Below are 57,307 nucleotides of genomic sequence, written 5' to 3' on the forward strand. Positions count from 1 at the left end.
GCAGGAAGGCTTCGTTGGCGTCGAGAATGATCGGGTTCTCGCTGGCGGAGAGGATGCAGGCTCCGATCGGGGAACCGGCAAAGATCGACTGGTAGACGATGGTGTCGAGCATGGGCACTTTCATTGACGAGCTAGCGGTTTAGGCTAGCCCAGCAATTAGAAAATGCCCGTGCGGTAATTAACGGTGAGCCATAAATGCTTACCAGAAACAAATACCTGTGCTCAGTCGCGGCGGCGCGCCATCAGTCCCGCCAGGCCCAGCAGTGGCAGCGTCAGGGCCAGCGAGGACGGTTCCGGCACCGTGGCCACGATCGCGAAACGGTCACCCGCGTTCAGGCCGCGCGTGTCCAGCCACCAGTCGGCGGCGCCTGCGGCCAGCAGCGGATTACCGAAGTGAAACTCGGCCCACTCCGGCTTGCTGAAGCCGATATGCGCATAGTCCGGAGTTTCCGTGACCTGGCCGAGCATGCCGAAGGTCGGCGTCACGCTGCCGTAGGAGGCGAAATCGATACCCTCCAGCTTGAAGACGAACTGGTTCAGCGCGGCGCCGCTCAGGTTGCGCACGATGGCGTTCAGGCTCAGCGGGCCGAGCAGGTCTTCTTCCTCGAGCACGAAGCTGAGCCTGCTGGTGCCCAGCTTTTCCAGGTCGAGGTCGAAGGAGATGCTGCCGGCGCCGCTGTAGTCGGTGACGGTGCTGCCGGCCGAGGTAACGAGCATGGCGGCCTGGCTCGGTGCGGCCAGGGTCATGGCGGCGGCAAAGGCGAGGATGGATTTGGTGATGGTCATGTTGCTCCCCTGATGGTTGTATGTGTTACAGCGGGCCCCTGGCCCAGGGACCGGAAATCGCGAAGGTGATGCCCGGCGTCTGGATGTTCACGAACAGGTAGCGGCCGGTCGGGTCGAAGCAGGCGCCGGCGAACTCGTTGCCGCGGTGGTCGCCCGCGAGCGTGGTCAGCTTGTCCGCGCCCTGCAGCTGGGCGGCGCTGAGCACCACGTTGTTCTTGGCGAAGATGTAGGCGTCGCCCGCGCCGGTGATGCCCATCAGGCGCTGGCCGAAACCGAAGGGGTCGGTGGCGGCGGTCGAGGCGTCCTCGCAGACCAGGACGGCGTTGCGCGGGCTGACCGTCAGGTTGTCGCCCATGTTGCCGACCAGGGGGCTCGGGCTCGAGTAGATGCACTTGAGGACCTGGTTGGCCAGGTCGAGTTCCCAGATTGCGCCGCGCGAGACGGCGCCGCCCGAGGTATCCATCACGTACATCTTGCCCTGCGCATACCAGATGCCTTCGCCGCGGTTCATGCGCAGCGCGCCCTGCACCCAGCCCTGGACAAAAGGACCGGCGGCATTCGCGATGGCAATGCCGGTCGGGCCGAGCGCGTCGCCGCGGTTGCGGTCCGGATCGGCGATCGTCACCCACTCGAGCTCATAGGTGGCATTCACCGCCGCCGTTCCCAGGTTCACGTTCGGGCTGCCCTTCACTTTCGCCATCTGCAGCACACCGCCCATCGCCAGCGAACCCGGCGCGCCGTTGCGCACGTCCGGCACGTAGCGGTAGAAGCCGGACTTGCCCGACGAATCCTCGGTCTGGTAGACGATGCCGGTGACGGGATCGACGGCGGCGGCTTCGTGCGCGAAGCGGCCCATGCCGACGATCGGCAGGCCGGTGGTCAGCTTCGGATCGGCGTGCACCTCGAAGACATAGCCGTGCTTCTTGCCGGCCGGGCTGATCGCGTCGGAGCCGACTTCCTCGCAGCTGAGCCAGGTACCCCAGGGCGTGATGCCACCGGCGCAGTTGGTCTGGGTGCCGCCCAGGCTCGGGGTCATGCTGACCCAGTTGCCGTCGCGGAAGACCAGGTTGGTGGTGCCGCCGCCGAAGCGGTTGTTCGAGCCGGCGCTGCTGCTGCCGCTGTCGTAGACGCCGTTCGCGTTCAGGAAATTGCCGGGGGCGGTGGAACCGATCTCGTGGTTGCGCACCAGCACCAATTCGCTGCTGCGGCCGACCTTGCGCGACACGACCACGCCCATGCCGTCGTGGCCGCCCGGGCAGGCCTTGCCGTCGGTCATGAGGTCGCCACGCCAGCCGAAGCTCTTGTAGGTGAACCCTGGAGGCAGTTGCAGCAGCGGCAGCCCGGTCGTCATGTCCTTCGCCGGGGCGATCGGGCCATAGGGGCTGGGGATGAGGGTGGTGGCGCCGTTGGCGGCGAGCGCCTGTTGCGACTGCAGTGCGGCGAAGGCGCCGACGAAAGGCAGGGCCGATGCGCTGGCCATGCCCTTGAGCAGGTTGCGCCGCGACGGCGAGAGGTCCTTGTTTGTCATGCTGTGCATTCTCCAAAGTGGGATCGGCCAGGGTGCCGGCGATGGATTGGAGGACTGGTGACGGCCTCATGGCGGCGTCCCGCAGCCCGGCCTGCGCGTGGGCAGCGCAGACCGATGCATTACAACAAACAAAAATGTCAGGCGAATGACAGCAAAATGACAAGATCGAGGCGCACTTGCCCCGCGGCTACTTCTGCGCTGCGCGCAGGCGCTTGAGTTCCGTCGTGAGCCATTGGGCGCTCGGGATCGGCTGTGCATTGCCGCAGCGCGCCTGGTAGGGTTTGCCGCTGAGGCTGCTCTCGGTAGCGGCGCGTGCGATGAACGCTTCGGCGTCCGGCGCCATGTTCCGGTCCCGCAGGTATTCGTACTTGCGTTCGAGGTGGGCACGCGCCGCCTTGGCGTCGTGCCATTCACCGTTGCGATTGAACTGGCAGCCGGAAGCGGCAACGAAGTCGAGCAGTTGCCGGACCTCGGCCTGCGTGCGCGCCGGGGCTTGTTCCGCTGCCGGCGCGATGGCGCAACAGGCGAGACCTGCAACCGCAAGGAGGAAGCGGATGCGTTTCATGGGTTTCCTGTGCAATGTCGGGCCTTGCGCGACCTTTGCGGTCACGCAGGCACCGACTGGTCGAGGCAGGTTCAGCTGCCGAAGTGGAAGAAGATGCCGACGGCCAGTTCGGCCCAGGCATACACGAAAGCCAGCGCGATTGCGGCCACCCACAGCAGGCGCTGCCTCGTGTTGGCCACCCTGCCCACGGCCAGTTCCAGCGCAAAGCCGGCGCCGGCCAGGAGGATGGCGGCCACGACAAAGTCGAGGGCGGTCCAGTTGACTTCCCGGGTGAACTGCATTGCCAGCAGCGGCACCAGCAGGACCGCGCCTGTCCCGAGCAGGACGCGCAGCACGCTTCGTTTGCCGATGCCGGCTGGGGTACCGCCATGGCCGCTAGTCAATGTACTCATCGTCATCCTCCGGGTGGTGTGATGGTAGCTGGGATGACCAGTTTGCCATCACCGGCGGAGGCGTTCAACATGTATCGGCCCATCCCTTACGATCGGCGACCGGAGCGAATGCGAGGCCCGGGATGCAGGCGTAAAAAAAGCGGGCATGGCCCGTAATCCGTTCAGTCAAGCCGTAGTCGTAGGGTGGGCACCCCGTGCCCACGCGTTACGCACGTGACCGGCAGTCACATGCGGCGACATTTCGCCCGCAACGTGTGCAATGGAAGCGGGCCAGGATTGACCTTAGCGGGCGGGAAGTTCCTGTCGGCAGACGAAGGAGGCGCACGTAACGCGTGGGCACGGAGTGTGTTCAGCACAGAGACATAGGTAACACTTGTCTAGAGACATAGGTAACACCTTTTATGATCATTGCACAGCTAACAAGTGGAGTGTGCGATGCCTTGGAAGGAAAGTTCCCGTATGTCCTCTCGTCTTGAATTTGCCATGCTGGCGGATGCGTCTGACAGCAACATGACAGCGCTTTGCCAGTCTTTCGGCGTCAGCCGAAAGACTGGCTACAAGTGGCTCGATTTGTATCGGAAGCACGGCCCAGAAGGGCTGCAAGAGCGCTCACGCCGTCCTCTGTCGTCGCCCAAGCGATGCGGTGCCGAGTTGGAGGCGGCAGTATTGAACCTGCACGACAAGTATCCCTGCTGGGGTGCCCGCAAGCTCAAAGCACTGCTCCCCGAGACCGCGGGCAAACCGCATCCAAACACCATTGCTGCCATTTTGAGACGGCATGGGCGCCAACTAGTGCCTCATGTCAGCCAGACCAAGCCTGCCAAGGGACGCTTCGAACACGAGGAACCGAACAGCTTGTGGCAGATGGATTTCAAAGGCCATTTTGCCTTGACCAATGCAGCGGCCGGCCGCTGCCATCCGTTGACAGTACTGGATGATCACTCCCGCTTTTCGCTGTGTCTGGCTGCGTGCTCGGGCGAAGACGGCCCGCAGGCAAAGGCTGTGCTTACAAGGACGTTTCAAAAATATGGACTGCCGCAGCGCATTACCTGCGACAACGGTGCGCCTTGGGGAACAGCCGGGCATAAATCCATCTCGCGGCTCGAGGTGTGGCTGGTACGCCTGGGTATCCGCGTCAGCCATAGCAGTCCGCACCATCCGCAAACGCAGGGCAAGGACGAGCGGTTTCATCGAACGCTCAAGCGCGAACTCCTGGAGCGCTACGGTTATGGCTCGCTTGCCGCGTGCCAGGAGGCCTTCGATGCCTGGCGCGACCAATACAACCTGATTCGTCCCCACGAGGCACTGGGACAAAAAGCTCCCGCCACCCGCTACCAGCCCAGTGCGCGCAGTTTTCCATCCCACCTGCCGCCGATCGAATATGACGACGGCGACATCGTGCGTACCGTACAGCGGCACGGCCAGATCAATTTCAAGGGCCGCAGTTACTTTGTGGGTGAAGGTTTGTACCAAGAGCCTGTGGCAATCAGAGCGACGGATCAGGACGGCGTCTTCAACGTCATCTTCTGCCACCAACAGGTTGCACAGATCGACCTCACCAGCAGCTAAAATAGCACCACGCAGTGTTACCCATGTCTCTAGACAGGTGTTACCTATGTCCCTGTGCTAAACAGAGTGCCCACCCTACGATGCCTGCCAGAACCAAGCTATTTCCAGCTTAACTAAACGGCATTAGGGCTTGGCCCGCTTTCTTCTCCTCCAGGCTGGAGGCATCAAGCCTTGCGGCGGCGCACTGCCACGCCGGCGCCCAGCATGGCAATGCCGAACAGCGCCAGCGAACCCGGCTCCGGCACTTCGGCGCCCTCGGCCAGCTTGAACTGGCCATTGCCGCCGATGAAGAAGTACTGGCCCGGACGGTTGCGATAGCTCGTGCCGTTGCAGCCGGCGCCGGTGAAGCCGGCAAACTCGCAGGCCACTTCGCTCACGAGACGGCTACCCGGACGGCCGACCGTGTTTGCATTCGTGAAGGCAAACGAGAGAACCGACTCTGTCGACAGGTCGTCGCCGTTGCTGCGGAAGAAGTAGCCGCTTTCCAGCATGCCCGGGTCGGCGCTGGCGAAGACGCTGACCTGGCCGTTATTGGTCGGGCTGCCGTTGGCATCGACGAGGCCGCCGCCGCCCACGAGCACGTTGAAGGTGGCGATCACGTTGCCCAGGTCCGCGCCATAGTGGCCCGCCGTCGTGCCGTACTGCCTGTTGGTTGGATTCTGGTACATCTTGATGGTGCCGCCGGTGAAGCTGAAGGCGCCACCGAAAGTGCCGGTGCCAACCGCCTCGAAGGTCGCAGTAATGTTCCCGCCGGCAAAGGTCTGCGGGAACAGCTTGCCGTTGCTGTCGGCCTGGGTAATGTTGAAGACAGCGGTTTCCTTGAAGGAGAAGCCACCGTTGCCGGTCGACGTCAGCTGGATGAAGGCGTTACCGTTGACGTCCAGGTATTCGTTGATGAGCTGGCCGTCGTCGAAGCCGCCGCCGGTTGGGTTGAAAACCCAGTTATTCAGGACCGGACCCGCGTGCGCGGCGCCAGCCGTGGACAGTGCCACAGCCGTGGCGCAGATGAGTTTTTTGAAGAGTTTCATTGTCGGTTTTCCGTGGTGTATGGTTGTTGGTAACAACCTGTTCTTCAAGATAGCAAGCGGTGTGCCAGAGGCATGACATCTCATAAAATCAAGCACTTGCTTCAAGCCGGACGCATGGGTGTAAATACATGTAAGATTTTCCGACGCGCTGCAGCATGCCGAAACTCAACAGTAATGTCCTGCAGGCCAGCGTGTTCTTTGGCTCGTCCAGCGCCACGGCAGGTGGACAAAATGTCCAGTGCCGAATCCGGGGTCGCGCGACCTCCCCGGCCTATAATGTTCGCATGGTCAGGATGACGAGACAGTGGATCGCATATGCCCGGATTGCCAGCCTGGCCGTCCTGTTCAACGCGCTCGCCCCGGTCGTTTCGCATACCCTGAGCCTGTCTTCCCCGGCCACGCGCCAGGTCGAGATCTGTACGGCCATGGGCATCGAGATGCTGCCGATGCCGGCCGATCCGGATGCCCCTACGTCCGACAAGTTCCTCAAAGGGCTGATGCACTGCGCCTACTGCGCACCGCACGCCGGGTCCTTTGCCCTGCTGCCGCCGGCAGCCTTCGTGGTCGCCGCGCTTGGCGGCCATGACCTCTACCCTCCTCTTTTCCATCGTGCGCCACGCCCGCTGTTCGCGTGGTCCTTCGCGCAGCCGCGCGGCCCGCCTGCGCTGGCCTGAGCCTTGCCATCTCTCCAGCAGCGCCGGCGTCGATCCTCATTGAAGTGAGGGCGCCCGCGTGACGCGTACGTGCGCCGGACTGTGTCCATCACATGCGTGCCGTCGCCACTGCTGCTTCGCCGCCCCAGGCTGTCACACGACCGGAAAACCCATGAAACCGCATGTCCCCATCGCGGCGCCGCAGCGCCGCTTCACCCGCATACCCTGCCATCTCGCCTGCCTGCTCGCCATCGGCAGCGCGGCCCTCCCGGCCTTTGCCGACGAACCCGCCATCCCGACCGTGCACGTTACCGGCGCGCTCGACACCGGCAAGCTCAGGGACGACACCGGAACCGGCTCCAACCTCGGCCTGTCGCGCCTGGAGACGCCAGCCAGCGTCGACGTCATCACCCGCAGGCAGATCGAGGAACGCGGCGACGCCAGCCTGGTCGAGGCGATCACGCGCGCGCCCGGCATCAGCAGCATGCCCCACCCCGGCAACGGCGGCTCCTCGCTCGCCTCGCGCGGCTTTACCGATACCGTCTCCGTCATGCGCCTGTACGACGGCATGCGCCAGTACGGCGGTGCCGGCCTCACCTTCCCCTTCAGCACCTGGGCGGTCGAACGCATCGAAGTGTTGCGCGGGCCGGCCGCGGTGATCTACGGCGAAGGCGCGATCGGCGGCGTGGTCAACGTGATCCCGAAGCAGCCGACGCGCGGCGCGGTGCAGAACGAAGTGCAGGCCGCGCTCGGCAGCAAGGGCACGCGCCGGCTGGCTGTCGGCAGCGGCGGCGCGCTGGACGAACGCTGGTCCTACCGCTTCGACGCCAGCGGCGAGCGTTCCGATGGCTGGGTCGACATGGGCGACAGCAGCAGCCGCTCGGTCTCCGGCGCGCTGCGCTTCGACCTGTCGCCCGAACTGGATGTGCGGCTCAGCGCCGCCCACGGCCGCCAGAAACCGATGCGCTACTTCGGCACGCCCCTGGTCGAGGGCCGGCAACTGGAAGCCCTGAGCGGGAAGAACTACAACGTTGCCGACAGCACCATCGAATACAAGGACACCTGGCTCGATGTGCTGGCGAACTGGCGGCCGAACGAGCGCACGACGGTGCGCAGCCGGCTTTACCACGTCGACAGCAATCGGCACTGGCGCAACGCCGAGGCCTATGTCTACAACCCTGCAACCCGGCTGATCGACCGCTCGGACAACACCGAGATCCTGCACGACCAGAAGCAGACCGGGAACACCACCACCGCGACCGTCAAGGGGCGCCTGTTCGGCCTGGACAACCAGGTGTCGGGTGGCTTCGACGTCAACCGCGCCTCGTTCACGCACACGAACAACACCTATACCGGTTCTTCCGGGTCCGTCGATCCCTTCGATCCGCAACCCGGCCTCTTCACCAGCCCGGTGCCGACCATTCCCCGCTACCGCACCGAGGCGAAGCAGTATTCCCTGTTCCTCGAGGACAGGCTGGCGCTGACGACGCAATGGTCGGTCCTGGGCGGGCTGCGCTACGACCATGCGGACCTCGAGCGCCGCAATCTCGTCGCGGGGAACCTCGCTTTCGACAAGACCTTCGCCAACGTCGGCTGGCGCCTGGGAACCGTCTACGTCCTGGCGCCGGACTTCAGCGTCTACGGCCAGGTGGCAAAGGCGGCCGATCCGGTCAGTTCGCTGTTCTTCCTGTCGCCGGCGAACAGCCGTTTCGATAACGCCACCGGCCGCCAGCTCGAAGTGGGCCTGAAACGCGTGTTCTGGAACCGGCAGGGCGAATGGACGCTGGCCGTGTACGACATCAGGAAGGACAAGCTGCTCACGCGCGACCCGGCCAATCCGTCGCAGAGCATCCAGGTCGGCGAGCGCTCGTCGACCGGCGTCGAGGGCACGCTCAGCATGACGCTCGCGCGCGACTGGACGCTGGACGCGAACGCCGCCCTCCTGCGTGCGCGCTTCGAGGATTTCCAGGAGTCGGTGGGCGGCGTGCTCGTCTCGCGCGCCGGCAAGCTGCCGCCGGACGTGCCGAAGCGCACCGCCAACCTCTGGCTGCGCTGGGACTTCCAGCCCGACTGGAGCGCGGGCGCCGGCCTGCGGCACGTGGGCGCGCGCTTTGCGGACAACGCCAACACGCTGCGCATGCCCTCGTACACGACGGCCGATGCCTCGCTGCGCTGGAAGGCGTCGCCCCGAACGAGCCTGACGCTGCGCGGTTTCAACGTCTTCGACAAGCGCTACTACGCCACGGCCTATTACACGCCGACGCAGTGGCTGGTCGGCCCGGACCGCCGCGTCGAGCTGGTGCTGGATCACCGTTTCTGACGGAGGCCTGCATGAGCTTTGCATCGCGGGCCAAGCGCATGACCTTCCTCGTCCACCGCTGGACGGGCGTCCTGATGTGCGTGCTGATGGCGCTGTGGTTCGTCAGCGGGATGGTGATGCTGTTTGTCGGCTATCCCAAGCTGGCGCCCTGGGAGCGGCTGGGTGGCTTGCCGGCCCTGTCCGCACCAAGCTGCTGCATCCCGGTCGAGGCCGCGCTGGCGCAGAGCCGGGCGCCGGCCGAGGTCAAGGGCATGGTGCTGACGTCGATTGGCGGGCGGCCGCATTATGTTGTATCCGAAGGCGATGGCGGGCGGCTTGCGGTCGATGCCGAGAGCGGGGCCCGCCTCGTCGTCGGCCCGGCGCAGGCGCTGGCGGCGGCGCGCGCCTTCATGCATGGCGCTGCCGGCGAGTACGCCGGCCTCGTCGACGAGGACCGCTGGACGCATTCGCGCTCGCTCAATCCGCACCGGCCGCTGCACGTGGTCGAGATGCGCGATGAAGCGGCGACGCGGCTCTACGTGTCGTCGGCGACCGGCCAGGTGGTGCTCGACGCCCCGCGGGCGGAGCGGCTGTGGAATTTCGCCGGCGCATGGCTGCACTGGCTGTACATGTTCCGCGACCGGCCGACGGATCCGGTGTGGAGCTGGACGGTGATCATCCTGTCCGGCGTCGGCGTGGTCGCGGCCTTCACGGGTGCGCTGAACGGCATCTGGCGCTGGCGCTTTGCGGGCGCCTACAAGAGCGGGTCGAAGTCGCCGTTCCGGGAGGCTTACCTGCGCTGGCATCACATCCTCGGGCTGGTGTTCGGGGCGGTGCTGCTGACCTGGATCTTCAGCGGCCTGATGTCGATGAATCCGCTCGGCATGTTCGACGCCCGGAGCAAGCGGCCGGACGTGGCGGCCTACGAAGGCGGGAGCGTGGCGGCGCACCGGCTCGATGTGCGCTTGCCGCAGGTGTTCGCCACGCTCGATGCGGCCGGCTTTCGGGCCAGTGAGCTGGAATGGCGGGTGCTCGCGGGGCAGCCCTTTCTTCTTGCTCGGGACAGTGCTGGGCAAACCACCCTGGTCGTTGCGCACGCTGGCGGCTTGACGACGCTCGACCGGTGGCCGCAACAAACGCTGCTCGATGCCGCCCGGCGCATGTCCGCAGCCCCGGTCGCAGGCGCCGCCATGCTCGGCGAGTACGACGCCTATTACTACAGGCGCGGCGCAGCATCGATGTATGGCGCGGACGAGCGCCGCCTTCCTGTCCTGCGGGTCGCCTACGGAGATGAAGGCAATACCTGGGCGCATCTGGACGTCTACACGGGCCAGCTCGTATCCAGCCTCGACCGTACCCAGCGCACAGGCCGCTGGCTCTTCAATTTCCTGCACAGCTGGGATTTGCCGTCGATGCTGGACACGCGCTGGATGCGCGACGCCGTCCTGCTCCTGCTGGGGAGCGGCGGGGTGTTGTTGAGTGCGACGGCAACCGTGCTTGGGGTCAGGCGGCTGCGCAAACGGACGGGCGTGGCGTCCCGGAACGTATAGAAGCGCATGCGCTCCAGGGAGTGGTGGCGCGACGACAGCAAATGCAAGTTCACCGGCGTCATGGTGCCTTTCGTGCGCGATTGGCCGGAAACCACCCAGCTCGGCGAATTCGAACACGTGAACCCGCCCGAGCCGGATAAAACCGCCGGCCAGGCTTCCATCATCAACCGCAAATCCTGTCCTGGCAAACCCGACGAAGCGATCCTCCGCGTGGCGGACAGGTGGCGCAACAACGGCAAGCTGCTCGAGAAGCACCATTTTGCCGCGAGCGATCTGAGTGGGATGCGGGAAGAGCATCGACCGAAGTGGCTGCCCCAGGTGCTGGCGCGGATCGAACGGGTTGCGCAGCATGATGAGCGTGCACGGGCGTTTCTGGATTTTAGTGCGGCGGCGAGTACGGCGAAGGCGGCTGAGGCGAAGGCGGGAGCCGACGAGGCCAAGTGACTCGATACGAGTTCAGTAGGCAAGTGTCTAATCTGAGCCAAATTTGTCTGCCCCGGCAGCCATGCGGTGCTTGGATTGCAATTCAGTTCCTACGCCAGCGAAACGGTTTTCCGCGTGCTGCGCCAGCCGGACTATTGGTGCGTACCTGATCGGAGGCAGATCATCCGTTGACGGTTAATAAGTTACTTTAAAGTCAACAGCCGCACAATTGCCTCCTTACATACAGGAGGCAATATGGCGATTGACGTGTACCTGCAATTAGACGGCATCAAGGGCGAGTCCACGGACGACACTCACAAGGATTGGATCGAATGTCTGTCGGTCGACTGGAACCTTCGCCAACCGAAGTCCGCCACCGCGTCTACCGCTGGCGGACACACCGCTGAACGAGCCGAGTTATCGGACATCAGCTTCCACAAATTGGCCGACCTGGCCTCACCCATCCTGTCGCAACACTGCGCAATGGGCAAGACGATTCCAAAAGCGAAGTTCGAGTTCATGCGGGCGGACGGAGATGGTGCCCGCGTCAAGTATTACGAAATTGAGCTCGAGAACGTCCTGATCGGCTACATCGCGCCGTCTGTCACACCGGGGAGCACGATGAGCGAGGCGGTCTCGCTCAAGTTTTCCAAGGTGAAGTGGCGTTATACCCGACAAAAAGTAGGTGGCGGTACTGCCGGCAATACGGCTGGAGGCTGGGACCTGTCGACAAACAGGGTGGCGTAATGCGCGCGCTGCACATGCTGGCCGTTCCTCTCGGGCTGGCGGCCCTGGCTCTTGCCCAGGCAGCGCCATCGTCCCCCACTCTCAGTGGTGACGGCTTCGTGCAAATGCTGAGCAAGCCCGTGCCGGCGAACAGCTACGAACACCTGCAGCGAGAGAAGGCGTACAGCTATCTCGACGGCGCCAGGGACACGGCCGAGGGGCGCATCTGGTGCGATGTCAATCAGCTGAAGACGCCCGACCTGGCCTACGAACTGGCCGGTCAGATAGCCAAACTCCCAGCAGCCGAACGAAAGAAGAACGCTTCGGTACTGCTCCTGACCCTGCTCAGTCGCGCCCATCCCTGTCCACCAGCCAACGGAGTCAAACCATGAAGCCATCATTTCAGGTGGTTTACCAGCACTACCCGAAGGTCGGAAAGCGTGAGGAGCTGTACCCGCTGATCGGCTGGACTGACCTGACCAATAACCCGGCGTTCCTCGATACCTGCGCGATTCGCATGAGCATGGCCCTCCTGGGCGCCGGCGTGACACTTCCAGGCGCTCGCATGGTGGCGAATGACGGAACGCTGAAGGGGAAACGGATCGAACCGGGCCAAGCCCGCCTATCGGGCATCCTCAAGCGAATCTGGGGTAATCCTGAAGTGTTCATGAACGCCCAAAGTGCACAGGCGAGCATCGGCACCCGGAGCGGCGTCGTTTCGTTTTTCAGGATCCACGGTGCCGAGCTAGGCGGCGGTGGACATATCGACCTGCTCTGGCCAGCAACCGGCGGGGTCTATCAATGTGCGCGGAGCTGCTACTTCAGCGCGGCGGAAATATGGTTCTGGCCGTTGAGGTAGCGAACCCGCTAGCCATCCACCCTTCCGAGCGCGGGACGCCGGCGAAAGAGAACACGGTTCATCGCTTTACCCCGAGCGCAGCCAGGCGCGCTTCGCTTTCGCGCACGGCGAGCTCGGCCTGCCGCTGCTCGCGTGCGTCCTTGCGATGCATGTAGATGGCGTTCAGGCAGAAGGTCAGGATGGCCGTCACGATACCGACGAGCACGCCGATCTCGGTCAAGGTCAGCGAAGCGCCGATTGCGCTGATGGCGCCGGCGTAGCTGGTCAACTCCGGTACTGTTATTTTCGTCATGTTTCTGCCTTTCAATCTGGGCAAATATGCCTCGCCACGCCACGCGCTTCACGAAAATGACGGTGCTGCGCTCACAGGGCCTGCGCGAGGTGAAGCGGGTAGCGCGACTCCGCGGGCTCGTCACCATGGACGTGAGCTGGCCTGCTACGGAACATGTAGTTTTTTCGTCTCTTAAGGAGTATATTAGTCTGACTAATGAGCTTGGTCAACAGTCCGACTAATTGTACAATGTAGTTTTCCTTACACCCTGCGAGCATGCCTGCCCTTCCCCTTACCCAAGAGCAACTCGACGATGCCGCGCGCCTGAAGTTGCGTTTCGCTGAATGGCAAAAACGTCAGAAGGAAGCTGGCCGGCCTGCTTCCCAAGAGGCGGCCGGCGAAATGCTGGGCTTCAATCAAAGCGCCCTGAGCCAGTACCTGAACGGGCGCATTCCGCTGAACGTCGACGCTGCCACACGCTTCGCATCGATCCTTGGCTGCCCTGTTGCCGACTTCAGCCCGCGCCTGCAGGCGCAATTGAGCGAATACGTTTCCGCGCTCCTGGCCGATGCGAACGCGGCAGACGGAAGGCATGGCCCCTTGTCGGGCGCAAGGCGCGTCGCCGCCGGAGAGGATTCGGACACGGTCGACATCAAGCTCGTCAAGCTCAAGTTGCGCGCCGGTGTTTCCCGGTTCGAAACCGAACCGCTTGTGGAAGATGGCGGAAGCTTGAAGGTCCCGAAAAACGACATCGTCCGAAGCAAACTCCACCCGGATGCCCTGATTGCGATCCAGGTAAGAGGCCAGAGCATGGAGCCCCTCATGTTCGAAGACGATGTGATCGTCATCGATCCTACCGACAAGACGCTCGTCCACAGGGAGCTGTACGCGCTGAACTTCGACGGCGATTGCTGCGTGAAACAAATGATCAAACGTAATGGAGAGTGGTATCTCCATTCGATCAATCCGGATTTTGGACCGGTCAATGCGCGTAGCGGCGACATCAGCGTCATCGGCCGGGTGGTCTATCAGCCGGGGCGCTCGCTGACGGGGAGATTGTAGACATGGTGCGGGAAGCGGCTGCTCGGTGCCAAGAGAGGGCGGGAAAAGCCACCGGAGAACAGTGGCCTTTTCATTTGCGGCATCTGGCCTGGGGGCTGTCGCGATCCTGCTCTGATAGAAGGATGCGGCTACGTTCCGCGGGCCGCCCTTGCGCGAGTACGCGCAAGGCTTCGAACCTGCCGCCTTGGCGACCACGCAAGGCGCGCAGGCGCCGTACCTCTCTCCGCCATGAAACAAAAAAATAGGCCACCCGAGGGTAGCCTGTCGCGATTTCTAACCGGATAGAAGGATTCGCCCACGTCCCGCGGGCCGCCCTTGCGCGAGTACGCGCAAGGCTTCGAACCTGCCGCCTTGGCGACCGCGCAAGGCGCGCAGGCGCCTTGCTTCTCTCCGCCATGAAACAAAAAAATAGGCCACCCGAGGGTAGCCTATTTTTTTGTATTCCTGGCGGAGAGAGGGGGATTCGAACCCCCGATAGGCTATTAACCTATACACGCTTTCCAGGCGTGCGACTTAAACCACTCATCCATCTCTCCTGATGGGTTTCCGCGCGCTATGTCGCGAAGCCGCCCATTATAACAAGGTTTCTCGGCTGTACAAGAGCATCCTGGCAATCAGTACGCCCTCATCCGCTTTTCCTGCCCTCTTCCCGCCTCCGAACCGGCGTCAACGCCGCTGCTGCGCTGCCGTTCAGATCATGCGATCATCTGCAGCCACACGCACCACCGCACAGGAGCTCACCATGGAAATGAAGAAAATCAACGCCGGCAAGCTGCGCGCCATCGGCTACGACGCGCGCGAGCGCATGCTGCGCGTGGAGTTCGACGACGGCAGCGCAATCGACTATTCCTCGGTCGGCGCCGAAGTCTGGCGCAAGCTCTCCACCTCGGCCTCGCCCTGGAGCTATTACCGCGACAACATCGAGGAAGAATTCGCCGGCCGCCGCGGACGGGCCGGCGTCGATGCGGGAAAGAAGACCATCGACCGCGAAGCCCTGATGAAAGCCTTCGGCGGCGAGCCGGACGGCACCACATAAGAAAACGCCGCCCTGTCGAAACGGGGCGGCGTCAACACTGCGATGAAGAGGGCGCCCGCCAACTCAGCCGGGCGCCCCGTTCATCAGGCCGTTTCCTTCAACTGATCGAGGATCGCCGGATTTTCCAGCGTCGACACGTCCTGGGTGATGGTCTCGCCCTTGGCCAGCACGCGCAGCAGGCGGCGCATGATCTTGCCGGAGCGGGTCTTCGGCAGGTTGTCGCCGAAGCGGATTTCCTTCGGCTTGGCGATCGGTCCGATCTCCTTGCCGACCCAGTTGCGCAGCTCGGTTGCCAGTTTCTTCGCTTCCTCGCCGGTCGGGCGCGGGCCCTTCAGCACCACGAAGGCGCAGATGGCTTCGCCGGTGGTGTCGTCGGGCTTGCCGACCACAGCGGCCTCGGCCACGTGCGGGTTCGCCACCAGGGCCGACTCGATTTCCATCGTGCCCATGCGGTGGCCCGAGACGTTCAGCACGTCGTCGATGCGGCCGGTGATGGTGAAGTAGGCGGTGTCCTTGTTGCGGATGGCGCCGTCGCCAGCCAGGTAGTACTTGCCGCCCAGTTCTTCAGGGAAGTAGCTGGTCTTGAAGCGCTCCGGATTGTTCCAGATGGTGCGGATCATCGACGGCCATGGACGCTTCACCACCAGGATGCCGCCCTGCCCGTTCGCGACATCCGCGCCGGCTTCGTCGACGATCGCAGCCATGATGCCCGGCAGCGGCAGCGTGCACGAGCCCGGCACCATCGGGGTCGCGCCCGGCAGCGGGGTGATCATGTGGCCGCCGGTCTCGGTCTGCCAGAAGGTGTCGACGATCGGGCAGCGTTCCTGGCCGACGTTCTTGTAGTACCACATCCAGGCTTCCGGATTGATCGGTTCGCCCACCGAGCCCAAGAGGCGCAGGCTCGACAGGTCGTAGTTCTTCGGGTGTACCTTCTCGTCCACGTCGGAGGCCTTGATCAGCGAGCGGATCGCGGTTGGCGCCGTGTAGAAGATCGAGACCTTGTGCTTGGCGATGGTTTCCCAGAAGCGGCCGGCGTTCGGGTAGGTCGGCACGCCTTCGAACACGATCTGCGTGCCGCCCACGGCCAGCGGACCGTAGGTGATGTAGGTGTGGCCGGTGACCCAGCCGATGTCGGCGGTGCACCAGAACACGTCGTCGGGCTTGATGTCGAAGGTCCACTTCATCGTCAGCGCGGCCCACAGCAGGTAGCCGCCGGTCGAGTGCTGGACGCCCTTCGGGGTGCCGGTCGAGCCCGAGGTGTAGAGGATGAAGAGCGGATGCTCGGCGTCGACCCATTCCGGTTCGCACTCGGCACTCTGGTTGTCGACCAGCTCGGACAGCCACATGTCGCGGCCCTCGGTCCAGGCGATATTGCCGCCGGTGCGCTTGTAGACGATGACGTCCTTCACGGTGTCGCAGCCGCCCAGGGCCAGCGCCTCGTCGACGATGGCTTTCAGGGGCAGCGACTTGCCGCCGCGCTGCTGCTCGTCGGCGGTGATGATGGCGACGGCGCCGGCGTCGATGATGCGCTCCTGCAGCGACTTCGCCGAGAAGCCGCCGAAAACCACCGAGTGGGTGGCGCCGATGCGGGCGCAGGCCTGCATCGCGGTCACGCCTTCGATCGACATCGACATGTAGATGATGACGCGGTCGCCCTTCTTGATGCCGCGCGATTTCAGGCCGTTGGCGAACTTGCAGACGCGTTCGTGCAGTTCGCGGTAGGTGGCGCGGGTGACGGTGCCGTCATCGGCTTCGAAGATGATGGCGGTCTTCTCGGCGTTGCCGTTCTGCAGGTTACGGTCGAGGCAGTTGTACGACGCGTTCAGCTGGCCGTCTGCGAACCATTGATAGAAAGGCGCGTTCGATTCATCGAGCGTGCTGGTGAAGGGCTTGTGCCAGTCGAGGTTCTCGCGCGCCAGGCGCGCCCAGAAGCCTTCGTAGTCGGACTCCGCTTCGGCGCAGAGCTTGTTGTAGGCATCCATGCCGGAAATCGCGGCATTGGCTACGAACCCGGCCGGCGGCGGAAACACGCGGTTTTCCTGCAAGCCATGGTTTTCCTGATTGCTCTCGTTCTCGGCCATGCTAGTCTCCATAGTAGTAGTTTTGCCAGATACCTTAGGCGCGCTCGCTTACCCAGCGCTTACAACGCACCATCCCTATATGAGTGCGATTTTACCAACCATGGCGCAAACGAGGCGGCCTGCTGCAACGCGGCAAAGGAGGTGTAAAATGATGGGCTGTATTTTGTCGGAACCCTGGAGCCGCACCCGATGTCGCAAAACCCGCCCACACTCGAACACCGCAAGCTTACCCCTCTCAATAGCCTGATCTTTGCCAGCCGCTGGCTGCAGCTCCCGCTCTACCTGGGCCTGATCCTGGCGCAGTGCGTCTATGTGTTCCATTTCTGGGTCGAACTGAAGGACCTGATCGGCGCCGCCTTCGGCAATGCCGATTCGCTGCAGCACATCCTCGAGGCCGTCGGCATGACGAACGGTCCGAAAAAGCTGACGGAAACGACCATCATGCTGGTCGTGCTCGGCCTGATCGACGTGGTCATGATCTCGAACCTCCTGATCATGGTGATCGTCGGCGGCTACGAGACCTTCGTCTCGCGCATGCACCTGGAAGGCCACCCCGACCAGCCGGAATGGCTGTCGCACGTGAACGCCTCGGTGCTGAAGACCAAGCTGGCGATGGCCATCATCGGCATCTCCTCGATCCACCTGCTGAAGACCTTCATCAACGCAGGCAGCTACAACGAAAAGGTGCTGATCGCGCAAACGGTCATCCACCTTGCCTTCCTGCTCTCGGCCCTGGCCATTTCCTGGACCGACCGCATCACCACCGCAACGCACCACCAGCCCAAACAGCATTAACGTCCCTCGTCACTAACATCACAAGAGAATTGTCATGACAGTCATCAAACAGGAAGACCTGATCGAATCGGTCGCCGCTGCGCTCCAGTACATCAGCTATTACCACCCGGCTGACTACATCCAGCACCTGGCGCGCGCCTACGAGGCCGAGCAGAGCCCGGCAGCGAAGGATGCGATCGCGCAGATCCTGACCAACTCGCGCATGTGCGCCGAAGGCAAGCGCCCGATCTGCCAGGACACCGGCATCGTCAACGTGTTTCTGAAGGTCGGCATGAACGTGCGCTTCGAGGGCTTCGGCAGCGGCTCGATCACCGACGCCGTCAACGAAGGCGTGCGCCGCGCGTACAACTTCCCGGACAACAAGCTGCGTGCATCGATCGTGGCCGACCCGCACTTCGAGCGCAAGAACACCAAGGACAACACCCCGGCGGTCGTGCACATGGAACTGGTGCCGGGCGACACCGTCGACGTGAAAGTCGCTGCAAAGGGCGGCGGCTCCGAGAACAAGACCAAGTTCGTGATGCTGAACCCGTCGGACTCCCTGGTCGACTGGGTCCTGAAGACCGTGCCGCTGATGGGCGCCGGCTGGTGCCCGCCGGGCATGCTCGGCATCGGCATCGGCGGCTCGGCCGAGAAGGCGATGCTGATGGCCAAAGAGTCGCTGATGGAAGACATCGACATGTACGAGCTCAAGCAGCGCGGCCCGCAGAACAAGCTGGAAGAACTGCGTATCGAACTGTGCGACAAGATCAACGCGCTGGGCATCGGCGCCCAGGGCCTGGGCGGCCTGACCACCGTGCTGGACGTGAAGATCAACATGTACCCGACCCACGCGGCATCCAAGCCGGTGGCGATGATCCCGAACTGCGCCGCCACCCGCCACGCCCACTTCGTGCTGGACGGCTCGGGCCCGTCCTACATCGAGCCGCCGGCGCTGTCGACCTGGCCGGAAGTGCACTGGACCCCGGACACCCAGAAGTCGAAGCGCGTCGACCTGAACACCCTGACCAAGGAAGAAGTCGCTTCCTGGCAGCCGGGCCAGACCCTGCTCCTGAACGGCAAGATGCTGACCGGCCGCGATGCCGCCCACAAGCGCATCCAGGACATGCTGGCGAAAGGCGAGAAGCTGCCGGTGGACTTCACCAACCGCGTGATCTACTACGTCGGCCCGGTCGATCCAGTGCGCGAGGAAGTCGTGGGCCCGGCCGGTCCGACGACCGCGACCCGCATGGACAAGTTCACCGACATGATGCTGGAGCAGACCGGCCTGATCGCGATGATCGGCAAGGCCGAGCGCGGCCCGGTGGCGATCGAATCGATCCAGAAGCACAAGTCGGCCTACCTGATGGCGGTCGGCGGCTCGGCCTACCTGGTGTCGAAGGCGATCAAGTCGGCCAAGGTGCTCGGCTTCGAAGACCTGGGCATGGAAGCGATCTACGAGTTCGAGGTTCAGGACATGCCTGTCACCGTGGCCGTCGATTCGACCGGCACCTCGGTGCACCAGACCGGTCCCAAGGAATGGGCAGCGAAGATCGAATCGCTGAAGAACATTCCCGTCACCGTCGCTTGAGTGACGTAGGGTGGACGGCTCTGCCGTCCACGCGTTCAACGCACGTTCGCATCACCTCACATCCATGACCCCTGCCCCGCTTCGCGACGCCCCCATCGGCATCTTCGACTCCGGGGTAGGCGGCCTGTCGGTCCTGCGCCACATCCGCGCGCAGCTGCCGCACGAACACCTGATGTATTTCGCCGACTCCGGCTTCGCCCCCTACGGCGACAAGCCGGAAGCCGTCGTGGTCGAGCGCGTGCTCGCCATCGGCAGCTTCCTGGTCGAACAGAAGGCCAAAGCCATCGTCGTCGCCTGCAATACCGCGACGGTCGCCGCGATCGCCCGCCTGCGCGAGCGCTTCCCCGGCATGCCCATCGTCGGTGTCGAGCCTGGCCTGAAGCCCGCCGCGGCCGCCACGCACAGCGGCACCGTCGGCGTGCTGGCCACCGAGCGCACCCTGTCCGGCGCGAAGTTCCTGCAACTGCGCGACCAGATCAGCGCGGCGAGCGGCGCGCGCTTCCTCTTGCAGCCCTGCCACGGCCTGGCGGACCAGATCGAGTTCGGCGAACTCGAATCAAACGAGACCGACGCGCTGCTGGCGCGCTACATCCTGCCGCTGCTCGACGGCGGCGCCGACACCCTGGTGCTCGGCTGCACGCATTACCCGCTGGTGCAGGCCTCGATCGAGAAGATCATCGCGCGCGCCACGGACCGCAGCGTGACGCTGGTCGACACCGGCGACGCCGTGGCGCGCCAGCTCGCGCGCCTGCTCGCGGCTGGCGGCCTGTCGCGCCCGGTATCCCGCGACCACGCCCGCCTGGACGGCTACACCAGCGCCAGCGCGACCGCGCTGTCGGCGGCGTTCGCCAGCCTGCTCGGGCTCGATCCACCGGTGCACGAGGTCGAATCCGGGCCTGCCGGAACTTTGTTGATCAGACCGAACAATTAGATTTGCCAGTTTGCTTCGGAGTTTGTATAATCTTGTTCTGTCTTCGCAGCACTGAAGACAAAAAGCAAGACAATGGTGGCTGTAGCTCAGTTGGTAGAGTCCAGGATTGTGATTCCTGTTGTCGTGGGTTCGAGTCCCATCAGCCACCCCAAGAATTCAGCAAAAGCCCAGTCCCCGGACTGGGCTTTTTGCTTTGTGCGCCGTATTCTTCAGGTTTCGGGGCCTCTTGAGATGGAGGTGATGTCGAAAAGCAAAAGGCCACCCTGGGGTGGCCCTTCCATTTCCGGGTCAGCTTGCGCCAGCCCGCCCTTCCCGATCAGTAACGGTTCGGATTATTCGGCCGGTTATCGACACGGTTCGGCACGCCGTCATTGTCGCGGTCGCGGTCGTAGCGATTCGGCACGCCATCGCGGTCGTTGTCACGACGCGGGGCAACGCGGTCGCCGTGGCGCCAGCCGCCCTGCTCCAGGTACCAGCCGTTACGGTCGCGGCGCCATTCGGCACGCTGGTAGACATAGCCCGGACGCACTTTTTCGTAGTGACCCTTGACCCAGGTGTAGCGATGACCCGTCCAGTTCCAGTAACCCGGCACCCATTCGAAACCGCGGCGCGCGGCCGGGATCACCTCGTGGCGCGGCGCGGGCGGCGCCTTCTTGACGATGATGACTTCGGTGCGGGTCTGCGCCTGGACCGGGCTGAAGGCGGCGGTGCTGATCAGGACGGCGGCGGCAGTGAAGAGGATTCGTTTCATGGTGGTGCTCCTTTCGGTTCGGTGTGAGATCACTATAGTCAAACGTGCCCGCATGCAGTAGAACTGATGCAAGTTCTTACACCCGAAACATTTACTCGCACCCTGGGTAACGAAGCTTTTACACCATCGGGAATTTGTAACAGCAAGCCGCCGTCCAGGCCGGAAACAAAACAGCCGGCGCTAGGCCGGCTGTTGTTGATGCTCAGGTGAAACGGACAGATCAGTCCAGCTTCCAGGCGTAGTCGACCTTGGTCGTGGTCTGGGCCGGCGAGCCGTCCTTGGTGCCCGGCTTGAACTTGCATGCCGACAGACCCTTCAGGGCTGCCCTATCGAGGCCCTTGAAACCGCTCGACTTTTCCAGCTTCGAATCGACGACGCTGCCGTCGGCGCCGACGACGAAGGACATCGAAGTGACGCCCTGCTCTTCGTTCATCAGGGAAGCTTTCGGGTACTCGACCTTGCACTTCGACGGATCGAAGGAAGCCGGGACTTCGGCGGCGAATGCCGAGCCGGCAAACGAGGCGAAGACGAGGGTGGCAATGGCGCTCAGGTAAGGCTTTTTCATAGTTCTAGTATCCCAAAAGTAGTTAATGTGCCGCTGACTGCTTGCGGTCTTTCAGTGTGGTCGGCAGCTTCGCCGTAAATTAGAATTCTTCCCATTCGTCGTTGCCGGCGGCAATGCTTGCCTTCTTCGGCTTGGCCGGTGCGGCCTCCGCGGCCGGCTTCTTCAGCGCCGGACGAGGGGTACGGGCAGCCGGAGCACGCACCGCAGGCACCTTCGCCACCGGTGCGGCAGCGGCCGGAGCCAGGACCGGCTCGGCCAGGGTCTCCTCGCCTTCGATCAGCTTGAAGATGCTGACCACGCGCGCCAGTTCGCCGGCCTGGTCCTGCAGGCTCTGGGCGGCGGCGGCAGCTTCCTCGACCAGCGCGGCGTTCTGCTGGGTCATGCTGTCCATCTCGATGATGGACATGTTCACCTGCTCGATGCCGGCGCTCTGCTCGGCGCTGGCGTTGGCGATCTCGCCCATGATGTCGGTCACGCGCTTGACGCTTGCCACCACCTCGTCCATCGTCACGCCGGCCTGGCCGACCAGCTTGCTGCCGCGCTCGACCTTCTCGACGGAGTCGCCGATCAGGGTCTTGATTTCCTTTGCCGCCGCGGCCGAACGCTGGGCCAGGTTGCGCACTTCGGACGCCACGACCGCGAAGCCGCGGCCCTGCTCGCCGGCGCGGGCCGCCTCGACGGCGGCGTTCAGCGCCAGGATGTTGGTCTGGAAGGCGATGCCGTCGATGACGCCGATGATGTCGGCGATCTTGCTGGCCGAGCTGTTGATCTCGCCCATCGTGCCGACGACCTGCGACACCACGTCGCCGCCCTTGCGCGCCACGTCCGATGCGGTGGCGGCGAGCTGGTTGGCTTCGCGGGCGTGGTCGGCGTTCTGCTTGACGGTGGTGGTCAGGGTTTCCATGGCCGAGGCGGTCTTTTCGAGCGAGCTGGCCTGCAGTTCGGTGCGCGAGGACAGGTCGATGTTGCCGGCGGCGATTTCACGCGAGGCGGTGCCGATGGTTTCGGTGCCGCGGCGTACCTGGCCGACGATCTTGACCAGGCTATTGCGCATTTCGTTCATTTCAGCCAGCAGGCTGCCGCGCTTGGCAGTGCTGGTGTCGATCGCGATCGCCAGGTTGCCGTGGGCGATGCTGCCGGCGATCCTGGTGGTGTAGTCGGGCTCGCCGCCCAGTTGCTTGATCAGGCCGCGGGTGATGACCCAGGCGGCGGCCACGCCCATGACGACGGCGACGACCAGCATGATGACCATGAAGTTACGCGCATTGACGAAGGCGTCGGCGGCGTCCTGCTGGCTCTGGGCGCTCTGCGCGTCTTCCAGCGCGACCAGCTTGTCCAGTGCTTCGGTCCACTTCTTCTGGACCGGACGCACTTCCCGCACCATCACGCGGGTCGCGTCCATGGCGTTATTGGCCAGGTAGAGCTCCGAGGCCTTGGCGATGGCCGGCAGGGCGGCGGCTTCGTGCTGCTTGATCTCGGCCAGCAGGGCCTTTTCGGCGTCGCTGCCTTCGGCGGAGAAGATCTGGCCGAGCTTGTTCTGCGCTTCGTTGTACTTCGCGGTCTGCTCCTTGAACTTCTTGAGCTCGGGCTCCATGTCGGCCGGGTCGGACATCAGGGTCAGCACGCGCAGCGAGGCCAGGCGATCCTGCACGTTGTTGCGCATATCGATGACCATGCGGCTCGACACATTATTCACGCTCACCACGTGATCGAGGCGATCCTGGATCTGGGCCATGCGCAGCACGCCGACCACGGTCACAGCGACCAGCAACACCAGCACCAGGGCGAAACCCAGCCCCAGGCGCACCCCGACCTTCATGTTCGTTAAATTCATCTCGCCCTTCCCTCTTCTGTTATCAGATTTGCCTGGAATTTTTATGTCCGCGTGAAGTTCTGCTCGACAACAGCTTCCCTTACGGAAATTATATTTCCGCAAGGATAAAGCAAAGCTGGACCCCGAGTCAGAAAAAATCTGCATTGGGAAGAAAACGCCTCACGGGACGGGAACGTTTCTTCAGCAAATCTTCAGTATTGCAAAACAAATTATGGATTGGGTCTTGCTGCAGAGCAAGCACGGCAGGAGCTGTCTACACAAATTCCGATGACCGTGTAGTAAATTTCCTACAGGAATCTCTGTCGCAGGGCGCGGCTGCACGCCGGTGGTGCACGGCGCACCACCGCGGAGCGGAAAGGAAGAGGAAGGGAGCGGGAAGCGCTCAGAGATCGCGGATGTGCGCGGCCGCCTCGAGCAGCAGGCGTGGGTCGCCGCCGGCGAGCTTTTTCGGGTCGGACAGCATCTGGCGGAAGGCGCGCGCGCCCGGCAGGCCGGCTGTCAGGCCCAGCATGTGGCGCGTGATGCTGTTGAGCTTGAGCCCGTAGCCGCCGTAGCGCGCCAGCTGGTCGGCAATGTAGGGCACCATCGCGGCCAGCACCTCGGCGCGGGTCTTCGGGGCGGCATCCGTGCCATAGAAGCGCGCGTCCCAGTTCGCCATGACATAGGGATTGTGATAGGCCTCGCGGCCCAGCATGACGCCGTCCACGTGCGCCAGGTGGGCGGCGATCTCGTCGTCCGTCTTCACGCCGCCGTTGATGATGATCTCCAGTTCCGGAAAATCGCGCTTGAGCTGGTAGGCCACCTCGTAGCGCAGCGGCGGGATCTCGCGGTTTTCCTTCGGCGAGAGTCCCTTTAGGATGGCGTTGCGGGCGTGGACGATGAAAGTGCGGCAGCCGGCGTCGGCGATCGTCCCGACGAAATCGCGCACGAAATCGTAGCTTTCGTTGTGGTCGATGCCGATGCGGTGCTTGACGGTGACGTCGATCGTCACCGCGTCGCGCATCGCCTTCACGCAGTCGGCCACCAGCTGCGGCTCGTTCATCAAGCAGGCGCCGAACGCGCCCTTCTGGACCCGCTCGGACGGGCAGCCGCAGTTCAGGTTGATCTCGTCGTAGCCCCACTCCTGCCCCAGCTTCGCGCTTTTCGCCAGATCGAGCGGCTCGCTGCCGCCCAGTTGCAGGGCGATCGGGTGCTCGATGTCGTCGTAGCGCAGGTGGCGCTCGACGTCGCCGTAGACCAGGGCGCCGGTGGTGACCATTTCGGTATACAGCCAGGTATGGCGGGTGATCTGGCGGTGAAACACGCGGCAGTGGCGGTCGGTCCAGTCCATCATGGGGGCGACACTGAGCAAGCGTCTGTTTTTATTGGCGTTTTTTTCTTTGGAATCAGTCATGTGCAGCATTCCGTGCACACGAGGTGCACACGATAGGGGTTAAATCGATCATGATCAGGGCATAATCAAACACACAGGAATTGGGCGCGATGGCGACGTTCACAAGGCTCCCTGGCGGGAAGTGGCGTGCTCAGGTACGAAGAGATGGGATGTATCGGCGACAAGCCTTCACCCTGAAATGCGATGCTCAGACAAGGCGAAGCAGATTAAGTACAAGGAAAACACATTGTCGCGAGCGGCTGTCAGCCAGTTCCTGAAGGTTGTAGCGTAGGCGATCTCATCGACGGCTATGCCCAGGAGTGTAACATGGGCGGCCTCACTTGACAGGCAACTCCATGCCATGCTGAAAGGAGGCCGCATGAGCAGGCACTACCACCCCAGGAAGAATTGACTGAGGTGGCAGGTGGATCCGCGAGTATGGCAAGATCAAAAGGCTGAAGCAACCGACGCCTACCAGTAAGAACGGGCCTTATCGCAGCTAGGCTTGCACGTCGGGTTACTGTTCCTGCCCATGCACGTATGCAGACTGTATCTGTAGTTACTGTTCAGCGAGTTGCTCGTAGATGAACGACTTCAGCAACAATTCAACAGCTTCGTCAGTGCCATGATTAAAAGCTACCCCGTACTGCATCTGCTGTGAAATCTTCCCTTTGATCGTACGAATCGTGGCACTCAGCTGCACCAGATGTGCTTTCCCACTAATCTTGAGGCGAAAGGCAAGCATGAGCTCTCTTCCGACGTCGCCCAACACAAAGGGGCTGGCAATTGCACACCCTCCGCTTGACAGATTAGTAAGTATTCCCGGAGTCGTACCGTCGGATAGCGTGATGGATACCGGTAGCTTGACGTCGACCCGCAGAGACCGACGAAAAGGTTTGGTGACGGCTTCGGTTGGGTAGCGCAGGAACAGGTGCCCGCTGGGTATTGAAGCGAAGCGAAGCAAGGACGTTTTGAAGACACTCACCGTTCGCCCTAAAACGACCTGTGCGGTCATGGGGAGACCGTCGAAATGCTGCCAGCTTTGTCCATTGCTGGCACGTACCACCGGCGCTGACACGATGATCGATTGCATGGGCACTCGACCATAGAACTCGACTTGTGCCGAGCGTGATTCGAAATCCCCGGGAAGCTGGAAGGTGAGCACCATGCCTTCCGCATTGTGTTTCAGTGCGAGTAGAGGATCGGTAAAAACCTGCCCACGTGTCGAATCCTCGTCCACGGCGATTAGTTTCCGTTGCCTGTCTTCCGGCTGAATAGGCCGCATTGCTTGAGCCTGCAACAGACGCTCTTGAGAACTTCGGTCTGTTACTATGTAACCGGCAGGCGCAAGGAGCTCACCCGAGCTTAAAAAAAGCGCCCATGGCAGTGGCTTTCCTAGCGGAATATCATTTTCTGTGACATGCACGAACTTTTGTTTGTTCATTCTGCGGTTTTTCCGTTCTTCGCTAGCGCGAACAAGGATGTTGACACAGATTAACATCTTCAGCAATTAGCATATACGGTGGTGGCTGGAGCATCGGTCATTGTGTGCAGCCTCTCGCCGCCGCATGACCCCGCTCAGCCGGCGCCGGGCGGTTTCGTCCGCTCTCCGATCTGCTGGCGCCACATCGCGTAATACAGCCCTTTGGCCTCCAGCAGCGCGGCATGCGAGCCACTTTCGACGATCCTCCCCTTCTCCAATACATAAATCGTATCGGCGTGCATCACGGTCGACAGCCGGTGCGCGATCAGGATCGTGATCTGGGTGGCGCGCGCCGAGATCTCGCGCACCGTGTTCGTGATCTGCTCTTCGGTCAGCGAATCGAGGGCCGAGGTCGCCTCGTCGAAAATCAGCAGCGCCGGCTGGCGCACCAGGGCGCGCGCGATCGACAGGCGCTGCTTCTCCCCGCCCGACAGCTTCATGCCGCGCTCGCCGATCACGGTGTCCAGCCCCTCGGGCGAGCGCTCCAGCAGGTAGGCGCAGGACGCCTGGCGCATCGCCGCCACGATCTCCTCGTCGCTCGCATCGGGCTGCACGAAGCGGATGTTGTCGCGGATGGTCCCGGCGAACAGGTAAGTCTCCTGGGTCACGAAACCGATCTGGCGCCGCACGCGGTTGTAGCGCAGCTTCGTGGTCGCCACGCCGTTGTAGAACACCTCGCCCGCGGCCGGCGCGTACAGGCCGACCAGCAGCTTGACCAGGGTCGACTTGCCCGAGCCCGACGGCCCGACGAAGGCGATGGTCTGCCCCAGCTTCGCCTCGAAGGAGACGCCGGCCAGGGCGTCGTCCTGCGCACCCTTGTGGCGAAAACGCACGTTTGCAAAGCGCAGCTCGCTCAAGGGCCCGATCTCGACCGGGTCCGGCGGACGGCGTTCGACCGGCTTGTCGATCAGGTTCCTGAAGTTCAGGAGCGAAGCCTCCGCTTCGCGGTGCGCGAGGATGATGTTGCCCAGCTCCTGGAGCGGCGCGAAGATCGACACCGAGATGAACTGCATCGCGATCAGTTCGCCCGTCGAGAGCACGTCGCGGAAGATCAGCCACAGGAGCGCGAACAGGATGGCCAGCTTCAGGAGGCTCAGCGTCGAGCCCTGCAGGAAGGACAGCAGGCGGATGCGCTTGACCTTCTCCATCTCCAGCGCAAAGATGGCGTCGGTCTGGCTGCGCAGCCGCCGGATCTCGGGAAAGGTCAGGCCCAGGCTCTTGATCAGCTCGATGTTGCGCAGCGACTCGGTGATGAAGCCGGAATTGCGGTTGGTCTCGCGCACGATCGAGCGCTGCTGGGTCTTGATCTCGCGGCTAAGCAGTCCGGTCAGGCCGCCCAGCACCAGCACCCCCACCAGGAACACCGGCACCAGCAGCCAGTGCCGCGTCACCGCATACCAGACCAGGAAGCTGACGCCGACCAGTGAGGCGAAGACGGTATTGATCGAGGTATTGATGAAGCGTTCGCTGTCGGCGCGCACCTTCTGCAGCAGGGACAGCATTTCGCCGCTGCGCAGGTCCTCGAACTCCTGGAATTTCAGGCGCAGCAGGTGCCGCAGGCCGTCGTTGAAGATCGCCACCCCGAGCTTTTGCACCACCAGCCGGGTCACGTATTCCTGCAAGGCTTTCGCCAGGCGCGACAGCACGGCCACCAGCACCGCCAGGCCGAGCAGGCGCATTACATGGGGCATCGGGTCCGGGTCGCCGGGACCGCGCTGCGTGACGAGGTCGATGATCCTGCCGAAGATGATCGGATCGACCAGGGCCAGCACCTGGGCGATTCCCGCCAGAAGCAGAGCCAGTAGCCCGAGGCGCCAGTGCGGTTTCAGGTAAGTCCAGAGAATGCGCATGGACAGATGGTAGCAAGCCCTGCCTTATCGCTGCGTCCCGTAGGGTGGGCGCCCCGTGCCCACCCTACGATGCTCGCGGCGAAAAAAAACCCGCTGCAAGCAGCGGGTCTTTTCGCTTCCAGCGCGGACGATACGTCCGCAGCGGAAATTATGCGCCTTCGCGCGATGCCTTCTTGCGCTCGTGCTCTTTCAGGTAACGCTTGCGCAGGCGGATCGACTTCGGCGTGATCTCGACCAGTTCGTCGTCCTCAATGAACTCGACGGCGTATTCCAGCGACATCTGGATCGGCGGTACCAGGCGCACGGCTTCGTCGGTGCCCGAGGCGCGGACGTTGGTCAGCTGCTTGCCCTTGATCGGGTTCACGACCAGGTCGTTGTCGCGCGAGTGAATACCGATGATCATGCCTTCGTACACCGGGGTGTTGTGCTCGACGAACATGCGGCCGCGGTCCTGCAGCTTCCACAGTGCGTAGGCGACGGCGTTGCCGTCATCCTGCGAGATCAGCACGCCGTTGCGACGGCCGGCCAGTTCGCCCTTGCCGGTATCGACCGGCGAGTAGGCATCGAACACGTGGCTCATCAGGCCGGTGCCGCGGGTCAAGGTCATGAAGTCGCCCTGGAAGCCGATCAGGCCGCGTGCCGGGATGCGGTATTCCAGACGGACACGGCCCTTGCCGTCCGATTCCATGTTCTGCAGGTCGCCACGGCGGCGGCCCAGTTCTTCCATCACGCCGCCCTGGTTCACTTCTTCGACGTCGACGGTCAGGTTTTCGTACGGCTCGCACTTCACGCCGTCGATTTCCTTGAAGACGACTCGTGGACGCGACACGGCCAGCTCGAAGCCTTCGCGACGCATGTTTTCCAGCAGGATGGTCAGGTGCAGTTCGCCGCGGCCCGACACTTCGAAGGTGGTGTCGTCGTCGGTCGGCAGCACGCGCAGCGCCACGTTCGACTTCAGTTCGCGCTCGAGGCGGTCGCGCAGCTGGCGGCTGGTGACGAACTTGCCTTCGCGGCCGGCCAGCGGCGAGTTGTTGACCATGAAGTTCATGGTCAGGGTCGGCTCGTCGACGGTCAGCATCGGCAGCGCTTCCGGGGTATCCACGGCGGTCACGGTCACACCGATGCCGATGTCTTCGATACCGTTGATCAGGACGATGTCGCCGGCGACGGCTTCGTCGACCAGCACGCGCTCCAGGCCCTTGAAGTTCAGCACCTGGTTGATGCGGCCCTTGATCGGATTCTTGTCGTCCTGGCCGTTCACGACCAGCACGTCCATGCCCGGCTTGACGCGGCCACGGTTGACGCGGCCGATACCGATCTTGCCGACGTAGGACGAGTAGTCCAGCGAGGTGATCTGCATCTGCAGCGGGCCGTCCGGATTGTCGTCACGCACCGGCACGTATTTCAGGATGGCGTCGAACAGCGGCTTCATGTCGCCGCCGCGCACGTCTTCGGTCATGCCGGCGTAGCCGTTCAGGCCCGAGGCGTAGACGATCGGGAAGTCCAGCTGCTCGTCGTTGGCGCCCAGCTTGTCGAACAGTTCGAAGGTCTGGTTGATCGCCCAGTCGGCGCGCGCGCCCGGACGGTCGATCTTGTTGACGACGACGATCGGCTTCAGGCCCAGGGCCAGCGCCTTGCGGGTCACGAAACGGGTCTGCGGCATCGGGCCTTCCTGCGCATCGACCAGCAGCAGCACCGAGTCGACCATCGACAGCACGCGTTCCACTTCACCGCCGAAGTCGGCGTGGCCAGGGGTGTCGACGATGTTGATGTGGGTGCCTTCGTACTCGACCGCGCAATTCTTCGACAGAATCGTAATGCCGCGTTCTTTTTCGAGGTCGTTCGAGTCCATCACGCGGGTGTCCACGGCCTGGTTCTCACGGAAGGTGCCCGACTGGCGCAGCAGCTGGTCGACCAGCGTGGTCTTGCCGTGGTCAACGTGGGCGATGATTGCAATATTACGAATTGCGCGTTTGGTATTTGACATGTGATTTCAAGCGTGGTTTGCGTGATGTACGGATGTGTACGGTGCTGCCAATTTCGGAAACCGACTAGTATAGCACGCGAATGTGACGTTTCCAGGGAAAAGCCCCGCAATTTCAACGGCTTGCCGGGATTTCAAGGGTTTTTGGGCAGGATTTTCGCTGCGCTGCGCAAATTAAGATGAGGCAACGTAGGGTGGGCGCCCTGTGCCCACCGTGAACGATGAGCAGACGCAGCCCTTTATAAACGCCAACACGACGCAGACTCCACGCGTGGGCACGGGGCGCCCACCCTACGTCGGCAAGCAGCGTAGTTATTGGGCTTGGGCTGCAGCGATCAGGCGTTCCGGCGCCAGGATCGCATACTCCTGCAGGTTCGCCGTGCCGAGCAGTTTTTCACCGTGGTACACGCGCACCCTGCCCAGCTCCTGGGGCACCATGACCGACTCCTTCCCGAGCGCGAGGCGCTGGCCGTTCAGGAAGCGCTTCGCCAGCTCGTCCGTGAGTTCGACCGACGGGAAACTCGACAGCAAGGCGTCGACCGGCGCCAGCAGCGAACGGGGGTCGGGATGCGCCTGCAGCTCTTCCAGCGTGATCATCGTCGAGGCAGTCAGTGCACCGACCTGGATGCGGCGCAACGCATTCAGGTGCGCGCCGCAGCCCAGGGCTGCGCCGATGTCCTCGCCCAGCACGCGCACGTAGGTGCCCTTGCTGCAGGTGACACGGATCTTCAGCATCGGCGTTTCGTACCCGATCAGCTCCAGGCCGTGGATCGTCACTGGCCGTGCTTCGCGTTCGAGGGTGATGCCTTCGCGCGCGTATTCGTAGAGCGCTTTGCCGTCGCGCTTCAGGGCCGAGTACATCGGCGGCACCTGCAGGATCGGGCCGCGGAAACGCGCCAGCGCCGCTTCGATCTGCTCGAGCGTGACGTCGACTTCGCGCGTCTCGATGGTGTCGCCTTCGGTGTCGCCGGTCGTCGTCATGATGCCCAGGTGTACGGTCGCATCATAGGTCTTGTCCGCTTCCAGCAGATCCTGCGAGAACTTGGTCGCTTCGCCGAAGCACAGCGGCAGGAGCCCCGTTGCGAAGGGATCGAGGGTGCCGGTGTGGCCAGCCTTCTTCGCGTTCATCACGCGCTTGGCCTTGATCAGCGCGTCGTTCGAGGACAGGCCGACCGGCTTGTCGAGCAGCAGCACGCCGTCGACCAGGTCGCGCGGCTTTTTTTGCGGGCGAGCGTTCACTCCGAGTCTGCCTCGTCTTCGCCGAAGTCGGCGGCGCGCACGGCGTTGGCCTGGTCGATCAGCGCCGACATCTGCAGGCCGCGCGAGGTCGAGGTGTCGTGCAGGAAGTGCAGTTGCGGCAGCGTGTGGATGTGCAGGCGCTTGCCGAGCTGGTTGCGCAGGTAGCCGGCGGCTTTGGAGAGGCCCTCGAGCGTCTGCTTGACCTCTTCCTTGCTGTCCTTCAGCAGGGTGAAGTAAACCTTCGCATGGGCGTAGTCCGGGGTGAGCTGCACTTCGGTCAGCGTGACCATGCCCACGCGCGGGTCCTTCAGTTCGAATGCGATCAGTTCCGACAAGTCCTTCTGGATCTGGTCGGCAACGCGCAAGCCGCGCTGGGGAATGTTTTTGCTGTGTTTTGCCATGTTTCGTTGTTGGGGGTTTTGTGACAATGGTACATCGATCGCGTACAAGGGGGCGTACGCGGGCACGCGTGCAGGTGTGCGAGAGGGCGGGCGCAAAAAAAACGCCATCGGGCGGGCGCGAGCCCGGCGATGGCGCTTTCTGGATCCGCGCTGCGATTACAGCGTACGGGCCACTTCCTGCACTTCGAACACTTCCAGAACGTCGCCGACCTGGATTTCGTTGTTGTTCTTCAGCGAGAGACCGCACTCGAGACCGGCACGAACTTCCTTCGCGTCGTCCTTGAAGCGCTTGAGCGAGTCGATCTCGCCGGTCCAGACCACGATGTTGTTGCGCAGCAGGCGAACCGACGAGGTACGCTTGACGACGCCATCCGTGACCAGGCAGCCAGCGATCGCACCGACCTTCGACACCATGATGACCTGGCGAATCTCGACCTGGCCGGTGATGTGCTCGCGCTTCTCCGGCGCCAGCATGCCCGACAGTGCCGTCTTGATCTCGTCGATCGCATCGTAAATGATGCTGTAGTAACGGATGTCGACGCCGTTCGCTTCGGCCAGCTTGCGCGCCTGGGCGTCGGCACGGGCGTTGAAGCCGATGATGACTGCCTTCGACGCGGTCGCCAGGTTGACGTCCGACTCGGTGATGCCGCCGACCGCCGCATGGACGACCTGCACGCGCACTTCCGAAGTCGACAGCTTCTGCAGCGAACCGACCAGTGCTTCCTGCGAACCCTGCACGTCCGTCTTGATGATCAGCGGCAGGTTCTTCACCTCGCCTTCGGCCATCTGGTCGAACATGTTTTCCAGTTTCGCCGCCTGCTGCTTGGCCAGCTTCACGTCGCGGAACTTACCTTGACGGAACAGTGCGATCTCGCGCGCCTTGCGCTCGTCGGCCATGACCATGGCTTCCTCGCCGGCGCTCGGCACTTCGGTCAGGCCCTGGATCTCGACCGGGATCGACGGACCGGCTTCGGCCACCGACTTGCCGTTCTCGTCCAGCATCGCACGGACGCGGCCGAACGAAGAACCGGCCAGCACGACGTCGCCGCGGCGCAGCGTACCCGACTGCACCAGGATCGTCGCGACCGGGCCGCGGCCCTTGTCCAGGCGGGCTTCGACCACCAGGCCGCGTGCCGGCGACTCGACCGGTGCCTTCAGTTCCAGCACTTCGGCCTGCAGCAGCACGTTTTCCAGCAGGTCGTCGATACCCTGGCCGGTCTTGGCCGACACCGGGACGAACGGCGCATCGCCGCCGTATTCTTCCGGCACCACGCCTTCGGCAACCAGTTCCTGGGTCACGCGGTCGGTGTTGGCGCCCTGCTTGTCGATCTTGTTGATTGCGACAACCAGCGGCACGCCGGCAGCTTTCGCGTGGGCGATCGCTTCCTTCGTCTGCGGCATCACGCCGTCGTCGGCCGCCACCACCAGGATGACGATGTCGGTCGCCTTGGCGCCGCGGGCACGCATGGCGGTGAACGCCTCGTGACCCGGGGTATCCAGGAAGGTGACCATGCCGCGCGGGGTGTTCACGTGGTACGCACCGATGTGCTGGGTAATGCCGCCGGCTTCGCCAGCAGCCACCTTCGCACGGCGGATGTAGTCCAGCAGCGAGGTCTTGCCGTGGTCGACGTGGCCCATGACGGTCACGACCGGAGCGCGCGAGGTCGACTCGAACTCGGCGTGCTCGCCCTGGTCGGCCAGGATCGCTTCCGGATCGTCGACGGCGGCAGCGAAGGCCTTGTGGCCCATCTCTTCCACCACGATCATCGCGGTTTCCTGGTCCAGCACCTGGTTGATGGTGCACATCTGGCCCAGCTTCATCAGCTGCTTGATGACTTCCGATGCCTTCACCGCCATCTTGTGCGCCAGTTCGGCCACGGTGATGGTTTCAGGCACGTGCACTTCGCGCACGATCGCCTCGGTCGGGGCCTGGAAGTTCGATTCGCGCTCGTCGCCGTGCGAATTGCGGCGGCCCTTGCCGCCACTGCGCCAGCCGTCGCGGCCGCTCGGCGCGCCTGCGCCGCCGCGGGTCTTGGCGCCGCCAGGTGCGCCGCGCTTCTTGTCGTCCGACCAGGTCGACGACACGTTGGCCGACTTGATCGACTTCTTGTCGCCCGGCTTCTTGTCGCCCGGCTTGGCTTCGGCCGGCTTCTTGTCCGCCGGCTTGTGCAGCGTGCCCGCCGGTGCGGCCGGCTTCGCGGCGACCGGGGCCGGAGCTGGCTCGGGCGCCTTGATGACGCGGCGCGGCTGGGCCATCATGGCCTTGATCTGGGCCACTTCGTCGGCCACGGCCTTGCGTGCGCGCTCGGTGGCGGCAGCGCGTTCGGCGGCTTCCTTGGCGGCTTCCTCAGCCTTGCGCTTGGCGTCGTCGGCGGCAGCCTGCTTGGCCTGCTCGGTGGCAGCCGAGCTGGCGGCAGCGGCGGCGGCGGCTTCGCGCTTGGCCTTTTCTTCGGCATCGCGCTTGGCCTGCTCTTCGGCCGCCTTGGCTTGCGCCTGGCGTTCCGATTCGAGCTTGGCCAGGCGTTCCTGCTTCTCGCGCAGGTCTGCTTCCTGGCGTGCGATCAGTTCGGCCTGGCGGCGCGCCTCTTCCTCGCGGCGTGCGATTTCGGCGGCGTCGACAACCGGGGCTGCGGGAGCCGCGGCAGCAGGGGCCGGCGCCACGTCGTCACGCTGGACGAAGGTGCGCTTCTTGCGTACTTCAACCTGGATCGTGCGCGATTTGCCCGATGCGTCAGCCTGCTTGATCTCGCTCGTTTCCTTGCGGGTGACCGTGATTTTCTTCTTCTCGGTCTGTTCGCCCGCGCCGTGGGTACGGCGCAGGTGGTTCAGCAGCTTGTCCTTATCATCCTTTGACAAGGGATCTGACGTCGAACTTTTCTCGACGCCGGCAGAACGCAGCTGCGTCAGCAGCAAATCTGCAGGCATCTTCAGTTCGGTGGCAAATTGGGCTACGTTGTTACTCGCCATTCAGTCCTCTTTTCTATGTGTCGCGGAGATGATAAAGATTTTTTGTCGATCCGGCAGCAGCAATTAAGCCTTGGCCGTTTCGACCTGGCTCCAGGCTTTCGCCTGCAATGCCTTCGCGCGGTCGTCGTATTTCGCGTCGACCAGCTTCATCTCATCGTCGGTCACATCATTAAATTCATTCTTGATCAGTTCACGGGCGCGGTCCGACGGGAGCGCCAGGATGGCGCCGAATTCGTCGTAAGCGAGACCCGCGAATGCTTCCACCGTCTTGATGCCAGCCAGGCCGAGCTTGCCTGCGGTCGTGCGGTCCATGCCCTCGAGGTTCACCAGCGCCTCTTCCATGCCTTCCAGACCTTCTTCGGAGGCAATGGCTTCGGTCACCAGCGCGTCACGGGCGCGGGTACGCAGTTCGTTGACGGTTTCCTCGTCGAAGGATTCGATCTCGAGCATTTCAGAAATAGGTACATACGCGATTTCTTCAAGGCTCGAGAAGCCTTCTTCCACGAGGATGTCGGCCACTTCCTGGTCAACATCGAGCTTTTCCATGAACAGCGCGCGGATCGCCGCCGTTTCCTGGGCCACCTTGTTGGCCGATTCCTCGGCCGTCATGATGTTGATCTTCCAGCCAGTCAGTTCCGACGCCAGGCGCACGTTCTGGCCCGAACGGCCGATCGCGATTGCCAGGTTCTCTTCATCGACGACGACGTCCATCGCGTGCTTCTCTTCGTCGACCATGATCGACGACACGTTGGCCGGAGCCAGCGCGCCGATCACGAACTGGGCCGGATCGTCCGACCACAGCACGATGTCCACGCGCTCGCCGCCGAGTTCGCCGGTCACGGCCTGCACGCGCGAACCGCGCATGCCGACGCAGGTGCCGATCGGGTCGATGCGCTTGTCGGCCGTGTAGACGGCGATCTTGGCGCGCACGCCGGCGTCACGGGCAGCCGATTTGATTTCCAGCAGGCCCTGCTCGATCTCGGGTACTTCGAGTTCGAACAGCTTCATGATGAATTCCGGCGCGGTGCGCGACAGGATCACCTGCGGGCCGCGCATGTTGCGGTCCACGCGCAGGATGTAGGCGCGGACGCGGTCGCCGATGCGCAGGTTTTCCTTCGGAATCATCTGGTCGCGCGGCAGGCGCGCTTCGATCTTGCCCGACTCGACGATGGCATCGCCGCGCTCCATGCGCTTGATGGTGCCGGTGACCAGCGAATCGCCGCGCTCGAGGAAGTCCTGCAGGATCTGCTCGCGCTCGGCATCGCGCACGCGCTGCAGCACGACCTGCTTGGTGTCCTGGGCGAAGCGGCGGCCGAACTCGACCGACTCCACCGGCTCTTCGATGTATTCGTCGACTTCGATATCCGGGATCTGTTCCTTGGCTTCGAAGTGCAGGATTTCCTGGTCCGGCAGCTGCAGGCCGGCTTCGTCAGGGACGACGTGCCAGCGGCGGAAGGTTTCGAACTCGCCGTTGTCGCGATCGATGCTCACGCGAATGTCGACCTCGCCTTCATAGCGTTTTTTGGTGGCCTGGGCCAGGGCGAACTCGAGCGCCCCGAAGACCACTTCCTTATCGACGTTTTTTTCGCGCGCAAGCGCATCAACCAGTAACAAAATTTCGCGACTCATGCTTTGCGACTCCTAAAATCCACCTGCGGCACCAGGCGTGCCTTGTCCAATTCGGCCAGCGTAAATTCCAACAACGCCGGACCATCTTTACTTTCAAATTCCAGACCGATCTTGTCGCCTTCCGGCGCGACCAGGATGCCCGTATAGGTCTTCCGGTTCGCGGTGCCCGGCATGGCGACGCGTAGCTTCACCGTGCATTCGTGGCCGGCGAAGCGCTCGAAATCGGCCAGGGTGCGCACCGGGCGGTCCAGCCCGGGCGACGAAATTTCCAAACGCTCGTAATCGACGTTTTCCACGGTCAGTACGTGCGACAACTGGTGACTCACCGTTGCACAATCCTCGACCGTGATCGGTCCCTTCTCGTCAGCGACGGCAGCCGGGAAATCGATAAACACGCGCAGGATCCCGCGCTCGCCTCGTTCGACATCAACGAGCTCGTAGCCCAGGCCACTGACTGTCTTGGCGATCAAATCAAACTGCTGCACGACACTTCTCCAGGGCGTTAAAACGTTTTACCAAAAAAAAAATGGGCATCTGCCCATCTTTTTGTATTCACAACCCAACCAGATGAAAGCACTTGCACCAAATAAACACACTCGGGAAGAACTTTGATTAGGCTGCAAATTATAACCTGTTCCGGGGCACGCTGCAATCGCCATACCATTATATTGAGAGCGAAACAACGGATGCGCACGGCAAGCGTGCGCGGGTATTGCTGCCGTAGGGTGGACACCTGTGTCCACGCGGTCTGACCGGTCGAACGAATGCACCGTTACCGCTGCGCGCCGATGAGCATGCATATCGGGGCATGCGCCGTAAAAGCAATCTCGCCGCAAGCGCCGTACCGCGTGGACTCGGGAGTCCACCCTACAAACCCAAACGCTTACCCCCGGCGCCCGCGGCGCGGCAGGCCATACTCGGAACCGCGCGGACCCTGGCCGCCGCGGCGGCCGCCGCCGGTGCCGGCGAAGCCGAAGGTGGTCTGCAGCGGGTCCGGCTGGCGCGGGCGGCTGCTGCCGCCGCTGCCCGGACGTCCCGAACCGCCGAAGCCGCCTCCATTGCCCGCATTGCCATTCCGGCCACCCTTGCCGCGCACCGGGCCCGGCAGGCCGCCGGCCGCCACGCCGCCGACGCGCGGGGCGCCGGCGCGCACCACCGGCGGGCCGAACGGGTCGACATTGCGGTTGGCGTCGGCACGGTCGATACGGTTGCCGTCGGCGCGGCGCGGATCGGGCTGGCCCTGGTTCTTGCCCTGGCCCTTGCCGCCGGCCGCGGCTGCGCCGCCCTTCTTCTCGATGCCGAAGGCGGCCATGAAGTTGCGCACATCGTTTTCTTCCAGCTCTTCCCAGCGGCCGCGCTTCAGGCCCGAAGGCAGGGTCATCGCGCCGTAGCGGGTACGGATCAGGCGCGAGACGGTCAGCCCGACCGCCTCGAACATGCGGCGCACCTCGCGGTTGCGGCCTTCGCCGATCACTACGCGGTACCACTTGTTGATGCCTTCACCGCCACCGTCGATGATCTTGGTGAAGGCCGCCTTGCCGTCGTCGAGCTCGACGCCGGCCAGCAGCTTCTGGCGCATGCCCTCTTCCAGCTCGCCCAGCGTACGCACCGCGTATTCGCGGTCGATGTTGTAACGCGGGTGCATCAGGCGGTTCGCCAGGTCGCCGGACGTGGTGAACAGCAGCAGGCCCTCGGTGTTGAAGTCGAGGCGGCCCACGGCCAGCCACTTGCCGGTCTTCATGGTCGGCAGGCGGTCGAACACCGAGGGACGGCCCTCCGGGTCGTCGTGGCTGACGATCTCGCCGGCCGGCTTGTGGTACACCAGCACGCGCGGCGGCTTGTTATTGTTCACCTTACGCTGGATCAGCTTGCCGTTGATGCGCACCGCATCGGTCGGCAGGATGCGCTGGCCGATGTGGGCCGGCTCGCCGTTCACCGAGACGCGCCCGGCGATGATCAGCTCCTCCATGTCGCGGCGCGAACCCAGACCGGCTTCCGCCAGCACCTTGTGCAGCTTCGGCGCGTCGTCGTCGGCGGTCAGGTCGCGGCGCACCGGCTTGGCCTTCTGCTGGCCCTGGCCGCCGTCATTGGCGTCGAAAGCATCCGAGGTGACGAAGGAGAACACGGCGTCGGCATCGTTGCCGCGGCCGCCCTTCTGCTTGCCGCCCTTGCCCCGCTGCTCGCTCTTGCCCTGCTGGGCGCCTTTGGCCTGCTGATTGCCCTGCTGGCTGTTTTGCTGGGCATTCTTTTGCGCGTTCTTCTGGTTCTTCTGCTTGCCCTTGCCCTGGCGCTGCTCGCGGCGCGCCTCGGTGGCGGCCGGCTGCTCGCCGGCAGCGTCCGGCGCAGCGGCCTCAGGCGCCGGGCTGGCGACAGCCTGGCGCGCTTCGCGCTGGCCGCGCTGCTCGCGCATCTGGCGCGGACCGCGCGGCTTGCGCTGGCCCTGTTCCTGGCGCGGCGCCTCGGCTTGCGCCGGTGCGGCTTGCGAAGGCGCGGTTTCAGCGGCGGGCGCAGCGGCTGCCGGGGCGGCGGCCACGGGGGCGGCAGCCGGAGCCGGAGCGGCTTGCTCCGCCGGCTCGCTTGCAGCGGCGGCCGGTTTGGCCTTGCTTGCGCGTGGCTTGCGGGCGGCGGGCGCCTTCAGCACGGCCTCGGCGGCCGGGCTGGCTTCGCCTTCGGCAGCGGAGGCGGCCGCAGCCTTTGTGCGGCGCTTCGGCTTCTCCGCCGGCGCGGCGTCGGCCACGTCAGGAACGGTGGCCTTGGCGCTGCGTTTTGGCTTCTCCGCCGGCGCGGCGTCGGCCGCGGCAGGGGCTACGGCCCGGGTGCGGCGCTTCGGTTTGGCCGCGTCGTCCTTACCGCCCTGGGCGGGATTGGTCTCGGTGGTGTCAGTTGGATTCATCATTCGTTTCGTTGTTGTGCTGACCTGGTACCGCGCCGACGGCCGGTTGCTGGTCATGAATCGGGACTTCAACGGGTGAAGTAACTTGTTCGTCGACGGCGGCCGCATCCGCGTCCGCCTTGTCAAAATTTGCGTTCAGCGCCGCTTCCAGCGCCTCGAGGCTGCGCCCGTCGGAGGCGTCGGCGATGGCGTCCAGCGGCGGCAATTGGGCCAGCGAAGCCAGGCCCAGGTCGTCCAGAAATTGTTTCGTCGTACCGAGCAGCGCCGGACGTCCGACCACCTCGCGATGACCCACGACGTCGATCCAGCCCCGGTCTTCGAGCATCTTGATGGTCTGCGAGTTCACCGCGACGCCGCGGATTTCCTCGATGTCGCCGCGGGTGACCGGCTGGCGGTAGGCGATGATGGCCAGCGTTTCCAGCGTCGCCCGCGAATACTTCGGCGGTTTTTCCGGCGAAATGCGGTCGAGATAAGGCTTCATTTCGGGGCGGCTCTGGAAGCGCCAGCCGGATGCCAGGCTGACGATCTCGATGCCGCGGTCGCGCCAGTCGTGGCGCAGTTCCTCGAGCAGCAGCTTGATCGTGTCCGAGCCGACGCCGATGCCGATCTGCCTGCCGTTCGCGTCGACGTCGGCGAACAGCTTCTTCATGCCATGGATCGACATCGGCTCGCGCGCGCACAGCAAGGCGGTCTCGAGGACCCGCTTGGCCTCATCAGTCTTCATTCTCGATGTCGTCAGGCTCGAATGCTAAGAAACTATCAAATAAAACCGCTCGGCGGATGCCGGCAAGCCGGTCCGGCGGCACTGCCTGCCGGACAGCGAAACGCCCGCCGCCGATGCCGGCGCGGTCCGCCTGGACGGATTCCGCCAGCGGATATCGGCTTGCACTGCCGGCGGCGTCACGGAACGCAGCGGCTCACAGGTACTGCTCGTCGAAACTGGAATTCGTGGCCCGCGCTTGGACGCTGCGGGCGTTTTTCAGTGGCGGGGCACGGAAATGGACCCGGGCACAGGGCTGCCAGCGTGCCAGGCGGGCGGCCGGTTGGTATATTTCAGCGAAACGCGGGCGCGCCGGACAGCGCAGGCTCGGGGCGCCGCGGACGCACGCTCGGGGCGTGCGTGTCATCATTTCCAACTGCGCGTTTCTTCCAACTGCGGGCCATTGTAACCGATAAAACACAGGAACGGTCACTTGCGCAAGGGTGCGCGCCTCCGGATTGGCGTCAGGCCGACAGTTTTTCCGACAGAATCGCCGACACGCCAAGAAAAGCCGGATATTGGGCCGTGATCACGTAGGTGGGCACCTGAGCCAGGTAGGACGAGAACCTGCCCTTCTGCTCGAAGCGGCTGCGGAAGGAGGAAGCGGCGAAACGCTCGCCCAGGCGCGGGACGATGCCCCCGCCGATGTACACACCGCCCTGGGCGCCCAGGGTGACGACCAGGTTGCCGGCCACCGTGCCGAGCATGCCGCAGAAGACATCCAGCACCTCACTGGACAGCGCGCACTCGCCCGCCAGGGCGCGGCGCGAGATTTCGGGCGCGCCCAGGGCTTCGGCCTGCCGGCCGTGGTGCTGCGCCAGCGCGCGGTAGATCAGCTCGACACCGGCGCCCGACAGGAAGCGTTCGAACGAGACATGCTCGAATTCGCGCCAGGCGTACTGCAGGATCGCCACTTCCAGTTCATTCACCGGCGCGAAGCTGACGTGGCCGCCTTCGCTGCACAGCGCGGTCCAGCTGGCGCCGGCCGGGATCAGGCCCGACACGCCCAGGCCGGTGCCGGCGCCCAGCAGGGCCAGCGGCGCACCGGCGCGCGGCGTACCGCCGCCGACCTGGACCTTGTCGCCGTCCTGCAGGTGAGGCAGCGAGCGCGCCAGCGCAGTGAAATCGTTGACCACCAGCAGGGTGTCGAAGCCGACTTCCTGGCGCAGGGCCTCGATCGAGAACTGCCAGTGGTGGTTGGTCATGCGGATCTGGTCGCCATCGACCGGATTGGCGATCGCGATCGCGGCATGCCGTACCTTGCCGAAGGCGGCGACGGCGGACGAGGCGAGATAGGTGCGGATGGCGTCGCCCAGCGTGGCGTAGTCGCCGCAGCCCAGCACTTGCACGGCTTCGAAGCGGCCCGGCGCCGTTTCGATGGCAAAACGGGCATTGGTGCCGCCGATGTCGGCCAGCAGGCGGGCGGTATCGAAGCGGCCGGCGGTGGAAACAGTGGTGTCGGGCAGGGAAGCAGTCATTGCAGCACAGGATACGGGGGACATCCAAGCTTACTGGATTTCTTTGCGCGATTACAAGTTAATTTTGTAGTTTAGGTACAAAGCTACGCGCGTACGTATGAGATTAGCCGCAGCGAGCCGAGTAGTACAACTACGAAGTTACCGCCCTGCCCGGTTCTTCGGGGTAAGGTCCGGCCGCCGGTAATTGATGGGCATTCCACGCGTCGAGCCCGCCCTGCAGGGGCCGGGCGCGGTGAAAGCCGTTGGCGAGGAATTCCTTGGCCACCTGGGCGGCGGTGACGTCGTTCGGGCAACTGCAGTAGACGACGATGTGGCGGTCACGGTCGAGGCTGGCCATGAGCTGCCCCGGTTCGCAATCCTTGTACAGCAGCGCGCCGGGAATCGCCGCTTCCAGCGCATGGGCGGTGCTGCTCCTGGCGTCGACGATGAGCGGATCATGGCCGGCCTCGATCAGCGCCATCAGTTCCTGCACGCCGATACGCGGCACGGCCATGCTGGCGCGGTGGCGGCGCCGCTCGACATATTTATAGGCGACGAACAGCGCCAGCAGCGCGCCCAGCACCATGAGGGCGGTGCTGCCCATCGTCTCCAGGCCTGCCAGCACCTGGTCGACGCTGTCGTGGAAGACCGCGCCCACCGCGATGCCGGTGCCGCCCCATAGCAGCGCGCCGGTCGAGGCGAAGCCGAGGAAGGGACGCGTGCGCGTGCCGAGCGCGCCGGACATCGGCGCGGCAATGGCGTTGAAGCCGGGGATGAACTTCGAGACCAGCAGCGACTTTGGCCCATAGCGGCGGAAGCGGTCCTCGGTCTGGTTGACGCAGGAATCGGGCGACAGCGAGATGCGGCACAGGAGGCGCAGCACGCGCTTGCCGTAGTAGCGGCCGGCGCGGAACCAGAAATAATCGCAGATCAGGCAGGCCAGCAGCACGGCCAACAGGCACAGCTGCCAGCTGGCGCCGCCGTCCATCGCCATCGCACCGGCCACGACCAGCACCGGAAAGGCGGGAATCGGCAGGCCGAACTGCTCCAGCAGCACTGTGCCGAAGACGAGCAGGACACCGTGGTTCTGGATCAGGACCGAGAGCTGGGACATCCCGACATGGTAGCGGAAATCGCCCTGCGCGGCTGGCGGCTGCCGGGTTTACACAACAGTGATATTACAGTTGCGCGCCGCGCGGAATGGCAGCAAGTAATGTCTTCGTATAGTCATGCCGCGGATTGCGGTAGAGCTCGTCCGAGTCGCCGATTTCGACCACGCTGCCGTGGTGCATCACCATCACCTGGTCGGCGATGTAGCGCACCACCGACAGGTCGTGCGAGATGAAGATGTAGCTCATCCTGTACTCGTCCTGCAGGTCCTGCAGCAGGTTCAGCACCTGGGCCTGCACCGACACGTCCAGCGCCGAGACCGACTCATCGCAGACCAGGATTTCCGGCTTCATGGTCAGGCAGCGCGCGATCGCGATGCGCTGGCGCTGGCCGCCGGAGAATTCGTGCGGATAACGGTGGTAAGCGGCGGCCGGCAGGCCGACCCGCCCGAGCAGGGCCTGCACCGTCCTGGTGCGCTCATGGTCGGTGGCGCCGATGCCGTGGATGCGCATCGGCTCGAGCAGGATCTGGCCGACCGTGAAGCGCGGATTGAGCGAGGCGTAAGGGTTCTGGAAAATGATCTGGATGCGGCGCTTGTAGGCCTGGTACTCGCGGTCCGACATGGCGATCAGGTCCCGGCCCTGAAAAAAAGCGCTGCCGCCGCTGGCGCGGTGCAGCCGCAGCAGCGTCAGGCCGACCGTGGTCTTGCCCGAACCGGATTCGCCGACCACGCCCAGGGTCTTGCCGCGCGGGAGAGTGAACGAGACATCCTTCACGGCGCGGAACTCGCGCTTGCCGAACAGGCCCTCGCGCAGCCAGAAGCTCTTGCGCAGGTTCTTCACGACCAGCACGTTCTCGTCGTCCGGCGCATAACCGCGCGTACGCTGAGGCAGGACAATCCGCGTCCTGCCCTCCCCGTTCATGAAGTCGTCGATCACGGGCAGGCGCACAGGACGCTCATCGAGCTTCGGACGGCAATGCAGCAGCGCGCGCGTGTACAGGTCGCGCGGCGCGCCGAACACCTGGGAAGCCGTCCCCTCCTCGCGCACCACGCCATGGCGCATCACGATCACGCGGTCGGCGATTTCCCCGACCAGCCCAAGGTCGTGGGTGATGAACAGCACCGCCATGCGATGCTTTTTCTGCAGGCGCGCGATCAGCTCCATGATCTGCTTCTGGATCGTCACGTCGAGCGCGGTGGTCGGCTCGTCGGCGATCAGGAGCTTGGGCTCGCAGGCGATCGCCATCGCGATCATCACGCGCTGCTGCTGGCCGCCCGACATCTGGCTCGGGTAGGCGTCGATCTTCGCCGCCGGATCGGGGATGCCGACTTCGGCCAGCAGCTCGAGGGTGCGCGCACGCGCCTGCTTGTTGTTCATGCCCATGTGCAGGCGCAGGACCTCGCCGATCTGGAAGCCCACCGTGAACACCGGATTGAGCGAGGACATCGGCTCCTGGAAGATCATCGCGATGTCCTTGCCGCACAGGCGCCGGCGTTCGGCCAGCGGCAGGGCCAGGAGCTCGCGGCCGTCGAAGCGCACGCTCGCGCCTTCGTGCACGATGGTCGTGTCCGGCGGCAGCAGTCCCATCACGGCCAGCGAGCTGACCGACTTGCCGCTGCCCGATTCGCCCACCAGGGCCACCGTGGCGTCCCGCGGCACATCGAAGGAGATGCCCTTGATCGCCTCGACCGTGTTCTTCCTGTCGACGCGGAAGGAAATGCGCAGGTCGCGCACACTCAGCAGCATGTTGTCGTCGTTCGTCATCGCCGCCTCATTTCAGCTCATTTCAACTTCGGGTCGAGCGCATCGCGCAGCGCGTCGGTAAACAGGGAAAACGCCGTCACCAGCAGCGCCATCGCGCCCGCCGCGGCGGCCAGTTGCCACCACTTGCCGAGAATGAGCTCGTTCTGCGCCTCGTTCAGCATGCTGCCCCAGGACACCGTCCCGACCGGCACCCCGAAGCCCAGGAAGGAAAGAATGACCTCGGCCTTGATGAAGCCCACCACCAGGATCGAGACCTGCACCAGCGCCACGTGCGAGACGTTGGGGAAGATGTGCGAGAACATCTTGCGCCAGTTCGAGGCGCCGATGGCGTCGGCCGCCATCACGTATTCGCGCGCCTTGTGCTTGATGTACTCGGCGCGGATCAGGCGGTAGGGTCCGGTCCAGCCGGTCAAGCCCAGGATCAGCACGATGGTCGTCACCCCTTTCTGCTGCAGCACGGCGGCCACGGCCAGGATCATCAGGATCGAGGGGATCGAGGTGAAGACGCTGTAGAACCAGTTGAACAGGTCATCGACGACCCCGCCATAGAAACCGGAAACGGCCCCGAACACGGTGCCCAGCGCCACCGCGACGAACGCCGCGACGAGGCCGACCACGATCGAGGTCTCGCCGCCCTTGATGGTCTTCTTCAGGATGTCGTGGCCCCACTTGTCGGCCCCAAAGGGAAGCGTCAGCGCCTTGGCCACCGGCGGGTGGCTGCGCTGCACTTCGCGCTTGAGCGCCTCGAGCTCGCCGGCCAGCGGATCGAAGGCGTTCGGCGGCGTTGGCGGCTGCGGCCGGGCCAGCGCGGCGGTGGCCGCGTCCGCCCCGACGAAGCTCGGCGGCGCATAGTTGACGGCCACCTCCTCTTCCCAGTCGGCGGCAATCACGCCGCTAAAAGACAGCACCAGCATCAGCAGGAACAGCCCGACGACGGCAAGGGCCGCCATGGCGACGCGGTCGGCGCGCAGGCGGCGCCAGGCGAGCGCCCACAGGCCGGGGGAAACAGCGTCGTTCGTCATCGATTCATCACACTTCGTCACTTCAGTTGCACGCGCGGGTCGACCGCCTGGTACAGCAGGTCGGCCAGCAGGTTGAACACCATGGTCGCGGCGGCGACGCACACGGTGATCGCCTTGATGACCGGGAAATCGCTGCGTTCGACCGCCAGGATCACTTCGCGGCCGATGCCGGGGATGCCGAAGAAGCGCTCGAGGAGAAAAGCGCCGATCAGCAGCGCCGGCAGGTTCGCCATCACGTGGGTGATGATCGGGATCGCGGCATTCCTCAGCACGTGGACCCAGACGATGCGGCGCTCCTTCAGGCCTTTCGCGCGCGCGGTGCGCACGTAGTCCTGGTTCACTTCGTCGAGGACAAAACTGCGGTACAGGCGCAGGGTGGGCGCGATCGAGACCGCAAGCCCGATGATGATCGGCAGCAGCGCATAGCGCAGCAGGTTCTCGCCCAGGCTCGCGCCCCAGCCCTGCACCGGGAACAGCCCGAGCTTGTAGGCGAAGAAGTACTGGAACACAGAGATGTAAACCAGGATCGAGATCGACATGCCGACCGTGCAGGCCACCATCACGGCGCGGTCGGTCAGCGAGCCGCGCACGAAAGCGATGCCGAGGGCCAGGGCGATGCCGAAGAAGGTCTCGAGCACGGTCAGCGGCACCAGCACCGTGAGCGAAGGCCCGAGGCGGCTGGCGATGATGTGCGAGACCGGCTCGCCCGTGCTCCAGGCATTGCCGAAGTCGAAGGTGAGGATCTGCTTCAGGAAGATGCCGAGCTGGACCCAGACCGGCTGGTCGATGCCGAGCTGGGCGCGGATATTCGCGATGGCCGCCTCGTCGGCCATCTTGCCCGCGAGGAGATAGGCCGGGTCGCCGCCGACCCAGTTGAACAGCACGAACACGAGCACGATCACGCCCGCCATCGTCGGCAGCATCTGCCACAGCCGCCGGAGTATGTAAGCTGCCATCGAGACTTCCTGTGCCCAGCCGTATGAAAAACGCTAACGATAGCGCAAATCAGCGTCGGCGGGCCATGAACTTATTTGGGCCGGCGATAACCGCGAGGTGGGTTTCCCAGGACTGGCTCTCGAGCCCACGCGGTAGCACGGTAGCGTGTCGAACGGTGTCGTAGGGTGGACACCTGTGTCCACGCGGTTCAACGGTAGCTTGTCGAAATGCATCCGCCAGGCGCCCGCCCGTTGGCATCCTGGCTCCGCCGCATATGATCAGCTGGCGAGACCGCGTGGGCACAGGTGCCCACCCTACCACAGCACGATGCGCAACCGGCCCGCTGCTTCAGCCATCCTCGCGCAGCCGGCGCTGGCGCACCGCGGCGGCCAGCCCTTCCAGCACCTGCACGCTGGTGTCCCAGTCGATGCAGCCGTCGGTCACCGACTGGCCGTAGGTCAGCTCCTTGCCCGGCACCAGGTCCTGGCGCCCGGCCACCAGGTGCGATTCGATCATCACGCCGACGATGCGCTCGTCGCCGGCGGCGATCTGGCCGGCGATGTCGGCGCACACCGGCACCTGGTTCTCGGGCTTCTTCGAGCTGTTCGCGTGCGAGGCGTCGATCATCAGGCGCGAGGCCAGGCCCAGGGCCGCGATCTGGCGGCAGGCCTCCTCCACGCTGGCGGCGTCGTAGTTCGGCGTCTTGCCGCCGCGCAGGATGATGTGGCAGTCCTCGTTGCCCGAGGTCGAGACGATCGCCGAGTGGCCGCCCTTGGTCACCGACAGGAAGTGGTGCGGCTGCGAGGCCGCCTTGATCGCTTCGGTCGCGATCTTGATGTTGCCGTCGGTGCCATTCTTGAAACCGACCGGGCAGGACAGGCCGGAGGCGAGCTCGCGGTGCACCTGCGACTCGGTGGTGCGCGCGCCGATCGCGCCCCAGCTGATCAGGTCGGCGATGTACTGCGGGCTGATCACGTCGAGGAACTCGGTGCCGGCCGGCAGGCCCATCTCGTTGACGTCGCGCAGCAGCTCGCGCGCCATGCGCAGGCCGTCGTTGATGCGGAAGCTGTTGTCCATGTAGGGGTCGTTGATCATGCCCTTCCAGCCCACCGTGGTGCGCGGCTTCTCGAAATAGACGCGCATCACGATCTCGAGGTCGCCAATGAAGCGGCGGCGCTGCTCGACCAGGCGGCGCGCGTACTCGAGCGCGGCCTTCGGGTCGTGGATCGAGCACGGGCCGATCACCACCATCAGGCGGTCGTCCTGGCCGTGCAGGATGCGGTGCAGGGCCACGCGCGCGCCGGCCGCGGTCTGCTCCGCTGCCGGCGTCACCGGAAACTCGCGGATCAGGTGCGAGGGTGGCGTCAGTTCCTTCATTTCGCGGATGCGTAGGTCGTCGGTGCGAGGCATGCTGTACTCCGTTATCTGGTCTGGAAATAAAAAAACCGCCATCGCTGGCGGTTTCATGGTTCTCGGTCTGGTCTCTGCTGTTGCGTGTACCCGCCGCTACTCCACCGCCTGAAGGCTGGAATGGCCAAAATAAAACCAGCGGGTAAAGAAAGCAGCGTTGCGCATGGATGGGATCCGAAAGTGGTCCAAACGACTATAACGCCAATGCGTGAGCGTTGGCAAGCCTTTTATCCGTAGCGTAAACATGGGCAGTTTGGCGAGCAGTTGCGACAAACCGACGTGCTTTGCGGTGCAAGAACAACAATTGAGAGATATCAGAGGTGGCATTGTCATCGATGCAAAAGTCGGAACAAGCCCCGGTCCGGCTGTGTTTGTTTTACGGCTGAGCAATTGCCGACGATTGAATGCATGAGGTAAAGCAAACAGGCTCAAGCGGACAGGGATTCCAACACGACCTTGGAGTCTGGAAATGACTGAAACCCTGATATCCCGATCGGTGCGCCGTCTGTTCGCCGGCGGCGGAGCGATCGGTCTGGCCCTGCTCGCGCTACCCGGCGCACAGGCGCAGGAAGCGGCGCAGCGGCCGATCGCGCGCGTCGAAATCACCGGCAGCAACATCCGCCGCGCCGAAGCCGAAACCGCCTCGTCGGTGATCACCGTGAACCGCGCCGACATCGAGCGCTCGGGCAAGAGCACCGTCTCCGAACTGCTGCAGACGCTGGCGGTGGACAACCAGGGCTCGGTGCCGACCACCTTCGGCAACGGCTTCGCGGCCGGCGCCGCCGGCATCTCGCTGCGCGGCCTGGGCACCGCCTCGACCCTGGTGCTGCTCAACGGCCGCCGCCTGGCGCCCTACGGGCTGGCCGACGACGGCCAGAAGATCTTCACCGACCTGAACGTGATCCCCACCGACGCCGTCGACCGCATCGAGATCCTGAAAGACGGCGCCTCGGCCATCTACGGCTCCGACGCGATCGCCGGCGTGGTCAACATCATCCTGCGCCGCAACTTCACCGGCACCACCGTGCGCGGCCTGCTCGGCATCACCGAGGAATGGGACGGCGAGGAACAGAACCTGGCCATCACCCACGGCTTTGGCGACCCCGACAAGGACCGCTACAACGTGCTGCTGAACTTCGAGTTCAAGCGCCTGAACGACATCTACCTGCGCGAGCGCGCCGGCCGCGAGCACATCGGCCGCATCGACCTGCGCCGCTGGGGCTATTCGGCCCAGGAAGCGCTGGGCGGCACCGGCGCCATCACCGGCCCCAACGCGGCCGGCAGCGCGATCAACGGCAACGTGCGCAATCCGAACACGAACATCTACCACAACCGCGGCAACCTCGACGCCGCGGCCACCGGCTTCACCCGGCTGTTCCCGGCGGCGGCCTGCAGCAACTTCACCAGCCATCCGCAGGGCGACCCGCTCGGCGGCTGCCTGGTCGACTCGACCCTGATGTACAACCAGATCCAGCCGGAACAGGAAAACTACAGCCTGTTCGGGCGCGGCACCTACCGCATCACCGAGGGGCTCGAAGCCTACGGCGAGGTCAACCTGTACAGCAGCAAGACCTCGTCCTCGAGCACGCCCTCGGGCGTGAACGCCAACGTCGGCTACCCGGGTGGCCCGGTCAGCAATGCCGGCGTGTCGCTCGGCATCAACCATCCGGACAACCCCTATTTCGGCACGGGCCCCGCGCGCCTGCGCTACCTGGCCGGCGACGTCGGCCCGCGCGTGTCGAACATCGACGGCTTCTTCTCGCGGGTGCTGGCCGGCGTCAAGGGCTCGTATGCCGGCTGGGACTACGACACCTCGCTGCTGTTCTCGCGCAGCACCGTGAAGAACGAGCGCACCGGTTTCCTGCAGCGCGACGTCGCCTTCGCCCTGCTCGATCCGTCCGACCTGGTCAACGTCGGCTCGGCCCTGGCCACCAGTCCGGCCTACGCGGCGCTGCCGCCGGGCACCTTCTGGCGCATCGCCGAGAACGCCGGCCTGAACGACCCGGCCGTCTACGCGGCGCTCTCGCCCCTGATCTCGAACGACGCCGCCACCAAGATCATCCAGGGCGACTTCAAGGCCACGCGCGAGTTCGGGCGCCTGGCCGGCGGGCCGGTTGGCGTGGCGGCCGGGGTCGAGTGGCGGCGCGAGGAAACCGAGCTGAACCCGACCACCGGTACCGAGCGTGGCAACGTCATCGGCCTCGGTTACTCGGCCTACCGCGGCGCGCGTAACGTGTTCGCAGTCTATGGCGAAGCGCTGGCCCCGGTGCTGCCGGGCCTGGAAGTGACCGGCGCGCTGCGCTTCGACGACTTCACCGACGTCGGCCGTTCGTGGACGCCGAAGCTCGGGGTCAAGTGGACGCCCTCGCGCCAGCTGGCCCTGCGCGGCACCTTCGCGAAGGGCTTCCGCGCCCCGAGCGCGGCCGAGAACGGCGTCGGCGGCCTGGCCGCCTTCTCCACCGCCGAAGACCCGCTGCGCTGCAGCCTGGGCGTGGACGCGGCGTGCAACCCGGCCTCGATCGCGGTGATCACCTCGCCCAACCCCGACCTGAGCCCGGAGCGCTCGCGCAGCTACAACATCGGCGTGATCTGGGATCCGCTGCCGCGCACCAGCATCTCGGTCGACTTCTGGAGGATCAAACGCAAGAACGAGATCAACCAGGAACTGACCGATGTCGCCATCGCCGCCGGCCGCGTTGCGCGCGACCCGACCACCGCCGATTCGGACGTCCCGGGCGACCCCGGCGCCATCACGGCGGTGCTGGCAAGCTACGTCAACTCGGCCCAGACCAAGGTGCAGGGCATCGACCTCGACGCGCGCCACACGCTGCGCCTGCCCAACGGCTGGGGCAACCTGCTCATGGACGGCAAGCTGACCTACATCGACGAGTGGATCCGCACCGAACAGGACGGCAGCTCGCGCGACTTCGCCGGCACCCACGGCAACTGCGACGTCACCAACTGCGTCGGCACCCCGGACTACCGCGTCAACCTGCGCGCGGCCTGGGACCGCGGCGACTGGCGCGTCGCACTCAACGCCAACTACCGCGCACCGATCGACAACGTGCTGTTCAAGAACGATCCGGACGGCTGCGCCAGCCACTACGCCAACGGCGAACCCGCCCCGCGCGGCTGCGAACTGGCCTCGTTCACCACGTTCGACCTGGTGGTGCGCTGGAAGCCGCGGCCGGGCTGGGAAGTGTTCGGCACCGTCGAGAACCTGTTCGACAAGGTCGCGCCGCTCGATCCGCTGACCTATGGCGCCCAGGCCTACAACCCGCTCGACTACCTGGGCGCGGTCGGACGCACCTTCTCGGTGGGTGCGCGCTACACCTTCTGAGCCTGGCCCGATGTGCAGGAAGGGAGACGCGTGCGAAGGGAGACGGGCAAGGCCCCGTCTCCCTTGTTCTTCCTGTCCCGGCAGCGGTGCCCGCGTGCTTCCGAGCGGGTTGAAATTTCCGGACGCAAGCGAATGGCCTCGGGCTGTGGCGCGCAGGCCACGGCCCCCTCGTTTCGTTTGATGGAAATCACCCAAATCGGGAAGGTCGGTGCAAGACTCGATCCAAGCACCTCGCCGCACATTTGTTCATTCCAATAAACAATTGTTTGACGGAGAAGGGCGAGCAGCGCAACAGGGAACGAACAACACATCCGGGAGCCGAACATGCACGAAACTATCTTGTCCCGCTCGCTGCGCCAGCTGTTCGGCGCCGCCGGCCTCAGTTTACTCGCCAGCCTGCCTGCCACGGCGCAGGAAGCGCAGCGTCCCCTGGAGTCCCCGGCGCAGGAAACACAGCCGGCCCAGCCGATCCAGCGCGTCGAAGTCACCGGTTCGTCGATCCGGCGCATCGCGGCCGAAAGCTCGCTGCCGATCACCACGATCCGCGCCGCCGACTTCGCCAAGCAGGGCCTGACCACGGTGCAGGAAGTGCTGAACACGATCCCGATGAACCAGACCTCGACGGTCAGCTCCTCGGCGGTCGGCGCCGGCACGGGCGGGCGCGCGGTGGCCGACCTGCGCGGCCTGGGCGGCGACAAGACCCTGGTGCTGCTCAATGGCCGGCGCCTGGCCAACCACCCCTACTTCGCCGACACGGTCGACCTGAACATCATACCCGTGGCCGCGCTCGAGCGCGTCGAAGTGCTGCGCGACGGCGCCTCGGCGATCTACGGCACTGACGCCATCGGCGGCGTGATCAACTTCATCACCAAGCGCTCGGTCGAGGGCGGGGCCATCACCTTCGAGGGCTACGAGCCGTGGCGCAGCGGCGGCGGCAACGAGCAGCGCATCAACCTGTCCGGCGGCTGGGGCAACCTGGAGCGCGACGGGATCAGCATGTTCGGCGTGCTCGACTATCACCAGCAAAGCGCCCTGCGCGCCACCGACCGCGCCTTCTCGCGCACCGGCGTGCGCCCCGAACGCGGCATGAACGAAGTGAGCCGCACGACCTTCCCGGCCAACTTCTTTTCCGACCTCGGCGTGGCCGGCAACCCGTATTACGCGACCGGCTGCCGCCCGCCCGACACCGCCCCCGCGGCCGACGACCCGGTGTGCGAATTCGACTACACCCAGTTTGTCGACAACATCCCCAAGACGCGCCAGTACAGCGCAATGGGCAAGATCAACCGCCAGTTCACGCCGGACCACCTGGGCAGCCTGAAATTCGTCTGGGGCCGCAGCACCAACGAATCGCGCGTGGCGCCGCCGCCGATGTCGAACATCGGCATCATCATGACCGCGGCCAGCCCCTACTATCCCGGCAACGGCAGCGTGCCCGCCTTTCCCGGCCTGACCGGCGAGAACCTCGACATCAGCTGGCGTCCGATCGAGTCCGGCCCGCGCGAGAACTACGACAGCAGCTCCACCGCGCGCCTGCAGGCCAGCCTCGAGGGCACCATCGCCGGCTGGGACTACAACGCCGCGATCTCGCACTCGATGGGGCGCGCGCGCAGCGTCTTCCGCAACGGCTACCTGGTCGACCAGCGCATCATCGACGGCGTGGGCGCCGGCATCCTGAACCCCTTCGGCCCGCAGAGCCCGGCCGGGGCCGAGTTCCTGCGCAACTCCCTGCTGCTCGGCGAGTATGTCCACGCGCGCATCAACAGCAGCGCCATCGACGCGCGCGTCAGCCGCGACCTGATGACCCTGCCCGGCGGCGCGCTCGGCTTCGCGCTCGGCGCCGAGTTCCGGCGCGACCGCGCCAAGTACTTCGTCAACCGCGACCTGGCCGGCCAGGCCTCGAGCTCGGGCTATGCCGACGCCCAGGACGCCTCGGGCCAGCGCAGCATCGCCGCCATCTTCACCGAGTTCAACGTCCCCGTGATCAAGGACCTCGAACTGAACTTCGCCGGCCGCTACGACCACTACAATGACGTCGGCGGCAGCTTCAACCCGAAGGTCTCGGTGCGCTACCAGCCGACCCGCGAGATGCTGCTGCGCGGCTCGTTCAACAAGGGCTTCCGCGCACCGACCCTGTTTGACCTGTATGGGCCGCAGTCGACCACCAACAGTTCCGACACTTACAACGACCCGGTGCTGTGCCCGAACGGAACGCCGGTACCGGGCGCCAACCCGAACATCGTCTGCAGCCAGCAGCAGAACATCCGCCAGGGTGGCAACCCCAACCTCAGCCCGGAAAAGTCGCGCACATTCAGCGCCGGCATCGTGTTCGAGCCCATGCCGCGGCTGACCCTGTCGGCCGACTACTGGCAGATCAAGCTGAAGGACCAGATCAGCGCGCTGGCCGAACAGACCATCTTCAGTAACTTCCCGAAGTACCAGAACCTGTTCGTCTATGACCCGTCCGGCACGCGCCTGAACTACGTGCTCGACATCACCAGCAACCTGGGCGAAGTCAAGACGCGCGGCCTGGACCTGTCGCTGCTCTACCGCATGCCGAAGAGCCCGATCGGCAACTTCAGCATCAGCATCGACGGCACCTATGTCAACAAGTACGAGTACCAGAACGAGCGCGGCGGACCCTTCACCCAGAACGCCGGACGCTATGCCGACGCCACGCCGGTCTTCCGCTGGCGCCACAACCTCCTGATGACCCTGATCCGCGGCGACTACACCTTCAACCTCTCGAACCGTTACATGTCGCACTACGAGGACCAGAACACGGCGGTCGCGCCCGAATTCTTCAACAACGTCGGGCATTACTCGACCTGGTCGATTTCCGCCACCTATACCGGCAACAAGCACTTCGAGCTGACGGCCGGCATCAAGAACCTGTTCGACGAGGAGCCGCCCTTTACCAACCAGGTCACCAACTTCCAGTTGGGCTACGATCCGCGTTATACCGATCCGCTGGGGATCACGCCGTACATGCGCCTGACGTATAAATTCTGACAATGCATGAACACGTAGGGTGGACGCCCCGTGCCCACCCTACGGTTCATCCATCAATAAAAAATGCCCGGCACAAGCCGGGCATTGTGATGAAGGAAAGGGGAAACAATCAGCCCGTCCCGCCCACCGTCACGCCGTCGATACGCAGCGTCGGCTGGCCGACGCCGACCGGCACGCTCTGGCCTTCCTTGCCGCACACGCCCACGCCCGAGTCCAGGCTCATGTCGTTGCCGATCATCGAGATGCGGTTCATGACGTCCGGACCGTTGCCGATCAGGGTCGCGCCTTTCACCGGGTAGGTGATCTTGCCGTCCTCGATCATGTAGGCTTCGCTGGCCGAGAACACGAACTTGCCGTTCGTGATGTCGACCTGGCCGCCGCCGAAATTCACCGCGTACAGGCCGTTCTTGACCGAGGCCAGGATCTCGGCCGGGTCCTTGTCGCCTGCCAGCATGTAGGTGTTGGTCATGCGCGGCATCGGCAGGTGGGCGAAGGATTCGCGGCGCGCGTTGCCGGTTACCGGCATCTTCATCAGGCGCGCGTTCATCGTGTCCTGGATATAGCCTTTCAGGATGCCGTCCTCGATCAGCGTGGTGCACTGGGTCGGATTGCCTTCGTCGTCCATGTTCAGCGAGCCGCGGCGGTCCTTCAGGGTGCCGTCGTCGACCACGGTCACGCCCTTGGCCGCAACGCGTTCGCCGATCCGGCCCGCGTAGGCCGAGGAGCCCTTGCGGTTGAAGTCTCCTTCCAGGCCGTGGCCGACCGCCTCGTGCAGCAGGACGCCGGGCCAGCCCGGTCCGAGCACGATGGTCATCGGGCCGGCCGGGGCCGGACGCGCGTCCAGGTTGACCAGCGCCGCCTTGACCGCCTCGTCGGCGTAGCGCTCGAGGATGGCGTCGTCGAAGTAGCCGTAGTCGAAGCGGCCGCCGCCGCCCGAGGAACCCATCTCGCGCCGGCCGTTCTGCTCGGCGATGACGGTGACCGAGACGCGCACCAGCGGACGGATGTCGGCCGCCAGCACGCCGTCGCTGCGCACGACCAGCACCACGTCGTATTCACCAGCCAGGCCCGCCATCACCTGCACCACGCGCGGGTCTTTCGCGCGCGCCATCTTCTCGACGCGCTCGAGCAGGCGCACCTTGGCGGTGGCGTCGAGCGAGGCCAGCGGGTCGTTCGGCAGGTAGAGCGAGCGCCCGCCGGTCGGCTGGGCGCTGGTCGCCACCTTCACGCGGCCGGCGCCGGCGCGCGCGATGGTGCGCGTGGCCGCAGCCGCATCCAGCAGCGCGCTTTCGGAAATTTCATCGGAATAAGCGAAGGCCGTCTTCTCGCCGGAAATGGCGCGCACGCCCACGCCCTGGTCGATCGAGAAGCTGCCGGTCTTGACGATGCCCTCTTCCAGGCTCCAGCCCTCGCTCTTGGTGAACTGGAAATACAGGTCGGCATAGTCGACCTTGTGGGTGAACATCGTTCCCAGTGTGCGCAGCAGCTTGCCTTCGTCCAGGCCGAAAGGCGTCAGCAGCACGTCGCGCGCGACGGCCAGGGAGGAAAGATTCGGTTCGAATGGAGTCATTTTGCGTCTGTTTCTCGTATGGATTGGGGCATTGTGCCATATCCGCCCCGATCGTATCGGCGCGCATCGGCGCGCATCGGCACCGTCAACGGCGGCGCAACGGTCCCGGCAACAGCCGGTTATAGCTTGCGGTGGCGCAATGCCGGCAGGCTTTCGCGCACCCCGGCCAGGAAAGCCGGGTCGAGCTCGCCCGTGACCACGCCCTCGCCTTCGCGCAGCACCGCCTTGACCTCGCCCCAGGGGTCGACCAGCATGCTGTGGCCGAAGGTACGGCGGCCGTTCTGGTGGGTGCCGCCCTGGGCCGAGGCCAGCACGTAGCACTGGTTCTCGATGGCGCGGGCGCGCAGCAATACTTCCCAGTGCGCGCTGCCAGTGGTGTGGGTGAAGGCGGCCGGCACCACGATCAGCGCGCACTCGCCCATCGCCCGGTACAGCTCGGGGAAGCGCAGGTCGTAGCAGACCGACAGGCCGACGCGCCCGAACGGCGCCTCGAAGCTGCCCACGGCCTGCCCCGGCACGATGGTACGCGCCTCGTCGTAGGACTCGCTGCCCCTGGTGAAGCCGAACAGGTGGATCTTGTCGTAGCGGCTGACGTTTCGTCCCTGCGGGTCGTAGACCAGCGTGGTGTTCAGGACCTTGCCGGCGTCCGGCGACACCAGCGGCAGCGTGCCGCCGACCAGCCAGATGCCGTGCTCGCGCGCCAGCGCGGCCATGGTTTCCTGGATAGGCCCGGCGCCGGGCTGTTCGGCATGCGTCACTTTATCGGCGTCGCTCATGCCCATGATGGGCCAGTACTCGGGCAGGGTCACGAGGGTGGCGCCGGCAGCGGCGGCTTCGCCGACGAGGCGGCGGGCGGTGGCAATGTTGTGCGCCACGTCGGGCGTGGACACCATCTGGACTGCGGCTACGCTGGTCATGTCACTCCTTCTTCGCTTTGGCTGCCGGCGGCGTGTCCGGCGGGTTGTCGAGTTTGGTGATCGTCGGCGACTTCCAGGGTCCCGTGATCTGCATCTGGTAGGTCAGGGCCTTCATCACCGGCGCGCGCAGGAACAATTGCGCCAGGTAGGAGCCGATGCCGATGACCGGGTTGACCGCCAGGCCGTATACCAGCGGCCCGGTGCCGAGGTTGAATTCCGGGATCACCACCACGTGCAGGTTGGTCGATTCGTTGGCGATGTCGGCGGTGCCGTCCATCAGCACCGTGGCCGCCACGCCGTGCATCTTCAGGTTCTCGGTCCTGACCACGCCGCGCGAGATCATCGCATTGGCCGTGATGCCGTCGAAGGCCAGGCCTTCCGAGAACACGTCGTGGAAGTCGAGTTTCAGCAGGCGCGGCAGGGCCTGCAGGCTGAGCACGCCGAGCAGCTTGGCCGCGCCCGGGTCCTGCTTGAGGAACTGGCCGCCGCCTACGTTCAGTTCGATCTGGCCCGACAGCGAGGGAATGTCGAGCGCGTACGGCAGCCCGCTCCACGACAGGTCGCCCGAGAGCTTGCCCTTGCCGCGGCGCAGGGTCTCGGGGAAGCCCAGGCGGTCGAGCAGGCGCCCGGCGTCGAGGATGTCGAGGGTAAAGTTCATGCCGGTATTGCTCTTGCCGTCTTTCGTCAGCCAGCGCCCGGTCGCGCGCAGCTGGCCGTCCGGGTTGGCCAGGCTCAGGCGGTCGATGCGCCACTCCTTGCCGGCCAGCGCCTGCACGTTGCTCGCCTGCAGGTCGAGGCGGCCGAACTGCTTGTTGAACAATTCAAAACGCTCGGCCACGATGTCGAGCGCCGGGATGCTGGTCGCGCCGCGGTTCGATTCGAGCAGGTCCTTGACCTCGGCCGCCGACGACTCGG

46 protein-coding genes and 2 tRNA genes (2 of these 48 only partly in view) are annotated in these 57,307 nt (G+C 64.6%); 16 read left to right on the forward strand and 32 right to left on the reverse strand.

The window, feature by feature from the left end; genetic code table 11:
• The 5 genes from ACSUZJ_RS19615 to ACSUZJ_RS19635 all read right to left on the reverse strand — a co-directional run.
• A protein-coding gene (locus ACSUZJ_RS19615) for a hybrid sensor histidine kinase/response regulator (protein ID WP_499410955.1) crosses the window boundary here: on the reverse strand, nucleotides 1-112 show its 5' portion. The gene continues 1,949 nt to the left of window position 1, outside the view; the window shows 112 of its 2,061 coding nt (coding positions 1-112); its start codon is at nucleotides 110-112; its stop codon lies beyond the left edge, outside the window.
• 110 nt (nucleotides 113-222) lie between these two features.
• The gene (locus ACSUZJ_RS19620; protein WP_499410956.1) at nucleotides 223-786 is read right to left on the reverse strand and encodes a PEP-CTERM sorting domain-containing protein; all 564 of its coding nucleotides are present in this window, start codon (nucleotides 784-786) and stop codon (nucleotides 223-225) included.
• 25 nt (nucleotides 787-811) lie between these two features.
• Nucleotides 812-2,314: a PhoX family protein gene (locus ACSUZJ_RS19625; RefSeq protein ID WP_499410958.1), complete on the reverse strand. Its 1,503-nt coding sequence runs from the start codon at nucleotides 2,312-2,314 to the stop codon at nucleotides 812-814.
• Between the two features lie 187 nt (nucleotides 2,315-2,501).
• Complete coding sequence (locus ACSUZJ_RS19630) at nucleotides 2,502-2,879, reverse strand: YfeK family protein (RefSeq protein ID WP_499410959.1); 378 nt, start codon at nucleotides 2,877-2,879, stop codon at nucleotides 2,502-2,504.
• Nucleotides 2,880-2,950: 71 nt separating this feature from the next.
• A complete protein-coding gene (locus ACSUZJ_RS19635; protein WP_499410960.1) occupies nucleotides 2,951-3,271 on the reverse strand; it encodes a hypothetical protein in 321 nt (106 codons plus the stop codon).
• A gap of 435 nt (nucleotides 3,272-3,706) precedes the next feature.
• Here ACSUZJ_RS19635 and ACSUZJ_RS19640 point away from each other — a divergent pair, with 435 nt between their 5' ends.
• On the forward strand, nucleotides 3,707-4,840 hold the full coding sequence (locus ACSUZJ_RS19640; RefSeq protein ID WP_499408562.1) for an IS481 family transposase: 1,134 nt from the start codon (nucleotides 3,707-3,709) through the stop codon (nucleotides 4,838-4,840).
• 164 nt (nucleotides 4,841-5,004) lie between these two features.
• Here the strand turns inward: ACSUZJ_RS19640 and pepA are convergent, their stop codons facing one another.
• Entirely contained in the window at nucleotides 5,005-5,868 is an 864-nt protein-coding gene (gene pepA, locus ACSUZJ_RS19645) for a flocculation-associated PEP-CTERM protein PepA (protein ID WP_499410961.1), read from the reverse strand.
• Nucleotides 5,869-6,161: 293 nt separating this feature from the next.
• Between pepA and ACSUZJ_RS19650 the strand changes: the two genes are divergently transcribed.
• The 7 genes from ACSUZJ_RS19650 (at nucleotide 6,162) to ACSUZJ_RS19680 (ending at nucleotide 12,378) form a co-directional block, all read left to right on the forward strand.
• Nucleotides 6,162-6,542, forward strand: coding sequence for a DUF2946 domain-containing protein (locus tag ACSUZJ_RS19650; RefSeq protein ID WP_499410963.1), 381 nt, complete (start codon nucleotides 6,162-6,164; stop codon nucleotides 6,540-6,542).
• A gap of 151 nt (nucleotides 6,543-6,693) precedes the next feature.
• Nucleotides 6,694-8,841, forward strand: a complete 2,148-nt coding sequence (locus ACSUZJ_RS19655) for a TonB-dependent receptor (protein WP_499410964.1) — start codon at nucleotides 6,694-6,696, stop codon at nucleotides 8,839-8,841.
• Nucleotides 8,842-8,852: 11 nt separating this feature from the next.
• A complete protein-coding gene (locus ACSUZJ_RS19660) occupies nucleotides 8,853-10,370 on the forward strand; it encodes a PepSY domain-containing protein (protein WP_499410965.1) in 1,518 nt (505 codons plus the stop codon).
• 6 nt (nucleotides 10,371-10,376) lie between these two features.
• Nucleotides 10,377-10,814, forward strand: coding sequence for a hypothetical protein (locus ACSUZJ_RS19665; RefSeq protein ID WP_499410966.1), 438 nt, complete (start codon nucleotides 10,377-10,379; stop codon nucleotides 10,812-10,814).
• A gap of 234 nt (nucleotides 10,815-11,048) precedes the next feature.
• Nucleotides 11,049-11,540, forward strand: a complete 492-nt coding sequence (locus tag ACSUZJ_RS19670; protein ID WP_499410968.1) for an Hcp family type VI secretion system effector — start codon at nucleotides 11,049-11,051, stop codon at nucleotides 11,538-11,540.
• Nucleotides 11,540-11,911 carry a Rap1a/Tai family immunity protein gene (locus ACSUZJ_RS19675; protein WP_499410969.1) on the forward strand — a complete coding sequence of 124 codons (372 nt, stop codon included), beginning with the start codon at nucleotides 11,540-11,542 and terminating at the stop codon, nucleotides 11,909-11,911. Before ACSUZJ_RS19670 ends, ACSUZJ_RS19675 begins: the two co-directional genes overlap by 1 nt.
• Nucleotides 11,908-12,378, forward strand: a complete 471-nt coding sequence (locus tag ACSUZJ_RS19680) for a T6SS effector amidase Tae4 family protein (protein WP_499410970.1) — start codon at nucleotides 11,908-11,910, stop codon at nucleotides 12,376-12,378. The genes ACSUZJ_RS19675 and ACSUZJ_RS19680 overlap by 4 nt, the downstream gene beginning before the upstream one ends.
• A 58-nt stretch (nucleotides 12,379-12,436) precedes the next feature.
• Here ACSUZJ_RS19680 and ACSUZJ_RS19685 read toward each other — a convergent pair whose 3' ends face one another.
• Nucleotides 12,437-12,670 (reverse strand): holin, encoded by a 234-nt coding sequence (locus ACSUZJ_RS19685; RefSeq protein WP_499410971.1) that lies wholly within the window; start codon nucleotides 12,668-12,670, stop codon nucleotides 12,437-12,439.
• A gap of 255 nt (nucleotides 12,671-12,925) precedes the next feature.
• Here ACSUZJ_RS19685 and ACSUZJ_RS19690 point away from each other — a divergent pair, with 255 nt between their 5' ends.
• The gene (locus ACSUZJ_RS19690) at nucleotides 12,926-13,711 is read left to right on the forward strand and encodes a LexA family transcriptional regulator (protein ID WP_499410972.1); all 786 of its coding nucleotides are present in this window, start codon (nucleotides 12,926-12,928) and stop codon (nucleotides 13,709-13,711) included.
• 445 nt (nucleotides 13,712-14,156) lie between these two features.
• Here ACSUZJ_RS19690 and ACSUZJ_RS19695 read toward each other — a convergent pair.
• Nucleotides 14,157-14,247: transfer RNA gene (locus ACSUZJ_RS19695), tRNA-Ser, on the reverse strand.
• A 206-nt stretch (nucleotides 14,248-14,453) separates the two neighbouring features.
• Between ACSUZJ_RS19695 and ACSUZJ_RS19700 the strand changes: the two genes are divergently transcribed.
• Nucleotides 14,454-14,747, forward strand: a complete 294-nt coding sequence (locus ACSUZJ_RS19700) for a KTSC domain-containing protein (protein WP_499410974.1) — start codon at nucleotides 14,454-14,456, stop codon at nucleotides 14,745-14,747.
• An 83-nt stretch (nucleotides 14,748-14,830) separates the two neighbouring features.
• Here ACSUZJ_RS19700 and acs read toward each other — a convergent pair whose 3' ends face one another.
• The gene (acs, locus tag ACSUZJ_RS19705) at nucleotides 14,831-16,828 is read right to left on the reverse strand and encodes an acetate--CoA ligase (protein WP_499410975.1); all 1,998 of its coding nucleotides are present in this window, start codon (nucleotides 16,826-16,828) and stop codon (nucleotides 14,831-14,833) included.
• Between the two features lie 189 nt (nucleotides 16,829-17,017).
• Between acs and ACSUZJ_RS19710 the strand changes: the two genes are divergently transcribed.
• From ACSUZJ_RS19710 to ACSUZJ_RS19725, 4 genes are all read left to right on the forward strand, one after another.
• Complete coding sequence (locus ACSUZJ_RS19710) at nucleotides 17,018-17,623, forward strand: TIGR00645 family protein (RefSeq protein ID WP_499410976.1); 606 nt, start codon at nucleotides 17,018-17,020, stop codon at nucleotides 17,621-17,623.
• 34 nt (nucleotides 17,624-17,657) lie between these two features.
• Complete coding sequence (locus ACSUZJ_RS19715; protein ID WP_313706647.1) at nucleotides 17,658-19,193, forward strand: fumarate hydratase; 1,536 nt, start codon at nucleotides 17,658-17,660, stop codon at nucleotides 19,191-19,193.
• Between the two features lie 64 nt (nucleotides 19,194-19,257).
• On the forward strand, nucleotides 19,258-20,124 hold the full coding sequence (gene murI / locus ACSUZJ_RS19720; RefSeq protein ID WP_499410978.1) for a glutamate racemase: 867 nt from the start codon (nucleotides 19,258-19,260) through the stop codon (nucleotides 20,122-20,124).
• A gap of 75 nt (nucleotides 20,125-20,199) precedes the next feature.
• Nucleotides 20,200-20,275 (forward strand) — tRNA-His (locus ACSUZJ_RS19725).
• 165 nt (nucleotides 20,276-20,440) lie between these two features.
• Here ACSUZJ_RS19725 and ACSUZJ_RS19730 read toward each other — a convergent pair.
• The 20 genes from ACSUZJ_RS19730 to aroG form a co-directional block, all read right to left on the reverse strand.
• A complete protein-coding gene (locus ACSUZJ_RS19730) occupies nucleotides 20,441-20,875 on the reverse strand; it encodes a thrombospondin type 3 repeat-containing protein (RefSeq protein ID WP_499410979.1) in 435 nt (144 codons plus the stop codon).
• 220 nt (nucleotides 20,876-21,095) lie between these two features.
• Complete coding sequence (locus ACSUZJ_RS19735) at nucleotides 21,096-21,440, reverse strand: energy transducer TonB (RefSeq protein WP_499410980.1); 345 nt, start codon at nucleotides 21,438-21,440, stop codon at nucleotides 21,096-21,098.
• A gap of 79 nt (nucleotides 21,441-21,519) precedes the next feature.
• Nucleotides 21,520-23,274: a methyl-accepting chemotaxis protein gene (locus ACSUZJ_RS19740; protein WP_499410981.1), complete on the reverse strand. Its 1,755-nt coding sequence runs from the start codon at nucleotides 23,272-23,274 to the stop codon at nucleotides 21,520-21,522.
• A 382-nt stretch (nucleotides 23,275-23,656) separates the two neighbouring features.
• Nucleotides 23,657-24,607 carry a tRNA dihydrouridine(20/20a) synthase DusA gene (gene dusA / locus ACSUZJ_RS19745; RefSeq protein WP_499410982.1) on the reverse strand — a complete coding sequence of 317 codons (951 nt, stop codon included), beginning with the start codon at nucleotides 24,605-24,607 and terminating at the stop codon, nucleotides 23,657-23,659.
• Between the two features lie 598 nt (nucleotides 24,608-25,205).
• Complete coding sequence (locus tag ACSUZJ_RS19750) at nucleotides 25,206-26,090, reverse strand: PilZ domain-containing protein (protein ID WP_499410984.1); 885 nt, start codon at nucleotides 26,088-26,090, stop codon at nucleotides 25,206-25,208.
• 134 nt (nucleotides 26,091-26,224) lie between these two features.
• Nucleotides 26,225-27,979, reverse strand: a complete 1,755-nt coding sequence (locus ACSUZJ_RS19755) for an ABC transporter ATP-binding protein (RefSeq protein ID WP_499410985.1) — start codon at nucleotides 27,977-27,979, stop codon at nucleotides 26,225-26,227.
• A gap of 148 nt (nucleotides 27,980-28,127) precedes the next feature.
• Nucleotides 28,128-29,966, reverse strand: a complete 1,839-nt coding sequence (gene typA / locus ACSUZJ_RS19760; RefSeq protein ID WP_499410986.1) for a translational GTPase TypA — start codon at nucleotides 29,964-29,966, stop codon at nucleotides 28,128-28,130.
• 309 nt (nucleotides 29,967-30,275) lie between these two features.
• Nucleotides 30,276-31,202: a tRNA pseudouridine(55) synthase TruB gene (gene truB / locus ACSUZJ_RS19765; RefSeq protein ID WP_499410988.1), complete on the reverse strand. Its 927-nt coding sequence runs from the start codon at nucleotides 31,200-31,202 to the stop codon at nucleotides 30,276-30,278.
• Entirely contained in the window at nucleotides 31,199-31,603 is a 405-nt protein-coding gene (gene rbfA / locus ACSUZJ_RS19770; protein ID WP_499410990.1) for a 30S ribosome-binding factor RbfA, read from the reverse strand. The genes truB and rbfA overlap by 4 nt, the downstream gene beginning before the upstream one ends.
• Nucleotides 31,604-31,759: 156 nt before the next feature.
• Nucleotides 31,760-34,570, reverse strand: a complete 2,811-nt coding sequence (gene infB, locus ACSUZJ_RS19775) for a translation initiation factor IF-2 (RefSeq protein ID WP_499410992.1) — start codon at nucleotides 34,568-34,570, stop codon at nucleotides 31,760-31,762.
• Nucleotides 34,571-34,633: 63 nt separating this feature from the next.
• Nucleotides 34,634-36,199: a transcription termination factor NusA gene (nusA, locus tag ACSUZJ_RS19780; RefSeq protein WP_499410994.1), complete on the reverse strand. Its 1,566-nt coding sequence runs from the start codon at nucleotides 36,197-36,199 to the stop codon at nucleotides 34,634-34,636.
• Nucleotides 36,196-36,684 (reverse strand): ribosome maturation factor RimP, encoded by a 489-nt coding sequence (gene rimP, locus ACSUZJ_RS19785; protein ID WP_499410996.1) that lies wholly within the window; start codon nucleotides 36,682-36,684, stop codon nucleotides 36,196-36,198. Before rimP ends, nusA begins: the two co-directional genes overlap by 4 nt.
• 398 nt (nucleotides 36,685-37,082) lie before the next feature.
• Nucleotides 37,083-39,092: a 23S rRNA pseudouridine(2605) synthase RluB gene (gene rluB / locus ACSUZJ_RS19790; RefSeq protein WP_499416615.1), complete on the reverse strand. Its 2,010-nt coding sequence runs from the start codon at nucleotides 39,090-39,092 to the stop codon at nucleotides 37,083-37,085.
• A complete protein-coding gene (gene scpB / locus ACSUZJ_RS19795) occupies nucleotides 39,079-39,816 on the reverse strand; it encodes an SMC-Scp complex subunit ScpB (RefSeq protein WP_499410998.1) in 738 nt (245 codons plus the stop codon). The genes rluB and scpB overlap by 14 nt, the downstream gene beginning before the upstream one ends.
• Before the next feature lie 500 nt (nucleotides 39,817-40,316).
• Nucleotides 40,317-41,330, reverse strand: coding sequence for a glucokinase (locus ACSUZJ_RS19800; RefSeq protein WP_499411000.1), 1,014 nt, complete (start codon nucleotides 41,328-41,330; stop codon nucleotides 40,317-40,319).
• Nucleotides 41,331-41,460: 130 nt separating this feature from the next.
• Entirely contained in the window at nucleotides 41,461-42,423 is a 963-nt protein-coding gene (locus tag ACSUZJ_RS19805) for a DedA family protein/thiosulfate sulfurtransferase GlpE (protein ID WP_499411002.1), read from the reverse strand.
• 64 nt (nucleotides 42,424-42,487) lie between these two features.
• On the reverse strand, nucleotides 42,488-44,185 hold the full coding sequence (locus ACSUZJ_RS19810; RefSeq protein WP_499411004.1) for an ABC transporter ATP-binding protein: 1,698 nt from the start codon (nucleotides 44,183-44,185) through the stop codon (nucleotides 42,488-42,490).
• A gap of 17 nt (nucleotides 44,186-44,202) precedes the next feature.
• The gene (locus ACSUZJ_RS19815) at nucleotides 44,203-45,207 is read right to left on the reverse strand and encodes an ABC transporter permease (RefSeq protein WP_499411006.1); all 1,005 of its coding nucleotides are present in this window, start codon (nucleotides 45,205-45,207) and stop codon (nucleotides 44,203-44,205) included.
• Nucleotides 45,208-45,224: 17 nt separating this feature from the next.
• Nucleotides 45,225-46,163 carry an ABC transporter permease gene (locus tag ACSUZJ_RS19820; protein ID WP_499411008.1) on the reverse strand — a complete coding sequence of 313 codons (939 nt, stop codon included), beginning with the start codon at nucleotides 46,161-46,163 and terminating at the stop codon, nucleotides 45,225-45,227.
• 328 nt (nucleotides 46,164-46,491) lie between these two features.
• Entirely contained in the window at nucleotides 46,492-47,553 is a 1,062-nt protein-coding gene (aroG, locus tag ACSUZJ_RS19825) for a 3-deoxy-7-phosphoheptulonate synthase AroG (RefSeq protein WP_499411010.1), read from the reverse strand.
• 469 nt (nucleotides 47,554-48,022) lie between these two features.
• On the opposite strand from aroG, the gene ACSUZJ_RS19830 reads away from it, so the two are divergent.
• Together ACSUZJ_RS19830 and ACSUZJ_RS19835 are read left to right on the forward strand one after the other, a co-directional pair.
• Nucleotides 48,023-50,893 (forward strand): TonB-dependent receptor, encoded by a 2,871-nt coding sequence (locus ACSUZJ_RS19830; RefSeq protein ID WP_499411012.1) that lies wholly within the window; start codon nucleotides 48,023-48,025, stop codon nucleotides 50,891-50,893.
• 324 nt (nucleotides 50,894-51,217) lie between these two features.
• Nucleotides 51,218-53,905: a TonB-dependent receptor gene (locus ACSUZJ_RS19835; protein WP_499411014.1), complete on the forward strand. Its 2,688-nt coding sequence runs from the start codon at nucleotides 51,218-51,220 to the stop codon at nucleotides 53,903-53,905.
• Nucleotides 53,906-54,014: 109 nt separating this feature from the next.
• Here the strand turns inward: ACSUZJ_RS19835 and tldD are convergent, their stop codons facing one another.
• The 3 genes from tldD to ACSUZJ_RS19850 form a co-directional block, all read right to left on the reverse strand.
• The gene (gene tldD, locus ACSUZJ_RS19840) at nucleotides 54,015-55,475 is read right to left on the reverse strand and encodes a metalloprotease TldD (RefSeq protein ID WP_312549134.1); all 1,461 of its coding nucleotides are present in this window, start codon (nucleotides 55,473-55,475) and stop codon (nucleotides 54,015-54,017) included.
• A 119-nt stretch (nucleotides 55,476-55,594) separates the two neighbouring features.
• A complete protein-coding gene (locus ACSUZJ_RS19845) occupies nucleotides 55,595-56,392 on the reverse strand; it encodes a carbon-nitrogen hydrolase family protein (RefSeq protein WP_499411017.1) in 798 nt (265 codons plus the stop codon).
• 1 nt (nucleotide 56,393) lies between these two features.
• Nucleotides 56,394-57,307, reverse strand: the 3' end of a protein-coding gene (locus tag ACSUZJ_RS19850) for a YhdP family protein (protein WP_499411019.1). Its footprint extends 3,259 nt past the window's final position; only the last 914 of its 4,173 coding nucleotides appear in the window; its start codon lies off the right edge, out of view; it ends in the stop codon at nucleotides 56,394-56,396.

The sequence above is a fragment of the Telluria sp. B2 genome (assembly GCF_051789535.1).
In the GTDB taxonomy this organism is placed as follows: domain Bacteria; phylum Pseudomonadota; class Gammaproteobacteria; order Burkholderiales; family Burkholderiaceae_D; genus Telluria.

What these genes read in the sequence shown, in the direction of transcription:
- ACSUZJ_RS19620 (WP_499410956.1), bottom strand. Translation starts at nt 786, where the DNA reads ATGACCATCACCAAATCCATCCTCGCCTTTGCCGCCGCCATGACCCTG.
- ACSUZJ_RS19625 (WP_499410958.1), bottom strand. Translation starts at nt 2,314, where the DNA reads ATGACAAACAAGGACCTCTCGCCGTCGCGGCGCAACCTGCTCAAGGGC.
- ACSUZJ_RS19630 (WP_499410959.1), bottom strand. Translation starts at nt 2,879, where the DNA reads ATGAAACGCATCCGCTTCCTCCTTGCGGTTGCAGGTCTCGCCTGTTGC.
- ACSUZJ_RS19635 (WP_499410960.1), bottom strand. Translation starts at nt 3,271, where the DNA reads ATGAGTACATTGACTAGCGGCCATGGCGGTACCCCAGCCGGCATCGGC.
- ACSUZJ_RS19640 (WP_499408562.1), top strand. Translation starts at nt 3,707, where the DNA reads ATGCCTTGGAAGGAAAGTTCCCGTATGTCCTCTCGTCTTGAATTTGCC.
- pepA (WP_499410961.1), bottom strand. Translation starts at nt 5,868, where the DNA reads ATGAAACTCTTCAAAAAACTCATCTGCGCCACGGCTGTGGCACTGTCC.
- ACSUZJ_RS19650 (WP_499410963.1), top strand. Translation starts at nt 6,162, where the DNA reads ATGACGAGACAGTGGATCGCATATGCCCGGATTGCCAGCCTGGCCGTC.
- ACSUZJ_RS19655 (WP_499410964.1), top strand. Translation starts at nt 6,694, where the DNA reads ATGAAACCGCATGTCCCCATCGCGGCGCCGCAGCGCCGCTTCACCCGC.
- ACSUZJ_RS19660 (WP_499410965.1), top strand. Translation starts at nt 8,853, where the DNA reads ATGAGCTTTGCATCGCGGGCCAAGCGCATGACCTTCCTCGTCCACCGC.
- ACSUZJ_RS19665 (WP_499410966.1), top strand. Translation starts at nt 10,377, where the DNA reads ATGCGCTCCAGGGAGTGGTGGCGCGACGACAGCAAATGCAAGTTCACC.
- ACSUZJ_RS19670 (WP_499410968.1), top strand. Translation starts at nt 11,049, where the DNA reads ATGGCGATTGACGTGTACCTGCAATTAGACGGCATCAAGGGCGAGTCC.
- ACSUZJ_RS19675 (WP_499410969.1), top strand. Translation starts at nt 11,540, where the DNA reads ATGCGCGCGCTGCACATGCTGGCCGTTCCTCTCGGGCTGGCGGCCCTG.
- ACSUZJ_RS19680 (WP_499410970.1), top strand. Translation starts at nt 11,908, where the DNA reads ATGAAGCCATCATTTCAGGTGGTTTACCAGCACTACCCGAAGGTCGGA.
- ACSUZJ_RS19685 (WP_499410971.1), bottom strand. Translation starts at nt 12,670, where the DNA reads ATGACGAAAATAACAGTACCGGAGTTGACCAGCTACGCCGGCGCCATC.
- ACSUZJ_RS19690 (WP_499410972.1), top strand. Translation starts at nt 12,926, where the DNA reads ATGCCTGCCCTTCCCCTTACCCAAGAGCAACTCGACGATGCCGCGCGC.
- ACSUZJ_RS19700 (WP_499410974.1), top strand. Translation starts at nt 14,454, where the DNA reads ATGGAAATGAAGAAAATCAACGCCGGCAAGCTGCGCGCCATCGGCTAC.
- acs (WP_499410975.1), bottom strand. Translation starts at nt 16,828, where the DNA reads ATGGCCGAGAACGAGAGCAATCAGGAAAACCATGGCTTGCAGGAAAAC.
- ACSUZJ_RS19710 (WP_499410976.1), top strand. Translation starts at nt 17,018, where the DNA reads ATGTCGCAAAACCCGCCCACACTCGAACACCGCAAGCTTACCCCTCTC.
- ACSUZJ_RS19715 (WP_313706647.1), top strand. Translation starts at nt 17,658, where the DNA reads ATGACAGTCATCAAACAGGAAGACCTGATCGAATCGGTCGCCGCTGCG.
- murI (WP_499410978.1), top strand. Translation starts at nt 19,258, where the DNA reads ATGACCCCTGCCCCGCTTCGCGACGCCCCCATCGGCATCTTCGACTCC.
- ACSUZJ_RS19730 (WP_499410979.1), bottom strand. Translation starts at nt 20,875, where the DNA reads ATGAAACGAATCCTCTTCACTGCCGCCGCCGTCCTGATCAGCACCGCC.
- ACSUZJ_RS19735 (WP_499410980.1), bottom strand. Translation starts at nt 21,440, where the DNA reads ATGAAAAAGCCTTACCTGAGCGCCATTGCCACCCTCGTCTTCGCCTCG.
- ACSUZJ_RS19740 (WP_499410981.1), bottom strand. Translation starts at nt 23,274, where the DNA reads ATGAATTTAACGAACATGAAGGTCGGGGTGCGCCTGGGGCTGGGTTTC.
- dusA (WP_499410982.1), bottom strand. Translation starts at nt 24,607, where the DNA reads ATGATGGACTGGACCGACCGCCACTGCCGCGTGTTTCACCGCCAGATC.
- ACSUZJ_RS19750 (WP_499410984.1), bottom strand. Translation starts at nt 26,090, where the DNA reads ATGAACAAACAAAAGTTCGTGCATGTCACAGAAAATGATATTCCGCTA.
- ACSUZJ_RS19755 (WP_499410985.1), bottom strand. Translation starts at nt 27,979, where the DNA reads ATGCGCATTCTCTGGACTTACCTGAAACCGCACTGGCGCCTCGGGCTA.
- typA (WP_499410986.1), bottom strand. Translation starts at nt 29,966, where the DNA reads ATGTCAAATACCAAACGCGCAATTCGTAATATTGCAATCATCGCCCAC.
- rbfA (WP_499410990.1), bottom strand. Translation starts at nt 31,603, where the DNA reads ATGGCAAAACACAGCAAAAACATTCCCCAGCGCGGCTTGCGCGTTGCC.
- infB (WP_499410992.1), bottom strand. Translation starts at nt 34,570, where the DNA reads ATGGCGAGTAACAACGTAGCCCAATTTGCCACCGAACTGAAGATGCCT.
- nusA (WP_499410994.1), bottom strand. Translation starts at nt 36,199, where the DNA reads ATGAGTCGCGAAATTTTGTTACTGGTTGATGCGCTTGCGCGCGAAAAA.
- rluB (WP_499416615.1), bottom strand. Translation starts at nt 39,092, where the DNA reads ATGAATCCAACTGACACCACCGAGACCAATCCCGCCCAGGGCGGTAAG.
- scpB (WP_499410998.1), bottom strand. Translation starts at nt 39,816, where the DNA reads ATGAAGACTGATGAGGCCAAGCGGGTCCTCGAGACCGCCTTGCTGTGC.
- ACSUZJ_RS19800 (WP_499411000.1), bottom strand. Translation starts at nt 41,330, where the DNA reads ATGACTGCTTCCCTGCCCGACACCACTGTTTCCACCGCCGGCCGCTTC.
- ACSUZJ_RS19805 (WP_499411002.1), bottom strand. Translation starts at nt 42,423, where the DNA reads ATGTCCCAGCTCTCGGTCCTGATCCAGAACCACGGTGTCCTGCTCGTC.
- ACSUZJ_RS19810 (WP_499411004.1), bottom strand. Translation starts at nt 44,185, where the DNA reads ATGACGAACGACGACAACATGCTGCTGAGTGTGCGCGACCTGCGCATT.
- ACSUZJ_RS19815 (WP_499411006.1), bottom strand. Translation starts at nt 45,207, where the DNA reads ATGACGAACGACGCTGTTTCCCCCGGCCTGTGGGCGCTCGCCTGGCGC.
- ACSUZJ_RS19820 (WP_499411008.1), bottom strand. Translation starts at nt 46,163, where the DNA reads ATGGCAGCTTACATACTCCGGCGGCTGTGGCAGATGCTGCCGACGATG.
- aroG (WP_499411010.1), bottom strand. Translation starts at nt 47,553, where the DNA reads ATGCCTCGCACCGACGACCTACGCATCCGCGAAATGAAGGAACTGACG.
- ACSUZJ_RS19830 (WP_499411012.1), top strand. Translation starts at nt 48,023, where the DNA reads ATGACTGAAACCCTGATATCCCGATCGGTGCGCCGTCTGTTCGCCGGC.
- ACSUZJ_RS19835 (WP_499411014.1), top strand. Translation starts at nt 51,218, where the DNA reads ATGCACGAAACTATCTTGTCCCGCTCGCTGCGCCAGCTGTTCGGCGCC.
- tldD (WP_312549134.1), bottom strand. Translation starts at nt 55,475, where the DNA reads ATGACTCCATTCGAACCGAATCTTTCCTCCCTGGCCGTCGCGCGCGAC.
- ACSUZJ_RS19845 (WP_499411017.1), bottom strand. Translation starts at nt 56,392, where the DNA reads ATGACCAGCGTAGCCGCAGTCCAGATGGTGTCCACGCCCGACGTGGCG.